Source organism: uncultured Ruegeria sp., from assembly GCF_947497005.1.
Classification (GTDB): domain Bacteria; phylum Pseudomonadota; class Alphaproteobacteria; order Rhodobacterales; family Rhodobacteraceae; genus Ruegeria.
Map to the genome: position 1 here is coordinate 54,267 of NZ_CANMFF010000015.1, position 55,991 is coordinate 110,257.

Below are 55,991 nucleotides of genomic sequence, written 5' to 3' on the forward strand. Positions count from 1 at the left end.
ATCGACTCCAACCGTCGCTTCAGCGGTGCTACTTCCTGCTCATTGGCGACATGCAACACCAGAACCAGCCGGTGCAGCATGCGCAACGCCTGACGATGGGCCGTCAGAACCGAGATGAATTCCTTGTCCTGAACCCAAGCTGCCAGCCAAACCGGGCGCCCAGCAAGGGTGTGGTTGGTCTCAATCAACTCGTCCTCTGGCCAGGGCCGGGGGTTGGGGCTTATCCGCAATGGCGGTGATTCCTCGACCTTAACGGATTGCACGCCGAGGCGGCGGATCTGACGCGCAGTATCCGCGGACGGCGTCAGAATCTTATGGAAACAATCAAAGGTCACCCTTGTAATGTCAGGCAACCAGCGCGCGCTTCGGGACAGTGCAACGCTGAACTGGGCGTCGAACAGAACAAGGGGGATGGCCTGTTCATCAGCGCGGGTGATGATATTGGGCATGAGGTCACCGCCAACCCACAGCCCCAGGTTCGGACGCCAGTTTTCAAGAAATTCACGCGCTGCCCCATTCTGTTCGTGTGGCAGGTTGACCATGGGGAAACTGCAGTCTGGCCAATTGGAAATATCGACATCTGGTGGCGCAGTCAGCAAGAAATTCAGTTCAGGCCTGACCTGAAGCAGTCGGCGGCAAAAGTCATTCACGGCTCGTAGGCGGTCCGGCGTTGCAACATGTATCCAGACCAACTCTCCTTCGGGGCGCGGCACGTCGGGATTCAGCCCAACTCCGTTACGCATCCCCCATGATAGCACCCTGTAGGCGGCCAGGCTAAGTGAGCGTGGTTTGCTCATGTTCCGATTCCGGTTCCGACCGGATCCAGTTTCGCTGAGAGCTGCGCGTGAATCAACGCGCTGGCAGCGATCACTCCGTTCAGCCTGGGGTGTGCATTGTTGAAGATCAGCTGTTGACCTGCACGGTCCGAACAGATGCCGCCTGCTTCTCGAATGATCAGATCACCTGCGGCAATGTCCCATTCCCAGCTGGGTCGAAGGGTCAGCATGGCATCGAACCGTCCCTGTGCAACCAGTGCCATGCGATACGCAAGCGAAGGGCGGTACGCGCGCTTGAATTCCGGTGCTTGCCCGTCGCGCCAATGCCGTGCGTCAAGATTTGGCTTGGCGGCCAGAACGTCCGATCGTAAAAGCTCTGCACTATCAGAGGTCGTAATCGCCTCACCATTGAGAGTTGCGCCCTGACATTGCGCCGCCGCATATAACAAATCTCGCATCGGCAGATAGATGACGGCTGCGGTCACTTCGCCATTATCAGCGACAGCTATGGAATGCGCCCAGGTGCGTGCGCCTTCTGCAAAGCTGCGGGTGCCGTCAATCGGATCGATGATGAAAGTGTTGGCGCGACTTAGCCGGTCGGTCGAATCCTCGGATTCTTCGCTGAGCCAGCCATAGCCCGGTCGCGCCGAACACAGATGTTCTTCCAGCATCGCGTTCACGGCCAGATCCGCCTCGGTCACCGGTCCGGCGCCATCGGGTTTATCCCAGCGCTGCGCCTGCGTTCCGGAGTATCGCGTGGCGATCCTGCCGGCCTCTAGTGCCGCGTCAATCAGAAGGGGCAGGTCAGTTGCCGGCAAGTGTCATTCCTTCGATCAACAGCGATGGTACCACGCGTGACAGGTAAGGGCGCGCATCATTGGCCGGAATGATCCGTCGCAGCATGTCACGCAGATTGCCTGCGATGGTGCATTCGTTCACCGGATGCGTGATCTCACCATTCTCGACCCAAAAACCTGATGCGCCACGGGAATAGTCGCCGGTGTTAGGGTTGATCGTCGATCCGATCAAGGACGTCACCAACAACCCGGTCCCCATCTCGCGCAGCAGTTCCGCGCGGCTTTGGTCGCCTTGCGTCAGGCTCAGGTTCCAGTTGCTGGGCGAAGGCGGGCCCGAGACTCCGCGTGCAGCGTTGCCCGTGGACGCCATGTCCAGCTTTCGCCCGCTGGACAGGTCCAGCGTCCACCCCGTCAGAATGCCGTCTTCCACAACCGCCCTGCGTTGTGTCGGCAGACCTTCGGCATCAAAGGGGCGCGAGCCCGATATGCGTGGGCGATGCGGATCTTCGATTAGAGACAGGTGTGCGGGCAGGACTTCCTGCCCCAAACTACCCTCGAGCCAGGACGCGCCTCGTGCAATCGCTGCTCCATTGCTGGCTGCCAGCAGATGTCCGATCAGCGAAGAAGAGATACGCTCATCAAACAAAACCGGGAAACTACCTGTCTCAGGTTTGCGCGCACCGACCTGCTGCACGGCGCGTTCGCCTGCAGTGCGCCCGATCTCGTCCGCGCTGCGCAAGTCGGACTGGAACGTCCGGCTGTCACCGTCATAATCCCGCTCCATCCCGGTTCCTTCGCCCGAGATTGCAACGCATGAAACAGAACGACTGCTACGCTCATACCCCCCTGAGAACCCGTTTGTGGCGGCCAGATGCACACGATGGGTTCCATAACTGGCGGCCGCATCCGATACCTGAGAGACGCCATTGACAGCCAGAGCAGCAGCTTCGGCGATCAGCGCATCCTGCATCAGGGTTTCGGCAGAGGGGGCAGGGGCAGAATCGAGTAGCTCGAGAGAATGCACATCCCAGCCCGTGACCAGTTGATCCTTGTCAGCCAGCCCAGAAAACGGATCTTCCGGGGCTTCTTTGGCCATAGCTACAGCACGTTCGGCCATCGCCCGAAGGGTATCCGGGCGGCTGTCGGAGCTGGATACAATGGCTGACCGTTTGCCCAGAAACACCCGCAATCCCAGATCGGCGCCTTCAGAGCGTTCCGCATGTTCCAGCGCGCCGCCGCGCACTTCAACCGAGACAGAGGACCCGTCGAGAACGATGGCATCCGCCGCTTCTGCGCCGGCCTGGCGGGCCACATCGAGCAACTGTTGGCTGATTTCTTCTGGTGTGCGGGTCATAAGGCCTCCGGGTTGATTGCCAAGGACCTAGCCTTGGACTGCCCGTCTCGCAAGACCTGTGACCAGATTGTGCGTTGAGGATCGCGGTGAACCCTTGCCATTTCAGAGGTTTGGCCGGGTTCAATTGGAAACAGAAAGGGCCACAAGTTTCGCGGCCCTTTCTGACGATTGTCATTTGATACGCTGACCATTCGCCAGGATCTGACCGTCTTCGGTGAATTCGATCGTTGAATTCAAAGTGTCGGGCTCTTCGCCCGGAACGGCCATCAGGCCCATCATCATCCGAGCCCCCAGTGCATCATTGTCAGAAATGATACCCATGCCGATCAGTGTGTCGATCAACTGGTTGGCGCCAACAAGCTGCAGGTTGGCCACGCCGCTTGGGCTGGGCAGGCCATCAAAGGCTTCGGTGTTCGAGTTGTCGAATGCGAAATCACCGTCCCCAGTCAGTTTGGCACCGACAAGTGAGACCAGTAGTTCGTTGATTTTCAGAGAATGCAGTTCTCCCGGCGCCTCGTCAGACTCGACGTCGATTTCAGGATCGAAGATGTTCATCAGAACTTTCGCGGTCCCCGTCGAGTCCAGCGCAATCGTTGCCGGATCACGCGGCAATGCGCCCGCAGGGTCGAAAATGCCCCACAATACATCCGACATAGTGAAATCGGTCAGGTTAAGGCCAAAGCCGAAGGGCTGAACCTCGTCCGATTGCTGAATCGGGAATTCGAAGTTCAGGCCCGCCTTGGCCATCGAAAGCTCGATCGGAAACGGCAAACCCGCCGTCGTAACCGCCAGATTGGTGCTGTTCTGATCGATATCATAGACGATGCGCTCGGCGTCGATGCTTGCTGCAAATCGCCCGCCTTCGGACGTGCTGTTCATCGAGAACGCCTGACCCTCGCTGGTCCCGCTCAGATCGGTGCTGCCAGAGGCATAGGTGAAGATGCCATCAAACGCGAAGCCAGCCTCATAAAAGGCTTCCGGATTCGAAAGGTCGAAATCCAGAGGAATCACGTTGTGTCCTTCAAATGCCAGCTGATCCAGTTGACCGTTGATCAGCCCGTTTTCACCGCTTTCGGGATCCTGGAAGCTCAGGTCATAGATCAAATCGGCTGCGTTGAATGTTTGGCTGACATCGCGATTTTCGCCGATCTGCATCCGCGAGCTGCCGGACAGATCATTTGCCTCAAAATTAATATCGAAGACTTCACTGGGCAGGGGCTCACCATCAACTTCAATCGAGTCGAGTTTCACGCCCAGCTTGTCGGCCGTATAGTCATAGGTCATGTCTTCGGACGTGCCCGAAACGACCATGTTCAGTTGGCTGTGGGAATACGTGACGGTGGCGGCGAATTCTTCATCTTCGGCCTGACCGGTGACGTCCATGGGAAAGCTTTCCGGCACTCCAATGGTAACGGTTCCGTCACCATTTTCAGTCAGCGTCATCTCTGGCATGACCATCTGAAATTGGCCGTCTTCTTCGGGAAACGCCAATGAAAGCGTCATGTTCGAAATCGTGGTGACGTCTCCCGCGGTGGTTTCGTCACCTATGATGGTGTAACCCATTGAGGTGAAATAGCTCTGCCAGTCGGACCAGACATCATTGGCCGAAAGCTCAGCAAACGCCCCTTGTGTGGCAACGGCATAGGCCAAGGCAGCGCCGCAGCTGCGGCGAAGGAAAACGGACATAAGGTAACCCTTCTTGATCAATTTGTGGCGCATGGTCGGGTTTGCAGCCGGTATCGTCAAGGGGGGAAGGGGTGGACCCTTTCCACGTTTCCGCGTTACGGCTGTAGCCGACAGAATTTGCAATGCGTGAGGAGGGGCAAATGCAGGGAAAAACGGTTCTCATAACCGGGGCCAGCCGTGGAATTGGGGCTGAGGCGGGGCGCGTTTTTGCCGCAGCCGGGGCCAATGTCGCGTTGGTGGCCCGCAGCCACGATCAGATTGATGCTCTGGCGGCTGCATTGGGTGATCAGGCCATCGCGCTGACCTGTGACGTCAGCGATTTCGCGCAGGTTGAACAAGCTGTGGCCACCTGTGTTGACCGGTTTGGTGGGTTGGATGTTCTAATCGGCAATGCAGGTGTGATCGATCCGATCTTTCATCTCTCGAATGCCGATACCGAAGCGTGGAGCAAGGCCATCGACATCAACCTCAAAGGCATCTTTTACGGAATGCGCGCGGCGTTGCCAGTGATGCGGGCCGCTGGTGGAGGGAGTATTCTCACCATCTCGTCCGGTGCTGCGTCAAACCCGGTCGAGGCTTGGAGCCACTATTGCGCCTCTAAAGCCGGGGCCAAAATGCTCACGGAGTGTCTGCATCTGGAAGAGGCCCATAACGGCATTCGCGCCTTGGGTCTGTCTCCGGGGACGGTGGCCACGGATATGCAGCGCTCGATCAAGGCCAGCGGTATCAATCCCGTCAGTCAACTGGATTGGGATGCCCACATCCCCGCAGACTGGCCTGCACGGGCCTTGCTGTGGATGTGTTCCGATGACGCGGATGAATTCCTGGGCACAGAAATTTCGCTGCGGCTGGAGGACATTCGCAAACGGGCTGGGCTGATATGATCGACCTGACCAAGGAGGACGGCCTCTGGACTGTCACGGTCAATAATCCTGACAAAGCAAACGCTTTGACGGGGGCCATGCTGACAGAACTGGCCGAGATTGCTGAGTCCGCAACCGAGGCGAAAGCGTTGATCCTGACAGGCGCGGGCAAAGTGTTCAGCGCCGGTGCTGATCTGGGTGAGGCGCGCGCCGGTCTCGCCAAGTCGGATGTCTGGGAAAGGCTGTCTGGCGCCATTGCTGCGCTGCCCTGCCTGACCGTTGCCGCGCTGAACGGCACCCTGGCTGGCGGTGCCAACGGTATGGCGCTGGCCTGCGATCTACGCATTGCTGTGCCATCGGCCAAGTTTTTCTATCCGGTAATGAAACTGGGTTTTCTACCGCAACCATCCGATCCCAAACGGCTGGCGGCATTGGTTGGTCCGGCCAGAACTAAGTTGATTCTGATGGCAGGTCAGAAAGTCACCGCACAAGAGGCGTATGAGTTCGGCTTGGTGGACCGGATTGTCGAGCCCGATTACCTGATGCAAACCGCACGCGGTCTTGTGACAGACAGCATCAATGCCGACCCGATGATCGCCGCAGGAATCGCAAGGTTGTGTTCATGAGGCTCTCTGCGTTGCGTTTGCGGATTGCTGATCCGGACCGACAGACCGTGTTCTATCGCGACATTTTAGGTATGTCGGTGCGGGAAGACGGCTCCAATTGGCGTTTGGGCTATGAAGGCGAAGACGCAGACCTTCTGCTGCTGCCGGGCGGTGGCGGATACACCCATGACCGAGGGCAGCGATACTGGAAGATCGGACTCACCGTGCCGGATGTCGATCTTGCAGCGGCCCATCTGCGCGCGCGCGGCGTTCCGGTGAGCACGCCGAACCAGTTCCTGGACATCGGTTACATGTGTCATCTGGCCGACCCCGAGGGCTTTGTCATCGAGCTGCTGCAACATCATTTCGAAGGTAACTGCCTGTCGCAGGAGGTTGATCCCAAAGCACCTTTCGCACAGGCCCGGATCGGTCAGATTACTCTTCGCACCGGCGATATCACCGCCGAAGACAGGTTCTGGCGCGCACGAGGCATGTCATTATTGTCGATGCAGGAGGTCGCCCCTTACGGCTTTGACCTGCATTTCTATGCCTTTACCAAGGAAACTCCTCCTAACCCTGATCTTTGGGCGGTTGAAAACCGCGAATGGCTTTGGAAGCGCCCCTATACGACGTTGGAATTCCAGCATGTTCTAGGCGCGCAACTCGCGCGCGTACCGGATTATCAGGGAATTGAGGTTGAAGGCCTATCCGAACCTCTGGCAGATGCTTTTGGCGACTCGATCCTGCCGGGCTGATCACCGCCCGCGCCGTTTGCCCGGAACTTTCGAGCGAAATCCAGGGGGGCGTTTGCGCACCCAGATCAGGAATTTCTCAAGCCTCGGATGCGCGCGCAGGGCCTCGACCGTGTTAAAACTGCGCGCCAGTTCGGCCTCGGTCAGGGTGGCGTGAATTTCTTTGTGGCAGATCTGATGCAGAAGAACCGTGGGTCCGCCCTTGCCTCCTTTGAGTTTTGGGATCAGATGATGCAGGCTGCCGCCCCCATCGGGGATCGGGCGGTCGCAAAGCGGGCAGATCGGATTGCTGTTCGTCATGATGATTGGAAATGTGCGCCAATGAGCGGCAAAGGCAAGAGGGTGTGAATGGCTCAGGCAGTGGTAATCGGAGCAGGCCCCGCCGGGCTGATGGCCGCCGAGCAACTGGCCAATGCCGGGCATTCCGTGCTGGTCGCCGAAGCCAAACCTTCGGTCGCGCGCAAGTTTCTGATGGCGGGAAAATCGGGCCTGAACCTAACTAAGGACGAACCGTTCAATACACTGATCCGCGCCTATGGTGAGGATGCGGACTGGCTGCGCCCGATGATTTCCGCCTTTGATGCCGAGGCGGTGCAGCACTGGGCGCGCGGGCTGGGTCAGACGCTCTTTACCGGCTCGACCGGGCGCGTATTTCCCGACGTCATGAAGGCCTCACCCTTGTTGCGGGCCTGGCTGGCGCGGTTGGACGAAGCCGGGGTCGAGGTCAAAACCCGCTGGCGTTGGGCAGGCTGGGAAGGGGACGCGCTGACGTTCGACGCCCCGGACGGGCAGTACAGCGTTTCGGCGAACGTCACCGTGCTGGCGCTGGGAGGGGCGAGTTGGGCCCGTCTTGGCTCGGACGGTCATTGGGCGCAGATACTGGCCGGAAAAGATGTGGCTATGGCCCCATTTGAGCCTGCGAACTCAGCCCTTTGTGTCGATTGGAGCGCTCATATGCAGCCTCATTTCGGGGCCGCTTTGAAATCGGTCCGGTGGATGGCGGGTGACTTGGAAAGCCGCGGAGAGGCTGCGATTTCAGCAACCGGTCTGGAGGGTGGCGGGCTCTATTCGCTCACACCGGCCTTGCGCTCCGGGCGGCCTTTGTTTGTTGATCTGATGCCCGATCTGGATCAACAGGCTTTGCTGGCACGGTTTGCGGCGAAACGATCGAAAACAACGCTGTCCCAATGGATGAGAAAGTCGCTGAACCTGTCCCCCCAGAAAATCGCGTTGTTTCATGAAATGGCAAAAGGCGGCGGCCTGCTTCAAACCGCCGAAGTGTACATGTTGAAGAGGCTGCCGATCCTTCACGCGGGTCTACGCCCGATGGATGAAGCCATTTCGACCGCAGGAGGTGTGAAACGAAAGGCGCTGGATGACGGGCTGATGCTGACTGTCCTACCGGGTGTGTTCTGTGCCGGAGAAATGCTGGATTGGGAGGCACCAACCGGGGGCTACTTGCTCACCGCTTGTCTTGCCACCGGACGATGGGCCGGTCAGGCCGCAGCGGATTGGCTGGAATAGGCCCGCAGGGCTTAGCGCGAGCGCGCCAACATCGCCAAACGGATCATCGCGCGTTCCACCAGCGCCATGGCAGGGGCCGTTTGCCCGGCGGACCGCAGTGACAGGTCGGTATCGGTCAGAACGGTAAGTGCGGTTTGCAGCCTGGGCGCGCCCCATCCTTGTGCCTGCCGCAGGATGCGGTCACGCCGTTTGCCGTAAACAGGCGGGCGCAGTTTACCAATTCCCTGCGCCGCGCCACCGGGATCTGAAGCGCAGGCGTAGAGCGTCCGAAAATGCCGGGTCGCGCCGATGCACAGTGTCACGCCATTGGTACCTTGTGCCTGCAACCTCCGGATCAGTGGCCCGATCTCACCTGCGCGGCCTTCTGCGACGACGTTGAGCACATCGTCCAGCGCCGCCTCGGACGAGCGCGGGGCGCAGGCTTCGATATCTTCGATGGTTAAATCGGAACTGTCGCCACGTTTGTAAAGCGACAGTTTCTCAATGGTTTGGGCGAAATCGCCGGGGCTGATACTGACGGCCAGTTCGCCGATCGCCGACATGACATCGTTGGGAATGCTTTTTATACCCGATTCGGTCAGAACCCGTTCCACTTCAGCACGGGATGGCGGGTCATCATAGATTCCCACCGCATAAGCGGCAGGGTGTCCTTCAAATGCTTTGCGAATCTTCGAGCTGGGTTTCAGCTGCCCTGCTGTCACAATGATCTGGGCGTCTCCGAGTGCCCAATCTTCCAGTGCAACCAGAATCGCAGGCGCAGCAGTTTCCGTGACCTCTTCTACAAATACCGCGCGAGGGCCGGGGAAAAATCCAACAGCCTTGATCGCATCCAGCAACAGCGCAGGGTCACCACGCAGATCGCCACCCGGCATGCGGGTCAGACGCATTTCCTCTTCGGCTCCGGGACCAAGCAAAGCTGCCAGAACCTGCTGGCGTTTCAGCGCAACCCGCATCGCATCAGCGCCATAAATCAGCAGCCCGGTCTTGTCCGCGTCCGGCTTGGCAAAATACCCATCAGCCTCGCGCGGGCTCAGCTTCATGTGGCCAGATCCGGTGTTGCGTAAAGGCGGTTCACGATGTGGTTCGACAGAATCATCATCAGCCGTTCTTTGGCATCGCGTTCGTCCGCCAATGTGGAAACGGTTGAACCTGCTGCGGAGTAAGACACAAAATCCGTTACGGTGCCCGAGGCAACGATTTGACCGGTTTCATTGGATCGCAACGCGTATTGAGCTCGCCCGTCAATCGTGTAGCGGTTGGTCTCGTTTGTCGTGGTGATCGCAGCCGCTCGTGTCGCGGTCGACACCTGTACATCCAGTTTGTAATCGTTGACCGATCCTGCGCTTCTGCCAAGCTGTTGTTCGAGGTTTTGAACCAACAGGAAGCTGTCCACAGTGTTGGGGTCTGACACCCCGACCCGACCGTACAAGGCCGAACCCGAACCGCCGGGTGCATAGACAGGCTCGAAGCCACAGGCGGCCAGCGCCAGCGGCATCAAGAGCAGTGTTCTGCGATTAAACAACGACATTCACGATCCGGCCTGGAACTACGATCACTTTCTTGGGTGCGCTGCCATCCAACGCCTTTTGCACAGCTTCAGTGCTTAGCGCGATTTTTTCAACCTCGGCTTTGCTCATATCTTTTGGAACGCTGATTTCCGCGCGGCGCTTGCCGTTGATCTGAATCGGCAGTGTGACAGTGTCGTCGACCAACATCGCATCATCGGCGACGGGCCATGGTGCAGTGGCAACCAGACCTTCACCGCCCTGATGGGCCCAGATATCTTCGGCCAGATGCGGTGTCATGGGTGACATAAGCTGGGCCAGCGTTTTGATTGCCTGCTTCTGGGCCGTGGCACCCGCCTTAGATTTGGCCAGTGTATTGGTGAACGCATAAAGCTTGGCGATGGCGGCGTTGAAGCCAAAGCTCTCTACCCCAAGAGTCACGTCTCGGATGGTCCTGTGCATCTCGCGCAGCAGGTCCTGATCACCTTCACCCTTGGCGTCGGTGTCCATGGCGCCGATCTTGTCACACAGATTCCACACCCGGTTCAGGTGTTTAAATGCAGCTTCCGCACCCGCGGCGGTCCATTCCACATCCCGTTCGGGCGGCGAATCGGACAGCACGAACCAGCGCGCGGTGTCGGCGCCGAAGGCTGAGATGATGCTGACCGGATCAACGACGTTTTTCTTGGATTTCGACATCTTGGCCGAGGGGATGATTTCAACCTCGGTGCCGTCGGCCAGTTTGCCGTCTGCGACATCCTCGGGCAGGTGATAGACCGGGCGACCGCTGGCGTCGCGCGTCTGATAGATTTCGTGCGTGACCATGCCTTGGGTGAACAGCGCATCAAACGGCTCGATAGCCTTTTTAGGCAGGTGGCCAGTGACCTGCATCGCCCGGGCAAAGAACCGCGAATAAAGCAGGTGCAGAATCGCATGCTCGACGCCGCCGATATACTGGTCGACATTCATCCAGTATTCGGCTTCGGCCAGATCGGTCGGTGTTTCGGCGCGCGGCGCGGTGAAACGGGCGAAATACCACGACGAATCGACAAACGTATCCATCGTGTCGGTTTCACGCTTGGCGGGCGCTCCGCAGGACGGGCATTCACAGTCGCGCCAGGTTGGGTGGCGATCCAGCGGATTGCCCGGTTTGTCGAAGGTGACATCGTCAGGCAGGCGAACCGGCAGGTTCTCTTTTTTCTCGGGCACCACACCGCAGTTTTCGCAGTGAACAACGGGAATCGGGCACCCCCAATAGCGTTGGCGGCTAAGACCCCAATCGCGCAGGCGGTATTTGGTGACACCCTCACCCCAGCCGGCTTTTTCGGCAAAATCGACGGTGGCGTTAATAGCTTCGTCGCCGGTGGCCTCGGTCAGGCCGGCGAAATGGTTCACCCAGCGGACTTTCTCGGTTTTGAGTGGAACAAAAGCGACCTTATCGACCGGTGTGTTGTCGTCCAGCGCAAAGAAGGTGTCGACCACAGGGAGGTCGTATTTGCGGCAGAAATCGAGGTCGCGCTGGTCATGTGCCGGGCAGGCAAAGATAGCTCCGGTACCGTAGTCCATCAGGATGAAGTTGGCGATCCAGACCGGCAGTTCCCAGTTCGGATCCAACGGGTGTTTGACCTTGATACCGGTGTCATAGCCCAGCTTCTCGGCGGTTTCGATGGCCTCTTCAGTGGTGCCGCCCTTGCGGCATTCAGCAACAAAATCAGCAACTTCAGGATTTTCGGCCTCAAGTTGTTTGGCAATCGGGTGATCCGGCGAAATGCCCACGAAGGATGCGCCCAGCAGCGTATCGGGGCGAGTCGTGTAGACAGTGATCGGCTCGCAGCCATCTGTGCGGTCAAAGCTGAATTGCAGGCCGCGGGACTTGCCGATCCAGTTCTCCTGCATCAGGCGCACTTTGGCGGGCCAGTTTTCCAGCGTGTCCAGCGCCTCAAGCAACTCCTCGGAATAGTCTGAGATTTTGAAGAACCATTGCGTCAGTTCGCGCCGTTCGACTAACGCACCCGAACGCCAGCCGCGCCCGTTTTCCACCTGTTCATTGGCCAGAACGGTCATATCGACCGGGTCCCAGTTTACGACGGCGTTCTTGCGGTAGACCAGCCCGCTCTTAAGCATATCCAGAAACAACGCCTGTTGTTGGCCGTAATATTCCGGATCACACGTGGCGAATTCGCGCGTCCAGTCGATCGACAGGCCCAAAGGCTTCATCTGCGCGCGCATGTCGGCGATATTGCCATAAGTCCATGTCTTTGGATGGCCGCCAATGGCCATGGCAGCGTTTTCCGCAGGCATCCCGAACGCATCCCAGCCCATAGGGTGCAGCACGTTGTGGCCGGTTGCAAGCTTATGCCGGGCGATCACGTCACCCATAGTATAGTTGCGCACATGTCCCATATGGATTCGGCCAGACGGGTAGGGGAACATCTCAAGCACATAGTATTTCGGCTTGTCCGCCGTGCGCTTGGCGGTGAAGATCCCGGCCTTGTCCCAGGCCTCCTGCCATTTTGCTTCGATTTCGTTGGCCGAGTAGCGCGACATTGTGCGGTCCTTCGTAATGAAAACGCCGGGTAGGAACCCGGCGTGGTAATATTGTGATTTTCGGCGGGTTGCTAGAATTTGTTGTCCGCGATGCGCAATTGGCGGGCCCGCGACAGAATCGCATCCTCGACAGCGCGTGTCGTTGCCGCGCTTACTGGCGCACCGCCATTGGATTGCAAGGCGACAGACAAAGACCGTGCTGCAAGCGCCGGGTCACTGATATGCACGGTGGCTCTGTATGACCGGCCTCCTCCGGGGGGAGTGCCATAGCCCGTTACGATGACGCCGGTAAACGGATCAACCTCTTGAACAGGCAGAAAGTTCAGTATGTCCAGCGAAGCTGCCCACAGATATCGATTCACATTAGTAGTCTGCTCGGCGGTGCTGCGGTCGAAAATATCCCATAGCGTTGAACGTTCGGGATCATTCAACTCACGCTCGTCAGAATTACCACTGGCAGGGTTGGCGGAATAAGTTGTCGAAGTGCTTCGATTCTGCCCACATGCCGCAATAGTGGTGGTCAGCATGATTAATCCCAAAATCGTCGGCAGGCGCATTGTCAGCAGGTCCTGTATCACTTGTTGTGCAGTATTCAGGGGATACTCCTAGCCAAGGACCCCCGCTGCAACAAGCCTATTCTTCTGAATTATAAGTATGTCACCTGCATCCGGGCGAAAAAGAACTGTGGCATCCTTGCACCAATCTGGCCTCAATGACGGGATCGGGTTTATGCCAAGCTTGCGTAAAGGGGGCAAAAAGAGCGAAACGGTGTCCGTGCTGAGACATATGCTGAGGCATGTGTCGAGTAGATAACATTTTTGAAACCGAGGGAAACAAGATGAAAAAAGTTCTCTTCGCATCGACGGCGCTGATTGCGACCGCAGGCGTTGCAGCAGCTGAAGTTAACTTCAGCGGTTATGGCCGTTTTGGTATTGGCTACGTTGAAGATCGTACCGGCAGCGTAGTTGCTTCGGCCACCACCACCATCACCACCACTACTGTCAACGGTCAGGTTCTGACCGCGACTTCGTCGACTTCGATCACCGCGAATGGTGCAGACGTAAGCGATGCGGTTCTGGTATCGCGCTTCCGCCTGAACATCGACGGCATCGTCGAGACCGACAGTGGCGTTCGTTTCGAAGGTCGTGTTCGTCTGCAAGCTGACGAAGACAGCAGCACCGGTGAAGCAAACTCCGCTGGTCTGAACGGCGCACGCTTCTCGGTCATCTACGGTGGTCTGCGTGTTGACGCCGGTAACGTTGCAGGTTCGTTTGACAACCTTGCAAACTACTACGGCAACGAAGTAGGTCTGGAACTGTTCGCAGGTCAGTACTCGGGCGTTAACTACAACTTCCTGGCGTACTCTTCGACCGGTTCGGGTTCGAACGGCGTATTCTTCCAGTACTCTGTTGGTGACTTCTCGTTTGGCGCGTCCTACGACCAAGGTCCGGACACTCTGAGCATTGCGCCTCTGACAGTTGTTAGCGGTAATGACCGCTGGGACATCAGCGCAACCTACACCTTCAACAACATCACTGCCGCTCTGGCTTATGGTCAGACCGACTCGGGCGTCGCTGGCGTCAGCGATCCGAGCCTGACCGTTCTGACCCTGGGTGGCGAATGGGGTGACTTCTCGGGTACTGTGTTTGTCGCAGACGATTCAACTAATGTTGCTGCGACTGACGGTACTGCATGGGGTCTGTCGGCAGCCTATAACCTGGGCGCTGCAACTACCCTGCTGTTCACCTACGGTGACGGTAACGCGAATGCCGACCTGCAGCAGATTGCGCTCGGTGCAATCTACGACCTGGGTGGCGGTGCATCGCTGCGCGGTGGTATCGGTCGTAACGACAGCGACGCTGGCACCGACTCCATCGTTGCTGACTTCGGTGCTCAGTTCAACTTCTAAGCTGATCTGAACCGTAAGGTTTAAGGGCGGGTCTTCGGACTCGCCCTTTTCTTTTGCGCCGACTTGGTGTTTTTCTGCGCCAAAGAAAGATTGAGGGCCCCATGTCGTTGCAAGACATCACCGCACGTATCTCCAAAGCCGAAACCAAATCGGAACGCCCTGCGGGCTCCGTGAAATTGATCGCCGTGTCCAAGGTGCAGCCGAACGACCGGGTTCAGACGGTGCTTGAGCAGGGCCACAGATGTTTCGGTGAGAACCGCGTGCAGGAAGCGGTAGGGAAATGGCCAGCTTTCAAAGAACAGTTTGAGGGAATCGATCTGCACCTTATTGGTCCGCTGCAAACCAACAAGGCCCGGCAGGCGATGGAACTGTGCGATGCGATCCATTCGGTGGATCGTCCCAAACTGGCGCAAACGTTGGCCCGATTGGCGCAAGAGATGGGAATCTGCCCGGATTTGTTCATTCAGGTCAACACAGGTGAAGAAGACCAAAAGGCAGGGATTCTTCCCGCCGACGCGGACGGCTTCATTGCCGAGTGCAAGGCGTTGGATTTGCCCGTACGCGGCTTGATGTGCATCCCGCCTGTCGAAGAAGAACCCACGCTGCATTTCGCGTTACTGGCAAAGATTGCAGCGCGCAATGGGCTGGAGGGATTGTCGATGGGTATGAGTGGCGATTTCGAACAAGCCATCGCTCTGGGTGCGACTCATGTTCGCGTCGGTTCGGCTATTTTTGGTGAACGGGTTAAACCTCAGGGATAATCAGGCGCGTACCAAGGGTTATGCGCCCCGCGATCCAGTGCAAATGATCCCGGCGAAAGGCAACACAGCCTTCGGTCGGGTACCCGGGCCTGCGCCATTGGTGCACGAAAATTGCTGATCCCTGACCGGGAACGGCGTTTGGCCAGTTCCAGTCGGTTAACAGGACCAGATCATAAAGCGGATCCGAACGGCGAAGTCTCTCGTGGCTGAACGCATAGGGGGCAGGCACCATATGATTGTAGTGGCTGTCCGATACGTCATCCGACCACAAGTCCTGCGGGCCAATTGGGAGGGCCCAGAAATTGGGCTGCACAATCCGATCGGGCCGGTAGAGCATTCCGACGATTCGATGGTAGCCAGTGGGGGTTGCACCATCACCTTCGCGTTTCGCGTTGCTCAAGCCGCCTTTGCCAATGGAACAAGGGAAGGTTTTGCCCAGAAACCGAATGCCGCGCGGGGTCAGCACCAGATCGCCTGGCGTCACAGCAGATGCCCTGATTTAGCGGCTTTAGTGGCCAGATACCCTCGGTTATGCGCGGTTTCGCCCACTTTCAAAGGTACGCGCTCGGTCACGGCAATCCCTGTCCGTTCCATCATCGCGATCTTGGCGGGGTTGTTGGTCAGCAGGCGCACCGAATTGAACCCCAGAGACTTCAGGATATCCGATCCAAGCCGGAAATCGCGCTCGTCATCTTCAAAGCCCAGCCTGTGGTTCGCCTCGACCGTGTCAAAGCCCTGATCCTGAAGGAAATAGGCCCGCATCTTGTTGGCCAGACCAATGCCGCGCCCTTCCTGGTTCAGGTACAAAAGAACGCCCGCTCCTTCGGTTCCCATCTGTGCGAGGGCACCGCGCAATTGCGGGCCGCAATCACATTTCAGGCTACCCATCAGATCGCCTGTAAAACAGGCCGAGTGCAAGCGAGCCAGAACCGGCTTGTCCCGATCCGGGCGGCCTATTTCGACCGCATAATGCTCTTCCCCACCATCTTCAGGGCGAAAAACATGCAACCGACCAGCCTCGGAGACTTCCATCGGCAGTCGTGCGGCGACCACCTCATGCAATGCGCTGCGGTCCGCCAGATGAGGTGCAGCGCGCGTGTGATCGATACATGTCAGGCCGTGCGCCACGGCAAATGCCTTCGCGTCTTCGATCGGTACAACGATCGCAGCAGGAAGAATGCGCGCGGATTTCGCAAGCGCAATAGCTATGCGATGCAGGTTGGCGTTGCCGTGCCGCTCGGTCATCAACGGGCCTTTCATCGGCGCGTTCAGATCGTCAGAGGGGTCGGCGACCGCTTGAACCCACTTGATATCAGCATCCGCCGGGATAGAAATCCGTGCGAGATCACCGTCATAGGCTCGTGCCTTTAGCGTTTCGGCCCGCCGCCCTGTAATAGCGACCACCGGAGCCCCAAGTTTTTTCAGATCAGCCAAGCGCTGCGGGTTGAGCGTTTCCGCCGAGATTGCCAGAACGCCAAAGCCGCTGTCATCCGTCAGCGCCACGGGAACACCCATGCGCAAATCGGCACGGGCACGGGCCAGAAGTTCGGTGATATCGGGAATGAGACTCATCTATGTTACCCTATAACGCTCAGCCCTTCTCCTAGCTCTTTCGAAAGGAAATGTGAAACATTTCTGTTAACTCTGACACGAAGGCGTGAAACCGTTGCAGCAAATCTTGTTGATTGCCTATTCGACGCGCAATTGATGGAAAAGCGTTTGGAGGACTGGGAAATGGCTCAACTCAAGAAAATCCTGTTGGTAGACGATGACGAGGATCTGCGCGAGGCGCTCAGCGAGCAACTTGTAATGACCGAAGACTTCGACGTTTTTGAAGCGTCAGATGGTCAGTCCGCAATGGAGCGCGCGCGCGAGGCGATTTATGATCTGGTCATTCTGGACGTGGGCCTGCCAGATACAGACGGGCGCGAGTTGTGCCGCCTGATGCGCAAACAAGGCGTCAAAAGCCCGATCCTGATGCTGACCGGTCATGACAGCGACGCTGACACAATTCTGGGCCTGGATGCCGGTGCGAATGATTACGTCTCCAAACCTTTTAAGTTTCCGGTGTTGCTGGCTCGTATCCGTGCACAGTTGCGCCAGCACGAACAGTCCGAAGATGCTGTTTTTGTTCTTGGTCCCTATACGTTCAAACCGGCGATGAAGATGCTGATCACGGAAGAAGATCGTAAAATCCGATTGACCGAGAAGGAAACCAACATTCTCAAGTTCCTGTATCGCTCGACCGACGGAGTTGTAGCACGAGATGTGCTGCTGCATGAGGTTTGGGGATATAATGCAGGTGTCACCACGCATACGCTGGAAACTCACATCTACCGCCTGCGTCAGAAGATTGAGCCTGATCCGTCAAATGCACGCCTTTTGGTCACAGAATCTGGTGGATATAGGCTGGTGTCTTAACTGGGTGTGGATTGACTTGGATCAAAGTGATACCCTGTACTCATAATTAGGTTACTCCCAACCCGCGCATGTCCGGGTTATGACATGCACCTCCCTGTTGGACTGCCGGGCCGAATGGCCCGGCCTTTTTTGTGGTGTTGAGTTGAGAACGTCCGGTTCGAGCCCAGAGTGACGGGCTCAAACCACTTCAATTCTATTTGCAAACAGAGCCGTCAGTCTTTCGCGCCCAAACGATTTCGGCGTTGTTTCTCGAATAAATCTGGATGGTCAAACTCAAACCCTACTCGGATTCGATGACCGATTGCACGCCATAAGCTTCCAATTGGCTGCCGGGAACAAGCACAAAAGTTTCAGTTTGAGGATCACCCCACATAAGCCGTAGGCCCCAAACAGTTTCGACAAAGGTACGCAGATTTCCGTCCAAGTACTTGTCGACGGTTGTAAGCTTCTGGTCGCAAAAATAAAATGTTACCCCTTGCTCATCAATTGACCACGCATTTGAACTGAACGAAGTTTGTTTCAATTCCCAATTTCGTGATTGAGCAATCGCCTCTACGTCACTGAAGGTTGCTCCAAATGAAATTCCGTCAGGCAAATCAAAGGCCGATGCGAATGTAGGAGAAATGCTACCGCAAGCAACTGAGGTGCAGAAAAGGACAACCCTAGAAAAAGACATCGTTTCACATCGTAAGAAGTGGCGTCAGGAGGAGTAGGGGAGTGCACGAGGGTCAATGTCTGCTTAGTCCGCAAAGCGGTCATTCATTGACCTAGCTTTTTTGACCTTTTCCCATGGCACCCCATCCCACACCACGCTAACCTCCGCCCAACCGCGACAGAGGAATCTTCCATGCCCTTCACCCTAGCCACCTGGAACATCAACTCGGTTCGCCTTCGGGAACCTATTGTGCTGAAATTGCTGCAGGAAGAAGCGCCGGATATTCTGTGTCTGCAGGAATGCAAATCGCCAGTGGAAAAGATTCCAACCGAGGGGTTTGCCGAACTGGGCTACACCCACATGGTTGCACGGGGGCAAAAGGGCTACAACGGCGTTGCCATCCTGTCGCGTCTGCCGATGGAAGAAGTCGGTGACAAGGATTTCGCGAATCTGGGCCATGCGCGTCACATTGCCGGGCGGTTGGAAAATGGTGTCACGATTCACAACTTCTATGTTCCGGCGGGCGGCGATGTGCCAGACCGCGAAGTGAATGAAAAATTTGGCCAGAAGTTGGATTACCTCACCGACATGCGCGATTGGTTCCATGCGGAAAAGCCGGAAAAATCCATTCTCGTTGGCGATCTCAACATCGCCCCGCGCGAGGTTGATGTCTGGTCGCACAAACAACTGCTCAAGGTCGTTTCGCACACTCCAATCGAAGTTGAGCATCTGGCCGAGACGCAGGATGCAGGCGGCTGGGTCGATATCACCCGGCAGGATATTCCTGAAGGGCAGCTTTATAGCTGGTGGTCGTACCGGGCGCGTGATTGGGATGCGGCAGACAAGGGGCGGCGGCTGGATCATGTCTGGGCCACACCCGACATCTCGAACGCGGGGCATTCCAGCCGTGTCCTGCGGGATGCGCGCGGGTGGGAAAAGCCCAGCGATCACGCCCCGGTCTTTGCGACCTTCGACGTCTGAACTGAAACTCTGCCCTTGGTTTCTGCTGCAAGCAATTGCATATAGGGCGCGAGTTCGAACGAAAGAGTGATTGCCATGGACCTTCTGAACGGCGCAGATGCCCCAGCCACCGATCTGATCAAGGACGGAACCGAGGCCACTTTCATGGCCGATGTGGTCGAGGCTTCGCAGGAAATGCCCGTGATCGTCGATTTCTGGGCGCCTTGGTGCGGTCCGTGCAAGACACTTGGTCCAATGCTGGAAGAGGCCGTCACCGCCGCCAAAGGCGCGGTGAAGATGGTCAAGATCAACGTGGATGAGGCGCAAATGATCGCCTCGCAAATGCGCATCCAGTCGATCCCGACCGTCTATGCCTTTTTCAAGGGCCAGCCTGTGGACGGTTTTCAGGGTGCCCAGCAAGGGTCCGAGATCAAGGCCTTTGTGGATCGTGTGATCGAGGCTGCGGGCGGTGAAAGCCCGGGCGGTCAGTTGGAAGATGCCGTGCAGGCGGCCGAGGAAATGTTGACAGAAGGCGCGGCCGCAGATGCGGCACAGACCTTTGCCGCGATATTGGGTGAAGACCCAAACCACGCGGCCGCCTATGGCGGGCTGGTGCGTGCGCATATCGTCACCGGCGATCTGGAACAGGCCGAGGCGATCCTGAACGGTGCTCCGGCCGAAATTTCGACTTCGGCTGAGCTGGAGGCTGCGCACGCGCAGTTGGAGCTGGCCAGGCAGGCAGCAGATGCCGGCCCCGTGGCCGAACTGACGGCGGCTGTCGAGGCTGATCCCGGCAACCATCAGGCCCGGTTCGATCTGGCACAGGCACTGCACGCAAACGGCGATGTGGAAGAAGCAGTGGAGCAGTTGCTGGAGCTGTTCCGCCGCGATCGTGAGTGGAATGAGGGCGCAGCCAAGACCCAGCTTTTCACCATCTTTGATGCGCTCAAGCCCAATGATTCGATCGTTCTGAACGGGCGTCGCAAACTCAGTTCAATGATATTTGCCTAATCTCTGATCAGAGCTAGAATTGGGTACATGATGCATCCCGCCGACCTGCCGGATACGGTATCCGTATTTCCATTGCCCGGAGCGCTATTGCTGCCCCGCTCGCGCTTGCCGCTGCACATCTTCGAGCCGCGCTATTTGCAGATGCTGGATGATGTGCTGAAGACCAAGGAACGGCTGATTGCGATGGTTCAGCCAAATCCGTCGCTCAGCGATGAGGACAAGCTGCACCGCATCGGTTGTGCAGGGCGGCTCACGCAGTTCTCCGAAACGGAGGATGGCCGGTATTTGATCACGCTGACCGGCGTGTCCCGGTTCAGGGTCCTGTCAGAGCTGGACGCTTTCACGCCATACCGGCGCTGCGCCGTCTCGTGGGACGGGTTCGACCGTGATCTGGGCAAGGCCGAGAAAGACAACGGGTTCAACCGCACGAACTTTCTGACCTTGCTGGAACGTTTCTTTTCGTCCCGTCAATTGTCCACGGATTGGGATTCGCTCAAAGACGCCGAGGATGAGCTTTTGGTGAATTCCCTGTCGATGCTTCTGGATTTCGATCCCGAGGAAAAACAGGCCCTGCTAGAGGCCCCCTGCCTGCGCACCCGGCGCGAGACGTTGGTGACGCTGATTGAATTCGCCATGCGCGGCGGATCAAGTGAGGAAAAACTGCAATGACCGACCCTGAGCACGCCTTTGATCGTCACATGCTTGAGGCACTGATCTGCCCGCAGTCGCATACGACCCTGCATTATGACGCGGAAAAGCAAGAGCTTGTATCCAAAGCCGCCGGTCTGGCCTTTCCCATCCGTAACGGCATCCCGGTTATGTTGATCGACGAGGCGCGGGAACTCGACTAAATCGGTCGCCCTTGTAGCAGTTTGGGCAAATCTCCGGTCAACCCGGCCGCTTCTCGCACAAAACCGCGCCGTAGACCGGGCATAGAGCCGACAAGTCCCATGCCAATGTCCCGCCCAAGACGCAGCAACGGGTTGTCGTTGGAAAACAGTTTGTTGAAGACATCCGTTGCCATTGCCAGCGAGGCGGTGTCAAAGCGCCGCCATTCCTGATAGCGCTCCAGCACCATAAGCGAGCCGCTATCCTCGCCACGCCGTCCAGCCAAAGTCAGAACCTCAGCCAGAGCGCCGACATCGCGCAGGCCAGCATTCAGGCCCTGACCAGCGATAGGGTGCATTCCGTGGGCGGCATCGCCGACCAGTGCCATGCGGTCGCTGATGAAGGAATTGGCAATGGTCAGGTTCAGCGGGTAAGTGAAACGGTCGCCAGCCAGACGGATGTCACCAAGGAAATCGCCGAATCGCGGACGCAGCACTTGCAGATAGCCTTCCTCGGGCAGGGCGTTGATTTTCTGCGCCGCCTCGGTGCGTTCGCTCCAAACGATAGAACTGCGATAAACGGTCAGAGGCAGAATCGCCAGCGGCCCGGGTGGCATGAAGAATTGGTGTGCAATGCCGTGATGCGGCAACTCGTGTTCGATGGCGCAGACCAGCGCGGTTTGACCATAATCCCAGCCGGTGCGTTTGATGCCTGATCGTGATGCCGTGCCGCTGCGGCGGCCGTCACACCCGACCAGAACGCTGCCATCCAAAGTCGCGTTGTCGTCCAACGTCACGGTCACTTTGTTGGTGTCGACCCGCTGCGATACGACGGTCTTACCGCTCAGTTGGGTGATGCTGGGCTCCTCGGCCATCGCATCCAGAAAAGCCCTTCGCAGATGGCGATCCTCGACCATATAGCCCATAGGGCCCTCTTCGATCTCGGCATGGTCGAAATGCATAAAAAACGGTGATGGCCCCGCGCCCGCATGGCCGTCGGTAACCTTGATTTCCAGCATTGGCTGGGCATGCTCTGCAACCCGGTCCCAGACGCCAATAGCATCCAGCAACCGTTGTGAGGCCAAAGCCAATGCATAGGCACGTCCGTCGAACGCCGCGTTCTTGCGTACCTTTTCGGCCAGCGCATCAATCACTGTGACCGAGTGACCGGTTTGTGCCAGTGCCAGCGCCAAAGCAGGGCCGTTCAGCCCACCACCTACGATCAGAATGTCAGATGCCTGTGTCATGCCCTGCAATATGCGCGCCCTTTCGGGATTGTCCATGTGCAGTCCTGTCGCTACCGTCCCCTTAAGCCGAAAAGCAGGAGGGGGCAGGATGCAGGATTGGTTGACCATGACCGCGTGTGATTTGGGCCGTGGCATTGGCATGGGTCAGATTGATCCGGTCGAATTGACGGAAACCTACCTGTCTGCCATTGACGCTCACCCACATCGCGACCGTATCTATGCCCGTGTCACCCATGACCGGGCACGGGCCGAGGCCGAAGGCGCGCAACGGCGCGCGAAGCTGGGATTGCGGCGATCGTTGCTGGACGGAGTGCCAATAAGTTGGAAAGACCTGTTCGACACCGCTGGAACCGTGACCGAGGCGGGTTCGGCACTGCTGAAGGATCGTGTGCCGGATGCGGATGCGCTGGTGCTACGCAACGCGACTCAGATGGGCACCGTCTGTCTGGGCAAGACACATATGAGCGAGCTTGCCTTTTCCGGCCTCGGGCTGAACCCGATCACTGAAACGCCGCCTTGCGTTCATGACGAGGCGGCCGTTCCTGGCGGATCGTCTTCGGGGGCCGGAGCTTCGGTTGCATGGGGGCTCGCCGCTTGCGGAATCGGATCTGACACGGGTGGATCGGTGCGTATCCCAGCAGCGTGGAACGATCTGGTGGGGCTGAAAACCACCTCTGGGCGGCTAAGCCTTGAAGGCGTGGTGCCGCTTTGCCTGAGGTTCGACACGGTCGGGCCTCTGGCACGCTCGGTCGAGGACGCCACGCATATGCTAGCATTGCTGGAAGGCGGAACGCCTGCGGATCTGCGAGGCGCTTCGCTGAAAGGTCGTCGCTTTGCCGATTTACAGAACATCGCCAAAGACGACCTGCGGGACGCTCCGCGCAAGGCGTATGACGAGGCCCTCAGTAAACTTGCGGATGCGGGGGCCGAGATTGTGCCGTTAGAGGTGCCCGAACTGAATGAGGCCATGACCCTGACCAGCGTCGTGTATACGACCGAGGCCTATGGGCTGTGGCGCGATGTGATCGAAGCCAATCCTGACGCGATGTATCCCGAGATTCTCGAGCGCTTCCGCATTGGCATGGGCTATTCTGGTCCCGACTATGTGGCGGCCTGGGCCAAGCTTAAAGCCTGTCGCAGCGCGTGGGACGCTGCAACTGCTGGGTTCGATGCGGTTCTGGCGCCTACAGCTCCGATTTTGCCACCGAATCTGGACCGCTTGATGAGTGATCACGACTATTACGTGACCGAGAATCTGCTGGCCCTGCGCAATACGCGGATTGGTAATCTGATGGGGCTTGCGGCGCTGAGTCTGCCCACCGGAACCCCCAGTTGCGGGTTGATGATGCTGGGTTATCCCGGCTCGGAAGAGGCGCTATTGCGGTTGGGTTCGGCAGTGGAATCGGTGCTGGCCTGAATGCCACAATCCCCTGATTCGGAACCTCTTTGTCTGGACGAAGAGGTGCTCGGGCTGTAATCTGCTAAAAAAACGGGGCGCCAATGACCCCGATATTGAGGCAGTATTATGGATTTCCCCGAGCGGTTTTCGAACCTACCGGCTTATGCATTCCCGCGTCTGCGCGCTCTGTTGGATCACCATCAGCCCGGCGGTGACGTCGTTCACATGACCATTGGTGCACCGACACATGAATTTCCGGCTTGGGTGACGGATGTCATCATGGAAAACGCCGCTGGGTTTCAGGGGTATCCGCCTAACGAAGGCTCAGACGAACTGCGCGGCGCGATCACGGATTGGATTCAGCGACGTTACGGGGTCGAAATGGACCCCGTTGCCAACGTGATGGCGCTGAACGGTACGCGTGAAGGCCTGTATAACGCTGCCATGGCACTGTGTCCGGAACAGAAGAATGGCCAGCAACCGATTATCCTGTGTCCGAATCCGTTTTATCAGGTCTACATGGTTGCCTCGCTTTCAGTGGGTGCGCAGCCCTATTTTGTACCCGCCATCGCCGCAACAAACCATCTGCCAGACTACGCAGGCTTGCCTGCGGAGGTGCTGAACCGCACCGCCGTTGCCTATATCTGTTCGCCTGCCAACCCGCAGGGGGCCGTGGCCTCACGCGATTACTGGGCCGAGCTGATCCGTCTGGCCGAGGTATATGATTTCCGAATTTTTGCAGATGAGTGTTATTCCGAGATTTACCGGGACGAGGCCCCCACGGGTATTTTGACCGTTGCTCAAGAACTGGGTGCTGATCCTGAGCGGATCACGCTGTTCAACTCGCTTTCCAAACGCTCGAACCTGGCCGGGTTGCGTTCTGGGCTCATTGCGGGTGGGCCTGAGACGATCAAACAAGTCAAGCAATTGCGCACCTATGCCGGGTCGCCTCTGCCGCTGCCCTTGCAAGCTGCCGCAGCAATGGTCTGGGCAGATGAGGAACATGTTCAGGAAAACCGTGCGCTGTATCAGGAAAAATACGCTATCGCGGATCAGGTATTCGCGGGCGTTCAGGGATACATGTCGCCAGAGGCGGGGTTCTTTTTGTGGCTGCCTGTCGAGAATGGCGAAAACACCGCATTGAAGGTCTGGAAGGACACCGGGGTTCGGGTCCTGCCGGGCGCATATCTTTCACAAGGTGATCCGGGGAATAACCCGGGCAAAAGCTTTATCCGGGTTGCGTTGGTGGCCCCAAAAACAGAGTTGCAGCGTGGTCTGATCACACTCCGCGACTGCATCTATTCGTGAGGTACGAGGGCAAAATGGCATCATATAACGCGCGCAAACGCGATCCATTGCTGGACAGCACAACGCAGGCCGCATTGGAACGACGCAGTAAGGAACTGATCGGCATCGCGCTGATCCTGCTGGGTTTGGCCGGGGCTGCTATGATCTGGTCCTACACGCCCGACGATCCGAACTGGATGGTGTCGACTGATGCCCCGGTACAGAACTGGATGGGACGGATTGGGGCCTGGATCGCGGCTCTTTCGTTCATTATCGTCGGATGGGGAAGTTGGGGAATTGCCATTACACTGGTCGTTTGGGGCATACGATTTGCTGGTCATTATGGCGAGGAACGTGCGATTGCGCGTCTGATCTTTGCGCCAATCTGGATTGCTGTGCTTGCTGTTTATGCTGCCACGCTTGTCCCGGACACTGATTGGCGTGGCACGCACAATTATGGGCTGGGAGGTCTAGGCGGTGACACCGTCTTGGGGTTCATTCTGATAATTCTCCCTGTTCCATCTGCTTTTGTAGTCAAACTGGTGTCGTTGGTCACGGCGGTCGGAACGATTGCGCTGGGTATTTTTGTGCTGGGCTTCACCAATTCGGACGTGAAACATGGGTTCCGCGCCTTCCTGTTGGGCCTTGTGATGTCCTATGACATGCTGATGACTCTGATGGGGCGCGGTGCGGCCTCGGCCGCGCAGGCCGCTCGGGATCGTCGGGCGCAGTGGGAAGAGCGAAAGCTTGCCCGCACTGAAGCCGCTGAGGCCATGTTCCAGGATGATCTGGCTTATGCTGATCCCATCTTTGAAGAACCAGAACTGGAATTCCCCGAACCTGCGGTCAAAACTGGCCTGTTGGCGCGTATGCCGTCGCTTATCCGACGCGCTGACCCGATGCCTGAGCCGGAGTTGGTCGATCCCGAACCGATCGCGGGTTTTGACGAAATGCCAGGCGAAGATCGCATCCGCTCGAAAATCTCGGAAGCCGTGCGCAATCGTAAAGTGGCTGTTGGTGAATTGGCGGCCGAACCAGATCCAAGCCTTCCCCTGACCAAGGGCCGTGGCCGCCGCCCGGGTCCGCTTATCCTGAACGCGAACCAGGCGGGTGATCTGCCGCCGGAACCGCCGGTAACAGCTGCGGGCTTGCCGCCTGAGCCTCCGATTGCAGCCGATGTCGCTACGGAGTGGCACGAGCCGGCACCGACGGAATATGCGTCGGAACAAATGCTGGACCGCTATGCGTCTGAGCCGGAAGTTGAAGACGACACGGTCTTCGAGGATATCGATGAACCTGCAGCGCTTCCGCGCCCGGCGATAAAAATCCCGGTGGCCGAACCGCGCAAGCCTGTGGTCGCGCAGCCAGTACGCCGTACGCCGCAACCTTCACGCAGAGCACAAGCCGAAGCGCAACCCGTATTGTCCTTTGAAGAACGTCATTCTGATTTCGAATTGCCGCCACTGGGCTTGTTGTCCAACCCATCCGCCATTCAGCGCCACCATCTGAGCGATGAAGCTTTGGAAGAAAACGCACGCATGCTGGAAAACGTTCTGGACGACTATGGCGTCAAGGGTGAGATCACCAGCGTCCGCCCCGGCCCGGTTGTTACTATGTACGAACTGGAACCGGCTCCGGGCTTGAAAGCCAGCCGTGTAATCGGTCTGGCCGATGACATTGCCCGCTCGATGTCGGCGCTTTCAGCCCGTGTTTCGACCCTTCCGGGGCGTTCGGTGATCGGTATCGAATTGCCGAACGAAAATCGTGAAATGGTGGTTCTGCGAGAAATTCTTGGCAGTCGCGATTTCGGAGACGGCAACCATGCGCTGCCGCTGGCGCTGGGTAAGGATATCGGCGGCGAATCTGTGGTAGCGAACCTGGCCAAGATGCCTCACCTGCTGATCGCCGGTACAACTGGGTCTGGTAAGTCGGTGGCGATCAACACCATGATCTTGTCGCTGCTTTACAAGCTGACACCGGATGAATGCCGCCTGATCATGATTGACCCGAAGATGCTGGAACTGTCTGTTTATGATGGCATCCCACATCTGCTCTCGCCCGTTGTTACCGATCCGAAAAAGGCGGTTGTCGCCCTGAAATGGGTCGTGGGCGAGATGGAGGACCGCTATCGCAAGATGTCCAAAATGGGTGTCCGTAACATCGCAGGCTATAACGGCCGTGTGAAGGACGCGCTGGACAAAGGCGAACTGTTCAGCCGCACGGTGCAAACCGGTTTTGACGATGAGACCGGCGAACCCACATTCGAGACCGAGGAATTTGCACCCGAAGCAATGCCCTATATCGTCGTCATCGTCGACGAGATGGCCGACCTGATGATGGTCGCCGGCAAGGAAATCGAAGCCTGTATCCAGCGTCTGGCGCAGATGGCGCGGGCCTCGGGTATTCATCTGATCATGGCCACGCAGCGCCCGTCCGTGGATGTAATTACAGGTACGATCAAGGCAAACTTCCCGACGCGAATCTCGTTCCAGGTGACTTCGAAAGTCGACAGCCGGACTATTCTGGGCGAAATGGGGGCTGAGCAACTGCTAGGTCAAGGCGACATGCTGTATATGGCCGGAGGCGCCAAAATCACCCGCTGCCACGGTCCGTTTGTGTCGGACGAAGAGGTCGAGGAAATCGTCAACCACCTGAAACAGTTCGGCCCGCCCGATTACGTCAGCACAGTGCTAGACGGCCCGGCCGAAGATAAGGCCGACAATATCGATGCTGTTCTGGGTCTGAACACGGGTGGCAACACGAACGGAGAGGATGCCCTGTATGATCAGGCGGTGGCGATTGTGATCAAGGATCGCAAATGTTCGACCTCTTACATTCAGCGAAAACTTGCCATTGGCTACAACAAAGCTGCGCGACTTGTTGAGCAAATGGAAGACGAAGGTGTTGTTTCGTCGGCAAATCATGTCGGGAAACGCGAAATCCTCGTCCCCGAACAATAGGATATTTAATAACAAGGGCAGAAGGCCTATCTGTACGGCATGAAACAGATTGCTTTTGCCCTTGCTTTGACACTGGCCGCACCTGCCGCTTGGGCGGCGGACAAGCTGCCGCTTTCACAGATTTCCAATTACCTGAACGGATTGAAAACGATTCAGACGACCTTCACGCAGGTAAATGATGACGGCTCGCTGAGCACCGGAAAATTGTGGATACAACGTCCGGGAAAAATGCGGTTCGAATATGATCCGCCCAGCAGCGCCGTTGTGCTGGCGCGGTCCGGTACCGTTCAGATTTTTGACCCCAAATCAAACCAACCGCCCGAGCAATACCCGTTGAAGCGCACGCCGCTTTCCCTTGTGCTGGCGCGCAATGTGAACCTGAGTCAGGCCAATATGGTTGTGGGTCATAGCTTTGACGGCACCGCCACCGTGGTTACGGCGCAGGACCCCAAGAACCCCGAGGCTGGCCGGATTGAACTGATGTTCACCGATAATCCGGTTGAGTTGCGCAAATGGGTGATCCACGACAATGCGGGCAGCCAAACAACTGTTCTGCTGGGCGCACTGAATGAAGGCGGACGCCTTGATCAGAAGCTGTTCTCGGACAAAAAGAGAAGCGGGTCAGGCAATCGCTGACCCGCCTGGGTGCATTAGTAGCGGCAGTTCGCCAGTTGCGCCTGATATAGTTGGGCGCGTGCGTCCACATCATTGGCAACGTTCAACAACCAGGATTTGCTGTTGTAGCTGCCGCGCGCGTATCCTGTATGGCCTTCGTGATAGGCCAGGTATTGATTGCGCGTATCTGCCGGGTGAATACCGTTGCGTTCATAGCTTTTGTTCATGTACCAACCGATAAAGTCCGAGGCGTCGCGGATGCGATCCCGTTTGGCCCGGCGCTTGCCGGTTTCCTGCTGATATTGATCCCAAGTGCCATCCAGCGCCTGACTGAATCCATAAGCGCTGCTCTGCCGACCCATGGGGATGACCCCTAGAACGTACCGATGCGGCGTGCGCGCATCATGGCGATAGCGGCTTTCCTGATAGATCGTGGCCATTTGGACGTGGACTGGTACGCCCCATTTTCGCTCAGTGCTTTTGAACGCTTTGATATAGTCGGGACGTTCGCGCGCAATACTGCACGCGTCATTCAGTTTGCTGGGCGGTTGTTTGGAACCACCCCCACAGGATGCCAAAAGCAGCACCCCGAAGAGTACGACAAAAATTCTGCTCATGTGCCTCATGCCTTTTTTTGTGTATTCTAGCGTAGATTGAGCGCTGAGGAAATCACAATCGCTACAAAACGATGGCTAGAATGACGGGTAACGCTGCAACGGAAAGCACGGTCGACACCATGACCATGCCAGCAACGGCATCGGAATCGGCCCCAAACCGTTCTGCCAACAAGTAAGAAGTCACAGCAACCGGCGTACAGATCTGCAGCACCAGAACGCCAAACGCGATCGTGTCCAGATCAAACAGAACACCGATCCCCCAACCCAGCGCAAAGCAAACGGTCAGCTTCAGCGCCGATAGCCAGAGCGCCTGCTCCAGGCTGTGCGACGTAAGGCGGGCTATGGCCACACCCACAGTCACCAGCATCAACGGGACTGCCATCTGCCCCAGAAGCTCCAATGTGTTGGTCAGAAATGTGGGTGTTTGCCACCCTTGCCACAGGAATACCGCACCCAGAATAGTCGCCCATGCCATCGGCTGGCGCAGGACCTGTCCCCACGCACCTTTTCCCGCGACCAGATATATCCCATATGTGAATGAAAACAACGCGGTGACAGACAGAAAGATGACCGCATACCCCAACCCGACCTGACCAAAGGCAAAGATACACAGCGGCAGACCAAGATTGCCGGTATTGCCGAAAATCAAAGGCGACAAATAGGTCCGCTGCTCCAGTTTCAAACCGCGAACGACCAGCCAGAAAACCAGCGCCAGCACAACATTGGCAACCAGCGCCGCCATCGTGAAGCGCGACAGATCTCCGCCCGGGATATCGGTTTGCATGAGGGCAACAAAGATCAGGCTGGGCATTGCCAGCGTTGTTGCAAAGCGCGTGACGAATTGCAGGCGGTACTCGAACCCCAGCTTAACCCAGGTAAACCCAATGGCCGCCAAAAGAAAAACCGGAGCCACAATTTCGAATACTGTCAGTATTAGGTTCACAGACTGTTTCCCTGAATTTCACATCAATGATTGGCATTTCGGCCCGGAAACGGGTAAAAAAAACTTTGGGGGCTGAAGCAATGCTAAAGACACGTGCAAAATACGGCTTAGGCCAGGTGGTCCGTCATAAAAAGCACCCTTTTCGAGGGGTGATTTTTGACGTGGATCCTGAGTTTTCGAATACCGAAGAATGGTATCAAGCCATTCCGGAAGACAGTCGCCCAAGGAAAGAGCAACCGTTCTACCACCTGTTGGCTGAGAACGACCAATCCTTCTATGTTGCTTATGTTTCAGAACAAAATCTGGTTGCCGACTATTCTGGTGAACCTGTCGAACACCCGGATATCCCCAATATGTTCGGACCGTTCGAAGACGGTGCATACCCTCTGCATTTTCATTTGAACTAACTGAACCGAACCGGCGGGCGCAGGTGTGCCGCTGATCAATATCCAAGGGCACAGCCATCTTTGCGCGGGTCGCTGGCACCCTCCAAAACACCGTCTTTTCGGATTCGGATCGCTTGCGCTCCGCCAAGTGGTGTTTCCGGAATCTCAATATTGTGACCGATCTCGGATAATTGTTTCGCAATCCCTTCAAAGTACCCACGCTCCAGTTTCAAAACTGACCCGTCGAAAAAGGCGCGTGGTGCATTGATGCTTTCCTGCAACCCCAGCTCGAAATCGGTGAGGTTTGAAACGAAACGCGCGTGGCCGGTTGGCTGATAGGCACCGCCCATGACGCCAAAAGGCATCGAAACACGCCCGTTCTCGGTCAACATTCCCGGAATGATAGTGTGCATCGGGCGTTTACCGCCGCCCAGTTCATTAGGATGGTCAGGTTGCAACGTGAATCCAGCCCCGCGGTTTTGCAGTAGAATGCCGTATTTTTCCGAAGCGATACCTGATCCAAAGCTGTGAAAGATCGAATAGATCAGTGACACCGCCATCTGGTTGCGGTCGACAACCGTAATGTACACCGTGTCCTTGTGGATGGCTTCAGTCAAAGGCGCGGCCGCAGGCATTGCTTTTTCAAGATCAATGAGAGCAGCCAGCTTAGCGGCAACGTCAGGGTCAAGGAAGCGTTCTGTTCTAGCCATATGGTCCGGATCTGCGATGAACCGGTTACGTGCGTCAAAGGCCAGTTTGGTCGCCTCAGCTTCGATGTGAATCCGATCTGCTCCGACTGGGTTCATATTGGCCAGATCGAAGTGTTTCAGGATGTTCAGCAGCAAAATTGCAGTTGCACCCTGGCCATTCGGCGGATGTTCCACCAGATCGACGCCTTTGTAATCCCCGCGCATCGGGTCGGTTTCCGTGCATTTCGTATTCTGAAAATCGTCTGCAGTGTGAATACCACCCCGCGCAGAAAGCGCAGCGATCATGTCCTCGGCAATTTCGCCAGAGTAGAAGGCGTCGCGCCCGTGGCTGGCGATCTGACGCAGAACTTCAGCTTGCCCGGGAGAGCGAAAAACCTGACCGATTGAAGGGATCCGACCATTGATCAAATAGTGATCGCGCGCGGCACCTTGCAGGGTCTCCCCACCGACTTTCCAGTCAAAAGCGACTCTTGGAGCCACCGGAACACCCTGTTCGGCATAGTGAATCGCAGGGTGCAATATAGCGTCCAGCCCCAATTGCCCTTCGGTTTCGGCCAGGTGGCAGAAGGCGTCTACGGCTCCGGGAATGGTCACGGCATCCGGCCCATTTAAAGGTATGGACGACAGGCCCTGGCCTCGTAATTTCTGTGATTGCGCGGCAAGTGGAGCGCGGCCCGATCCGTTGAGCGCGCGTATCTGATTTTCCCCTGCGCGATTGAACAGGACAAAACAATCGCCACCCAACCCGGTCATTTGAGGTTCGCAAATCCCAAGCAATACTGCTCCGGCAATTGCTGCATCCATCGCGTTGCCGCCCTGGCCAAGGATGTCGATCGCCACTTTGGCTGCCAGCGGATGCGACGTTGCGCACATGCCCTGTGTGGCAAAGACTTCTGATCGCTCGGGTTTGTGCAGATCACGCATGGCGCACGTCTTTCTCCTTGGAACAGGGGAAAGCTATTCTCTGATCAGAGATTGTCCAGTAAATTCAGGGGAGAAGTTCCTCGGCGCCATTCACTGGGTGGGGGCTGTGATATGAGGCGCCGAGGGAAGCTATCTGAGCTACGAGTCATTGTATGATGGTTGTTTGCGGCGCGACAATGTTTCGAAAAAGGCCTTATTGTGACCAATTGTGCCGGTTCATCTCGTCGATTCAAAGTTGAACCTCAAAGATAGCCGATTGCACCCATCGCGACGCTCATACCAGATGTCGTTGGTCAGTTGATGAATCAGGAACCAGCCGAATCCACCTTCGGGCAGATCTTGAATACGGGTTCCAAGCGATGCAGGTGTACCATCTGGTGGATGGCAACCGGGCAGCGGATGACCTGTATCCGAGATCAGAATGTCCAATCTGTCCTGATCTAGCCGACAGGTGACCCGAACTTTGGCCGGGGCAACACCGTTATAGGCGTGTTCCACCACGTTGTTGATAGCCTCTGCCAATGCAATCTTTACATCGTCAGCCTTATGGGGTGGCAATCCCCGTTTCGCCAATCCGGCGCTAAGCTGTGATATTCCCGCACTGGCTTCCGTCTCAGTCGCGGGAAAGCTCAACTCCAGACAGGTTTTGTTACAAACGGGCTCCACGCCAACTCACTCCTGTAGTTGTCACGCTTCCGGTGCCGTCAAGGCGTCGTCCAACGTCGCAAACAGTTTGAAAACCGTATCCATGCGTGTCAGGTGGAAAACTTTTTCGACCACGGGCTGCAGGCCTGCCAGATCCAGCCTCCGGTCCTTTCCCAATTGTTTCATTGACGCCACGATTGCGCCCAGACCGCTTGAATCAATGAACTGGACGTCGGACAAGTCCAAAACCACCCGGTTAGCGTTTGACTCGGTCTCAGCACGCATGTCTTCCTTGAACTGAATCGCCATCGCGGCATCAATCCGGTCAGAATGAACGGTGATAATCTGAGTTGCGCCGGTCGTCTTGCTGGTCAGCCCCATGGTCTGGCCGCCCTCCAAACTGAAAAATGAGTCGTAGAAATACGCTAGACGGCAATTCTTACCATTCGGTATTCAAGAGCCGAAAAGCAGGAGGAAAACCCGGATGAGAGAAATTGTTATTGCGGGGGCTGCCCGAACGCCCATGGGCGGTTTTCAGGGAATGTTTGATGGAGTTGCAGCAGCGGACCTCGGGGGGGAAGCAATCCGCGCGGCGCTGGCGCAGTCAGGGGCGCAGACAGTTGATGAAATTCTGATCGGGTGCGTGCTGCCCGCAGGGCAAGGCCAGGCACCTGCACGGCAGGCCGGGTTTGCCGCAGGCTTGGGGGAAGAGGTTCCTGCCACAACGCTGAACAAGATGTGCGGCTCAGGTATGAAAGCAGCGATGATGGCCTTTGATCAGATCGCATTGGGCCATGCGAATACAATGGTGGCCGGTGGCATGGAAAGCATGACCAACGCACCCTATTTGCTGCCAAAGATGCGCAGCGGTGCCCGCATCGGGCATGGTCAGGTCGTTGATCACTTGTTCCTCGACGGGCTTGAAGATGCATATGACAAAGGTCGCCTGATGGGTACCTTCGCCGAAGACTGTGCCGAGACGTATCAGTTCACGCGCGAAGCGCAGGATGAATATGCGCTGCAATCTCTGTCCAACGCGCTTTCCGCACAGGAAAGCGGTGCCTTCGATCAGGAAATCGCTCCGGTTACAGTCCGGACCCGAAAGGGCGAAATCTTGCTGGACTCGGACGAACAACCGAAATCCGCTCGCCCCGAGAAAATTCCGACGTTGAAACCAGCGTTCCGCAAGGACGGCACGGTAACGGCCGCAAACTCTTCCTCGATTTCAGACGGAGCTGCCGCACTTGTTCTGACATCGGCAGATACGGCCGAGGCACAGGGGCTGGCTGTTCGGGCTCGGATTCTGGGTCATGCGAGCCATGCTCAGGCACCTGGCCTATTCACGACGGCACCGGTTCCGGCGGCGCAGAAACTCTTGTCAAGCATCGGCTGGAGCAAGGATGATGTCGACTTGTGGGAAATTAACGAGGCTTTCGCCGTAGTGCCCATGGCATTCATGCACGAAATGGGATTGCCGCGCGCCAAGGTGAACGTGAATGGCGGTGCCTGTGCCCTGGGGCACCCCATTGGGGCCTCTGGTGCCCGCATCATGGTCACATTGCTGAATGCTTTGGAAAAACGAAACCTCAAAAGAGGAGTTGCAGCGATCTGCATTGGCGGGGGTGAAGGAACGGCAATCGCCATCGAACGCGTTTGACCCTTCATCTTTTTCCAAATACTCCGGTGGTTCGGGGGCAGCGCCCCCGCGCACTCCGAAGGGGTTAATACCGATGATTGCCGATTACGAAACCCTTGCCAAGACGGTCGCAGCTTTGACCGAAGGCGAAACAGATCAGGTTGCACTCATGGCCACCGTCGCCTGCGAGGTTCATCATTCGGACGATCGTTTTGATTGGACCGGGTTTTACCGCGTTACCGAACCGGGCCTTTTGAAAATCGGCCCGTATCAGGGTGGGCATGGTTGTTTGGTTATCCCGTTCGACCGGGGCGTCTGCGGTGCCGCTGCAAGAACAGGCGAGGCTCAGTTGGTGCCGGATGTAGACGCCTTTCCGGGTCACATTGCCTGCGCCAGTTCAACACGGTCCGAGCTTGTCCTGCCGGTACGGAACTCGTCGGGTGAAGTCATTGCTGTTTTTGACATAGACAGCAATCTGCCGGATGCGTTCACACCGCAGGATGCGCAAAATCTGGAAGACATTCTGACCACCGTGTTTGCGGGGCGCTAGCCTTCAGCGTCGTTGCGGTCTTGCATCAAAGCAGAGGATTCTCGGGCCATTGAGCAGCCCGGCTGACTTCGCCTTGCAGGCTTCGAGGCGATCTCCTATCAAATTCCATAGCGAAATTTCTTTTCAGGGTGTTTCTCAGGGATGCAAGAGTCTGAAATTAATCCGACGGTAACGGACGGGGCACCCCAAAAAGGGATCAGACGCGCGCATATGGCGACATTCCCGGATCGTATTGGCGTGTTGCCCCATTCGGTGGCAAGCATTGCGTCGCAGGTTGACAGGGTTTTCGTCTGCTTGAACGAATATCAGGATGTGCCCGATTTTCTGAGCGAGTTCGACAATGTCACTGCTGTGATACCCGAGCGAGACTATAAGGATGTTGGCAAGTTCATTTTCCAACCCGATCCTGAAGACACCGTTTTTCTTGTCGACGACGATATCGAATATGCTGACAATTATGTCCGTCAGACCATACGCCGGGCACGGGGTGTCGGGTTGGATAAGCGCGTCTTCGGATATCACGCTACGACGTTCACAAACCCGACACCCAAGTCGATACGGCAGCGCACGTTGTTGCGCATGAATCAACGATTGACCCACTCGTCCAGAGTACACCAGCTGGGGACCGGAACGGTCATGCTGCCCGGTTCGCTGTTTCCAGCTCTGGACTATATGGAGGGCAGCGAGAAATTCGTTGATGTGCGGTTTGCTCGCTACTGTTTCGAGAAGGACATCGAAATGTGGACGTTGCCCAGAAACCGGGGTCGCTTTCCCAGTTTGCTCGCCGGGCTAGAGCCGGAGAAACGCGAAACGATTGCTGACAGCTTCACCCGTCGTTGGCCGCAACACGTGCTGGATGAAGTGAAGGTGTTTGCAGGACTTCAATTCTAAAGCCAGATGGGCTTTCCGAGACTTTAGGTACTTCTGGAAATACCTTTGGCGTAAAGGATCGCTGATCCCGCCGAGGCGTGGCAGGGAAATGACGCGTGATGTCTTTTGAAATGAAAACATTGTCTGAAAAACACTGAGGTTTTACGTCTGAAACCCTGCAATCCATTGGTGTTTCAAGGTCTTGCGCGCCTGCAGGCCACTAATTCTCTTGTTGGCAAACTTTACTGGTTAATGTCCTAGCGAATACCGGGCGTGAAAAAAAGCTTGGAAATTTCACCAACTTGCCCCATCGTGAAAAACGAGGAAAAAATTTCACGAGATTCGGAGCGACCATTGAACAGCCAGGCCCCTCAAAGTGCGACGCTCGGCGCTGACCTGCGGGCCTTGCGTAAAGCCCGCGGGTTGACCCTAACCGAGATTGCGACACGGCTGGACCGATCTGTAGGGTGGTTGAGCCAGGTTGAGCGCGACATGTCAGACCCTTCAATCTCGGACCTGCGCCAAATTGCCGAATGTCTTGGCGTGCCCATGTCGATGCTGTTTGCGCATTCAACTGCCCCTGCAGACGAACAGGGGTATGTTGTGCGCGCAGGGTCGCGCCGTCCAATGGGTTCAGGTGAAGAAGGGTTGATCGAAGAGCTGCTCTCACCGGATCTGACCGATGATTTCGAAATGGTGCATTCCACCTTCGAGCCAAATTCGCGGATGCAGACGCCAGCCAATCGCCCGACGCAGGAAGTGGGATACATGATCTCGGGCCGATTGAACCTGAAGATTGGGGCGCGAGAATTTCTGGTTGGGTCCGGTGATAGCTTTCGGATCAAACATGAACCTTATCAATGGGCTAACCCCTATGATGAGCCTGCGGTGGCCATCTGGGTCATCGCCCCGCCGGTGTACTGATGTCGTTCGAGGCCTGGACCATATTCGCGCTGTTCTGGGTGGTTTTTGTCACCACGCCGGGGCCGAACGCGGTCAATTGCATCTCAAACGGGATGAGCCTGCCGTTTCCCAAGGCGATGCTTGGTGTACTGGCAATTCTGACACAAGCCAGCGTCTTTTTGATCCTGTCTGCACTGGGCATTACCGCTCTGATTGCTGCTTCTCCGACCGGTTTCTTCGTGGCCAAGCTGGTCGGCGCAGGCTTTCTGATCTGGCTGGGCATTCGTGGCTGGATGAACGCAACAAAACCCGCACCAGCCTCGGAACGTCCGGCCAGGCACGTCTACTTGCACGCGTTGACGGTGGCTACGATCAATCCCAAAAGTGTCGCCGGATACCTTGCGGCCTTTTCGCAATTCGTTCAGCCCGAAGTTCCGATCTGGCAGCAGATGGTCGTGATCATGCCAACCGCGCTGATCATAACGACGCTCAGCTATACCGGTTTTACGGTGCTGGGCGCACTGATGGGCAAGGCGGCACTGGGGGCGGTGTTCAATATCTGGGTGCGCCGGGTGATGGCGGCCTGTTTCATAATTTACGGCGTGTTGTTGGGAGCCAGCACCACGCCTTCAGCAAGAGGGTAGTTACATGCACAACGGGTCCTGCCTTTGCGGTTCAGTTGCTTTCACCATCGACGGAGACCTTTCACCGCCTTCGGCCTGCCACTGCGGTCAGTGTCGCAAACAGTCCGGTCATGTCTGGTCTTCAACGTGGACGCATCAGGACAACCTGAGTTTCTCGGCCAGCGACACGCTGAGCTGGTATCGCGCTTCTGACATCGCACGGCGCGGGTTCTGCAGCAATTGTGGTTCGTTTCTCTTTTGGCAACATAACAAAGAGGACACGATTTCAATTTCCATGGGCGCATTCGATGCCCCCACGGGCCTTAAGCTCTCGAAGCACATATTTGTGGCTGACAAGGGCGATTACTACGACATCACGGACGATCTGCCTCAAGAGGCACAGTAACAGGGATCAAGACACATGAGTGATTTTCCGACAAAAGCCCGCGTGGTTATTATCGGTGGCGGTGTAGTGGGGGCGTCGTCCCTGTACCATCTGGCCAAGAAAGGCTGGACCGATTGTGTCCTGCTGGAAAAGAACGAACTGACCGCAGGCTCGACCTGGCACGCGGCGGGTAACGTGCCGACCTTCTCGACCTCTTGGGCGATCATGAACATGCAGCGCTATTCGACCGAGCTGTATGCGCGGTTGGGGGATGAGGTCGACTACCCGATGAACTATCACCAGACCGGTTCCATTCGGCTGGCGCATTCGAAAGAGCGGATGCAGGAATTCGAGCGCGCAATGGCGATGGGTCACTATCAGGGCATCCCGATGGAGATGTGGACACCGGAAGAAGCCAAAGAGCGATATCCCTTTCTGGAAACCCATGATCTGGACGGTGTTCTTTATGATCCGACGGATGGTGATATCGACCCGGCCCAGTTGACCCAGGCCCTTGCAAAAGGCGCGCGGGACATGGGGCAGAAAATCCTGCGCTTCACCCCGGCAACGGGCGTGACGCAGCATGATGACGGTACATGGACCGTACAGACCGAAAAAGGCGACATTGCCTGTGACTATGTTGTGAACGCAGCCGGGTATTATGCGCAGCGCGTGGGCGAATGGTTCAAACCCTTCGGAGGTCGTACCGTTCCTGCGATGGTCATGAGCCACCAATACCTATTGACCGATGAAATCCCCGAGATCGAAGCATGGACCAAGGAAAGCGGTGCCAAGCTGCCTTTGCTTAGGGATGTGGACGTGTCTTATTACCTGCGGCAGGAGAAGCACGGTTTCAACCTTGGTCCTTATGAGCCCAACTGCAAGGGCCACTGGATGACGGAAGACGACCCGATGCCCGAGGACTTCAGCTTCCAGCTGTGGAACGACGATCTGGACCGGATCGAAGACATCATGACCGACGCGATGGAGCGGGTTCCGCTGATGGCAACCTCGGGCGTTGGGCGTGTCATCAACGGGCCGATCCCTTATGCGCCGGATGGATTGCCGCTGATCGGTCCTATGCCCGGTGTGAAAAACGCGTTCGAGGCACACACCTTTACTTTCGGCATCGCGCAAGGCGGCGGAGCTGGCAAGGTGTTGGCCGAATGGATCGTCGATGGCGCAACCGAATGGGATATGTGGGCCGTCGATCCGCGGCGCTATACCGATTATACCGATCAGGACTATTGCAACCAGAAAGGCATGGAGGTTTACGGCAACGAATACGCCATGCATTACCCGCACCACGAATGGCCTGCCGCGCGCGACAAGAAGCTGTCACCGGTGCATGACAAGGTCAAGGCGCTGGGCGGCGTGATGGGTGCCTACAACGGATGGGAGCGGGCCAACTGGTTCGCGAAGCCAGGCGATGACACATCGCTTGAAGCAACCCATACCTGGGGCCGTTCCGGCCCGTGGGAGCAGCGGATTCAAGAAGAATGCGAGGCCGTGAGAGACCATTGTGGCGTGTTAGATTTGCCTGGCTTCTCGCGTTTCATGGTCAAGGGAGACGGCGCCGCCGAGGCGTTGCGCGGCCTCGCAACCGGTGGGTTGCCAAAGGTCGGCCGGATGAACCTGATCTATGTCTCCGACGACCGTGGTCGCATTCTGACCGAGATGTCCTGCATCCGTCTGGGAGAAGACGAGTTTGTAATGATCACCGCAGCGACCGCGCAATGGCACGACCGCGATATTCTGATGAACGCGTTGCCTGCCACTGTGTCGATTACGGATGTCACAACCACGCGCGACACGCTGATCGTCACCGGTCCGAAATCGCGTGAGATTCTGTCGTGTATGACCGATGCTGATCTGACCTCCGGATGGCTAACCCACCAGTCCGCCACCGTCGCTGGTCGGTCTGCCTACCTGATCCGCGTGTCCTTCGCTGGTGAGCTGGGCTGGGAAGTGCATGCACTGAACGAGCATATGCCTGCGATCTATGACGCGATCGTAGATGCCGGTGCCAAGCCGTTTGGGATGTATGCGCTGAACTCGCTGCGAATCGAAAAGGGCTATCGCGCGTGGAAAGGCGATCTTTCGACCGATTACTCGCTGCTCGAAGGCGGTCTGGAGCGGTTCGTCAAGCTGGACAAACCACAGGACTTCCCCGGAAAGGCTGCGATCCTGAACGAAAAGCAGCAGGGTGTTAAGAAATCTTTCGTCACCCTGACTGTTGAGGCTGGTGATTGCGACGCGCCATATATGTCCTGCATCTGGCAAGGCGATGAGATCGTAGGCGAGACCACGTCGGGAGCATGGGGTTACCGTGTTGGCAAATCCATCGCGCTGGGCATGATCAAGGCCGAGCTCGCAAACCCCGGCACTGAACTCGAGGTCGAAATCTACGGCCAAAAGTGCCGCGCAGTGGTAGAGCAGGACCAGCCGCTCTGGGATCCCGAGAACGAGCGGTTGCGCGCTTAACCTCTTGCGGAGACCGCCATGAGCAAACGATACGCAATATTGGGACCCGGTGAGGGTCCCAACTATGACTGGGAGAATGACCACACCTTTGTGAAGGTGTCAGGTCAGGACACGGACGGTGCATATACGCTTATGGAAGACAATTTGAAGGCCAGCTTCGCGCTTGGCCTTCATTGCCATAAGGCACATGCCGAAACCTTCTATTTTCTGGAAGGCGAGGTTGATTTTTATGTTGATGGAGATTGGCATAGATGCGGGCGGGGCACCACGATGCATGTTCCGCCTGGTGTGCCACATGCCTGTCGCGTGGCGAGTGACGCGCCAGCCAAGATGCTCATGATTTTTCAACCCTCGGGGTTCGATGGGTTTCTTGCGGAACTCGCAACGATGAGTGAAGCGGACTTTTCGGACGAGATGAAAATGGCTGAGCTCAACGCACGGTACGACATTGTCCCCATGGGACCCATGCCACCACATCCAGATGATGAGGTTTAAGATGGCCGTTCCTAAAACCATGTCAGGTGTCTACTTGACCGGTCACGGTGGATCCGAGGTTTTGGAGTGGCGCGACGATATTCCGGTTCCTGAGCCCGGGCCGGGGCAGGTGCTTGTCCGGGTCGCGGCTGCGGGTGTGAACAACACGGATATCAACACTCGGGTTGGCTGGTACTCATCGGATGTCACCGGCGCCACGGACGCCGTGGATCAGGACGTCGAAGCCGGTGGTTGGGGCGGTGCACTGCACTTTCCCCGCATTCAGGGCGGGGATTTGTGCGGAATTGTCGAGGCCTTTGGTGACGGGGCAGATTTCGAACTGGGTCAACGTGTGACCTGTCCGATCAACCTGCCGCGCCCGCGACCCGGAAACCCTCAAGGCTTCATCGCGCTCGGGTCCGAGATCGACGGGGCCTTTGCTCAATACTGTCTGGTTGAGGCGGATGACCTGTATGACGTAAGCGCCTCACCCCTGTCTGACGTGGAAATCGCAGCCATCCCCTGCGCCTTTGGCACCGCCGAGAACCTGCTGACCCGTGCTGGCGTAACGGCAGGGCAAAAGGTCTTGATCACCGGTGCGTCCGGAGGCGTTGGTCTGGCGGCCGTACAACTGGCCACGTTACGAGGGGCGTCGGTCTGGGGGGTGACGGGGACTGCGAAAACTGAGATCGTCAAATCGCAAGGCGCGGAGGGCACGTTTGATCGGAACGAACCGCTGCCGCAGGACATGTTCGACGTAGTCATCGATGTTGTCGGTGGGCCTTCATGGGCATCGCTGATCCTTGCCCTGAAACCCGGTGGACACTACGCCGTTTCCGGGGCAATCGCAGGCCCGATTGTCGAGGCCGATCTGCGGGACATCTACTTGCGCGACATCACCATTCACGGGTGCACGCATCAGGCGCCTGAAGTGTTTAGCCGACTTGTAGAATTAGTAAACACTGGACGGATCAAACCGCTGATTTCGAGAACCTATCCGCTGCAGGACATTGCCATTGCACAGGTGGATTTTCAGGCAAAGACCCTTCCGGGCAAACTGGTGCTGGTGCCCTGAGGAGCAATAAAATGACTGACATCATTCTTTTGGACGGCTCAATCGGGCAGGAACTGGTCAAGCGCAGCGGTGATCGGGCGACACCGCTGTGGTCGACGCGTGTGATGATCGACCACCCTGATCTGGTCGGTGAGGTGCACGGCGACTATTTCCGTCGTGGTGCGACGGTTGCGACCACCAATACCTATGCGGTCCACCGGTCGCGCCTGATGCGGGTAGGGATGGAAGACCAGATGCCTGCCCTTATCGACACCGCCCTGACGCAGGCCGAACGTGCCCGTGCCGAAACCGGAGGGCGGATTGCCGGAGCACTGGGGCCGCTTCTGGCATCATATCGACCCGATCTGAACCCGGACCCGGCCGACGCTGCGGACAAGTTCGCTGAGCTTGTGGCTATGATGGATTCGCGCGTTGATCTGTTTCTGATCGAAACCGTGTCTTCGGTACAGGAAGCCGAAGGTGCGCTGCGTGGCACGACCGGATGCGGCAAACCGGTTTGGTTGGCCTTGTCGGTCCAGGACGACGATGGCAACCTTCTCAGATCTGGTGAGCCGCTAACGGACGTTGCACCGCTGGTCGAAGAGTTTTCGCCCGATGCGGTGCTGATCAACTGCTCGCGTCCCGAAGCGATCCCGGCAGCGCTGGAGATTCTGCCCGACATGAACCGGCCCTATGGGGCGTATGCCAACGGCTTCACCTATATTTCGGATGGGTTCCTTGAGGATGCACCGACCGTGGATGCGCTGGAACAACGCCATGACCTTGGCCCCAGCGCCTACGCAGATCAGGTGATGCGGTGGGTCGATCAGGGCGCGACGATTGTCGGTGGATGCTGCGAAATCGGGCCGGATCATATTGAAGAACTGGCGAACCGGTTGCGGGCCGTCGGATATAACATCGTCTGAGCAAGAAAATGACGGCAAAATCAACTTCGGCAGCACCAAACCTGACCATTCGGCATTTCGACATCCTCGTCGCGCCGGGGTTCGTGCTGTTGGAACTGGCGTCGCTTGTGGACGTTCTGCGCGTCGCCAATCGTGTTTGCCCTTCACCGCCTTTTACCTACACCTATAGATCGTTGCGCGGAGGCCCTGTGGCTAGCAGTAGTGACGCGGTTGTTTCGACCGACCCAGTCCCGTCGCATCCCAAGGCCGATTACCTATTCGTTATCGGCAATAGCGATCCGGACCAGCCTGATCTGTCGCTCGGTCGGATCGTCTCTGACTACACCTATCGAGACGCACAGGTCTTTCTGCTGGCTGAAGCGGCCAGTCGGTACATTGATGAACAGGGCACCGATGATCTGGCCACCCATTGGGAGAACGCGTCGTTTCTGCAGGAACGCGGCGCGCGGTTCGAGGCAAAGCTAATGATCGCCACCGAAAACGGACCTGTGGTGACATGTGCAGGGATGGGGGCCACGGCAGACATCGCGCTGGCCGTCATCGGGCGGCATATATCGGGGCCGGCGAAGATGACGGTCGCGGATATTCTGTTGCATGAACAAATCCGCGACTTTTCATCGATGCAGCCGTTTTCGGGGGCCAAGACCACCGCCACAGGTGATGGCAAGCTGGATCATTGCATAAAGCTGATGCAGGAGAATATCGAAGACCCGCTGCCAATCCGGCAGATTGTCGAGGATCTGAAGCTGTCGAATCGGTCACTCGAACGAAAATTCAAATCTGTCTTTGGCACCACTCCAAACGGTTTTTACCGAGAGATGCGGCTGGCAAAGGCCAATAATCTGTTGATGAACACAACCCTGAGCGTGCGTGAGATCGGCATGGCCTGCGGTTTTCCAAACGGATTCTCTTCTGTTTACAAAAGCTTTTTCGGGGTCACGCCCTTTGTCATGAGACGGAAAAAACGCCAGACCGCACAAAGATGATTTTCCCGGATACCGTGACGCTTTTGATGCATTTATTGTCGATCCTCCATGCCATTCTGCCCAAAACCAAACACGAGTGGAGTCGTCACAATGGTTGATCTTCCCAGCAAGGCCCGAGTGGTCATCATCGGCGGTGGCGTCATCGGATGCTCAGTCGCATATCACCTGACCAAGAAGGGTTGGAAGGATGTTGTGCTGCTGGAACGCAAACAGCTGACCAGCGGTACCACCTGGCATGCGGCAGGCCTGATCGCGCAGCTGCGCGCCACCGCAAACATGACCAAACTGGCGAAATACAGCCAGGAACTGTATGGCTCGCTGGAAGAGGAAACTGGCGTCGCCACGGGCTTCAAGCGCTGCGGGTCGATCACCGTAGCCCTGACAGAAGAACGCAAGGAAGAGATCTATCGCCAGGCTGCGATGGCCCGGGCTTTTGGCGTCGAGGTCGAAGAAATCTCGAACGAGCGCGTGCAGGAATTGTATCCGCATATCAACCTCGAGGGCGTCAAAGGTGCCGTCTACCTGCCATTGGACGGGCAAGGTGATCCGGCCAATATTGCGTTGGCTTTGGCCAAGGGCGCGCGCCAACGTGGAGGCGTGGTGAAAGAGCGGGTGAAAGTCGCCAACATCGTCAAGCAGGGACGGTCGGTTACCGGCGTGGACTGGGTTGCAGATGACGGCAGCGCCTCAGGCCATATCGAATGTGACATGGTGGTGAATTGTGCTGGCATGTGGGGCCACGAAGTTGGCCGGATGGCCGGTGTGAACGTACCGCTTCATGCGTGCGAGCACTTCTACATCGTCACCGAGAACATTGATGGCCTGACCCAGCTGCCTGTGCTGCGCGTGCCGGACGAGTGTGCTTACTATAAGGAAGACGCAGGTAAAATTCTGCTGGGCGCGTTTGAACCCAACGCAAAGCCTTGGGCAATGGATGGTATCCCTGACACGTTCGAATTCGACCAGCTGCCCGAGGATTTCGACCATTTTGAGCCCATCCTCGAAGCCGCTTGTGAACGGATGCCGATGCTGGCCGAGGCCGGTATCCACACCTTCTTCAACGGTCCAGAGAGTTTTACGCCCGATGATGCGTACCACCTGGGTCTGGCGCCTGAGATGGACAATGTCTGGATTGCCGCCGGGTTCAACTCGATCGGCATTCAGTCGGCCGGTGGTGCAGGCATGGCGCTGGCCGAGTGGATGGACACGGGCGAGAAACCCTTTGACCTCGGCGACGTGGACGTCAGCCGCATGCAGCCGTTCCAGGGTAATAGGCGCTATCTGTTCGAACGCTCGAAAGAGACACTGGGTCTGCTCTATGCGGACCATTATCCCTATCGCCAGAAAGCCACCGCTCGCGGCGTGCGCCGGACACCTTTCCATCATCACCTGTTGGAACAGGGCGCCGTAATGGGCGAACTGGCCGGTTGGGAACGCGCCAACTGGTTCGCAAATGACGGCCAGGAACGGGAATACCAATACAGCTGGAAACGTCAGAACTGGTTCGAGAACTCGGCCGCCGAACATAAGGCCGTGCGCGAAAATGTGGGCATGTATGACATGTCATCCTTCGGGAAAATCCGTGTCGAAGGCCCCGATGCCGAGGAATTCATGAACTATATCGGTGGCGGCGATTACTCGGTGCCCAACGGCAAGATCGTCTATACGCAGTTCCTGAACCGTACCGGCGGAATTGAGGCGGACGTCACTGTGACCCGGCTGACTGAAACCGCATATCTGGTGGTAACTCCGGCAGCGACCCGTCTGGCGGATCAGACCTGGATGATGCGTCATTCAGGCAATTTCAAGGTTGTCATTACTGACGTGACAGTCGGTGAAGGTGTCTTGGCTGTCATGGGTCCGAATGCACGCATGCTGCTGGAAAAAGTCTCGCCCAACGATTTCACGAACGCCACCAACCCGTTCGGCAGTGCGCAAGAGATTGAGATCGGCATGGGCCTCGCCCGTGCCCATCGCGTGACCTATGTGGGCGAGCTTGGATGGGAAATCTATGTGTCGTCCGACATGGCGGGCCACGTGTTCGAGACGCTTCATGAGGCCGGTCAGGACATGGGGTTGAAGCTTTGTGGTATGCACATGATGGACAGCTGCCGGATCGAAAAGGGCTTCCGCCATTTCGGACATGACATCACCTGCGAAGATCATGTCGTCGACGCTGGTCTGGGTTTTGCCGTCAAGGTAGACAAAGGCAGCGATTTCATTGGGCGTGAAGCCGTGATTGCACGGAAAGAAAGTGGGCCCAAGAACCGACTGGTACAGTTCCGCCTGACAGAGTCTGAGCCTCTGCTGTTCCACAATGAACCGATCGTGCGCGATGGGGAATATGTGGGCTACCTGAGCTCGGGCAACTATGGCCACACACTCGGCGGTGCTATCGGTTTGGGTTATGTGCCGAGCGAAGGCGAGAAGGCCGCAGACGTTTTGGCCTCGACATACGAGATCGACGTTTGTGGCGTGAAGATCAAAGCCGATGCGTCTCTCAAACCCATGTACGACCCGAAATCCGAGCGGGTGAAAGTCTGACACACAGGGAAGGGGGGCTCTGCCGCCGCCGCCCGTGCCGGGCGACTCCCCCGAGGTATTTGGAGCCAGATGAAGCAGGGGATCGGTTCTTCATCTGGCCAAAAATACCTCGGAACGCGAGGCATAGCCTCGCATTTCCGGCAGCAAAAAAAAATGCGGTCTGGTAACTCATCAAACATCGTTATGTGACACTTCACTGTTTTCAGAGTTTTCAACCTGTTCGGTTCTGCCGTAAACCGAACAGGTATCAACCGGAGACCCGATGTGGCAGACACGCTTTTACCTTCTCAGAACACGGACACACCAAAAGGGCTTGCGCTGGCAGTCACGGCTTACGTCCTGTGGGGGTTTCTGCCTCTGTACATGAAAGCGCTGGATCATATGGGTCCGGTCGAGGTTGTGGCGCATCGTGTTATCTGGTCAGTGCCTTTGGCCGGGCTTTTGCTGGTCGTATTGGGCCGAACCCGTGATCTGAAGGCTGCGCTTGGCAACCCGAAGATGTTGGGCATGGCCGCTTTGACAGCTGCGCTTATTTCCGTGAACTGGGCAATTTATGTCTGGGCGATCTCAACGGGTCATGCATTGGATGCGGCATTGGGGTATTATATCAACCCTCTGTTCAGCATCGCGCTGGGGGCGATCTTGTTGCGCGAGCCATTGACGCGCACTCAGCTTTTTGCGGTCGGCCTTGCTGCGCTAGGCGTCCTGGTCATCGTATTGGAGGCCGGGCGGCTGCCTTGGGTTGCGCTTGCATTGATGGTCAGCTGGGGGTTCTACGCGTTTTTCAAGCGTTCGCTGCCGATTGGGCCCAATCAGGGGTTCCTGCTTGAGGTTCTGATTCTATTGATCCCGGCTTTGGCCTACGTCACATGGCTGGGTATACAGGGCACTGGGCATTTTGGAATAACCACATCTGATACCGTTCTGTTGGCCTGTGCCGGGATTGTGACGGCCGTGCCATTGCTGGTCTACGCAAACGGCGCCAAGCTGGTGCGTCTATCCACCATGGGTATCCTGCAATACATAGCGCCGACCATGATTTTCATAACAGCGATCACATTGTTCGGCGAAAAAATCGACACAGGTCGAATGATCGCTTTCCCACTGATCTGGGCGGCTCTGATCGTTTATTCAGTCCCGATGATTCGGCAGGCGCGGGCTCAGGCTTGAAGCAACATGCGCGCGGCCTTGTCGGCCCATAGATCATAGGTTCGGGGGCTAGGGTGATACCCGTCCGATGCGGCCAATGCCGGGTCGTCTGGCAGCTCGAGTTTCAGGTGCCGGACATGCGGAAAAGTGGAGACGACCTCTTGCAGGCCGCGATCCAGCCGCGCAGCCTGACGCCCAAGAACCCAGGCCAAAGGTTGAGGCAGCGCAGGAAACCGGTTCATCTGGGGCACTGCGGTGATGACAATTCGACGAGCGCCGAGATTTTCCGAGAGTATGCGGATAAGCCGCGTTTGGCGATTTGCAAACTGCCGTCGAGTGACCGCACGTGTGACATCGTTCACACCCAAAGCTGTGACAACCGCGTCGAATTCACCAGTCATCCTTTGCAGGCAATCAATCGTGTCCTGGGTTGTGTGTCCGGTTGTTGCTTCCAGTTTCCATTCTACCGAATGATGTTTGCCCAGTCGTTTGATCAGGTGGCCGGACAGGGCCTGACCCTGTGTGCCAGCCCCCACCCCGGCTGCTGAACTGTCCCCTGTAATCAGCAGGCGCAAGCGAGGCCCGCGCCCGATACGACCCTCGCGCGGGCCCGTTGGTTCGGGCAGTAACCGAGCGTTGCGGCGCACCGACAAGCCCTGTGCAGCAAGTACAGGCAATAGCGGAACCCGCAGAATCTGGTCAGTTCCAAAAGAGCCGGGCATTGTCAGTTCAGTGCGTTTTTGAATTCCAGAAAACGAGGGTCTTTCATTACCCGCGTCATCATCGCCTGTCGCAGGGCACCCACAGTCTTGTAGGGCCGCATGGCCACCTCGAAGGTTTGGATTAATCCTTGGTCGTTCAATGTGATGAGATCTACGCCGATGCCGTCCAGATCCCCAACCTTGCATTGAAATTCCAAGGCCCAGTCCTTCTCATTGCCCATGATCCTGCGATAGCGGAAGTCGGAAAAGACCTGCCCAACATGGCCCAGAACGGCCGCTACAGGCGCACGCCCGGTCCATGTGCTGTAATATGTCGGTGGCATGAACTGCACATCCTCGGCCAGAAGTTCGTGGATCAAGGCCTCGTCGCCTTTTGCGACCACCTCTTGCATTCGTTCTATTGTCGGGTGCATTCCGTCTCCTCCTGGGCTGAAGGTCACCGAACATCGGGCAGTACGCAAGGACGACGTTGCGGGAGGTTGCCTGCTGCGATAGGCAGGCCCACATGAGCGAGACTTATGACCCCCCTCAAACCCCGCTGGATTTGCTGCACGAAGATGCACAGCTGATTGTTGTGAACAAACCGTCAGGTTTGCTTTCAGTTCCGGGTAGGGGCGAGCACCTGTCCGACTGTCTTCTGACCCGAATTCAGGCCACATTCCCACAGGCGCTGCTGGTTCACCGGCTGGATCGGGACACATCCGGCGTCATTGTCTTTGCCCAGACGCCGCATGCCCAACGGAATCTTAGCATGCAATTCGAACAGCGGCAGACACGCAAAACCTATGTTGCACGTGTCTGGGGAAGGCTGGAGCCAAAGACCGGCACTGTTGACCTGCCCTTGATCGTGGACTGGCCCAATCGACCCAGACAGATGGTCTGCCACGACACCGGAAAACCAGCGATCACCGACTGGAGGGTTCTTAAATTCGAAAGCGAAACAACGCGCGTTCGCTTGTTCCCTAAAACGGGCCGGTCTCATCAGTTGCGTGTTCATATGCAGGCGTTGGGTCATCCGATCCTGGGTGATCCGTTCTATGCAACCGGCGCGGCAGCCGGTTTCCCAAGGTTGATGTTGCATTCCGAAGAACTGCGCCTGAAACACCCGGAAGGCGGGCTTTCAATGAAATTTAGGGCTCGGCCTGAATTCTGATCTCAGGCTGTGCTCGTCCACAGTATCTTCAGGTTGCCCAGTGAAAACCATCTGGTTCGCTTTTTCGAAGCGGGCTGCATGCACTGGCGCTCTCGTGCCATCTCGTGTTCAATCTCGAAGGCGCGCAACGCGTGACCCTGAGACCAGCGCCCAAGTTTCAAAGTCATCATGACATGGTTGTCGAGGTATGGCATATTCTTGTTCCCTTTTTCGATACCAGTTCAATTTCCCTCATCACTCCTGACACCCTCTTGTCAGTGGGGTGTGCTAGGGTGTCAGCATGTTGACAGGAGAATTCCATGCGTCGTTCGACCCGTTTGTTTGAAATCATTCAGATCCTGCGTGCTGCGGGCGCTCCGGTCACGGCAGAGGCGCTGGCCGCAAGGTTGGAGGTGTCCGTGCGCACGGTCTATCGCGATATTGCCGAGTTGCAGGCTCAGCGGACGCCCATCGAGGGTGAGGCCGGTATCGGGTACATAATGCGGCGTGGATACGATTTGCCGCCGCTGAATTTCGATGCGGAAGAGGTCGAGGCTTTGTGGGTTGGCCTGTCCCTGCTGGCACGTACCGGCGACAGCCATCTGCAGCGGGCTGCCAGCCGGATATGTCAGAAGATCGATGCGCTGCATTGCCCCGCGGATTGGCTGCAGGTTGCACCCTGGGGAGCTCCGGCGGACGATCCTGAGAAGGGCTGTATATCGGTTGCGCATTTTCGCGAAGCGATTCGGGCCGAGCAGAAAATTCGCATCACTTACGAAGATGGTAACGGCGAGCGTACCGTCCGGGTGGTGCGCCCTCTGGCGCTGGTCTACCATATTGAATGCACGTTGCTGGCAGGGTGGTGCGAACTGCGCAATGGCTTTCGCCATTTCCGCACCGACCGTATTTGGTCCAGCGAATGCACAGAAGATAGCTTTTCTGGGCAGAGCAGGTCGTTGCGCGATCTCTGGCAAGAGCAGAATCGTGCGGAAACCGCTATTGAGCCGGTCTGAGAATGCGTTTGGCGGGTATTCGCCTATATCACTGCATTGTTGCTTGAGCCTACATGCGCGCGCAGTGATATACTGAGCGGAAAGAGGTAAACCCGAAAAACGGGGACCGGAGCAGAAGGTGACATCATGACGATTTCAAAGTTTTTCCTGGCAACCGGCTTGTGCTCAATCATGGCCATTTCGGCCTGTACCAATCCGGGCACGCTGACAGTACAAAACGATCCGAACCAGAACGCCAAACAGGGCGCACTCTTGGGTGGTCTTGTCGGCGCGGGTATCGGCGCGATTGCTAATGATTCAGATCCGTTGTTGGGGGCATTGGCCGGAGGTGCCATCGGGGCTGCCGGTGGTGGCGTGATAGGCAATCAGCTGGACCGTCAGGCCGCAGAATTGCGTCAGCAGCTGGCAAATGACGGAATTACGATTGTCAACGCAGGCGACCGCCTGATCGTGACGGTCCCGAATGACATCACCTTTGACACCGACAGTTCGACCGTGCGCCCGGCGCTGCGGTCCGATCTGGTGAAAGTCGGCCAGAATCTGGTGAACTATCCTAACTCAAATGTGCAGATCATCGGACACACTGACAGTGACGGTGACGCGACCTATAACCAAGGTCTGTCCGAGCGCCGGGCAAATGCGGTGGCTGATGTTCTTCAGGCCAATGGTGTCAACTACAGCCGTATCAGGACCATTGGTCAGGGTGAAAACAATCCGGTTGCGTCAAATCTGACACCGCAGGGCAAGTCGCAAAACCGCCGGGTCGAGATTGTCGTCGTACCCAGCGGCAACACGTAACTCCGGTTTCCTTTGATGAACGGGGTCGCCCAGGGGGCGGCCCCGTTTGCGCATTGACTGTGCGTCAAATGGGGTTTGGATCAGCGCGATCTCGGTCTAACTTGCAGGAAACACTGAAACGGAGTTTCCCCGATGTCTCAACCGAACCTTCTTGGCCTGTCCGGTTCGCTGCGCCAGAACGCGACCAACCGCAAGCTTCTGCGCGAGGCAGCACGGTTGTTCGATCCGGTGAGTTTTGTCGAAGCGGAATTGAATTTGCCGCTCTATGATGGCGATCTGGAAGAAGGCGAAGGGGTTCCGGCGGCGGTTCTGACCCTGGCCGATCAAATCGCCCAGGCCGATGCGGTGATTATCTCGACACCTGAGTACAACAAGGGCCCATCGGGTGTATTGAAGAACGCGCTGGACTGGGTCAGCCGGACCAAGGGCAACCCATGGGCTGACAAACCGGTTGCAGTGATGTCGGCGGCTGCGGGCCGTGCCGGAGGAGAGCGAGCACAAATGATCTTGCGGGCCTATATGGTTCCCTTTCAGCCGCGCATTCTGCAAGGTCCCGAAATCCATCTCGCAAACAGTTCGAATGAATTCGACGATCAGGGAAAGCTGGTCTCAGAGCGTTACGAACAGTCATTGCACGCGCTGATGCAGAAACTTCGGGCCGAGGTTCGTTTCTGAATCCGGACCAAAGACATGACGAAAGAGCATCAGACCGATATTCTGGACCCCACCCGTGCGACTGCCTTTCAGGTGGCGCTGGGCAATGCGCCGACGATTACCAGTGGCTCGGCCTTGCCGCCTTTCTTTCATCAGCTCTATTTCTGGACCCCGCAACCGCCTGCTGCTTTGGGTCGGGACGGGCATCCCAAGGTTGGTGGCCTGATCCCGGATATGGGTTTACCGCGCAGAATGTGGGCCGGGGGGCGATTGGAATTTCATACTCCTCTGGTCGCAGGGATCGTCGCTGAAAGGATATCGGTACTGGACGGTCAAAGCACCAAAGAGGGGCGATCCGGTCCGCTGGGCTTTGTCACTGTGCGGCATGAGATCAGGCAGAAAGGTCAGTTGTGTCTGACGGAATGGCAGGACCTCGTCTACCGTGAAGACCCTGCGCCGGATAAGAAAAAGCCAAACCCACCCAAAGCGCGTATGGATGAAACAGACCTGCGTGAAGTCGGGTTCGATTCAACCCTGTTGTTTCGCTACTCGGCGCTGACCTTCAACGGTCACCGCATTCACTATGATCTGGACTATGCGCGAGGTGTGGAAGGCTATGCCGGGCTGGTCGTGCACGGGCCGCTGCTGGCGCAACTTCTCATGTTATTTTCGGTCGATCTGAGTGGGCCGCTTACGTCGTTTTCTTTTCGTGCAACATCGCCGCTGATGCACTTCGAGACCGCCCGGTTGTGCCGGAGCGGAGAAGACATGTGGGTGCGTGGCCCAGACGGGCGGCAGTGCATGCAAGCAGTAGCACGTTCACAGTGATGCTTCGGGCCGGAAGTCATCGGGGATCGTATCCCGGTCTTCCAACATTAGATCGGCCATGATCTCGGCAATTTTTGGGGCCATGCCAAACCCGATTTTGAACCCCCCATTGGCGATGAAATGCCGTTGATGCAATGGATGCGCGCCCAACATCGGCGCGCGGCTTTTACTGCGTGGGCGCACACCGGCCCAGCGTTCGATCACTTCGGCCCCATGCAACAGCGGCAGGGCTCGCGCGGCGCGGTCGATTACATCGTCCAGAGCGCTGTCTGTGCTGGTCGCGTCGTCGTAGTCTCGTTCCGAGGTTGATCCGATCGCAAGTGTTCCGTCTGCATGAGGCACAATATGAACGGCGTCGGCAAACAATTGCGGTACCTCTCCTGCGTCGAAGCGCAACAGGGCGGCCTGCCCTTTGACTCCGTTTCCAATTGTCTTGCCATAGGCGTCGTTCAGTTCCCTTAGTCCTGCAAGGCCCGTGGCGTGGACAACCTGCCCCTTGTCATCGGCGTCACCGACGACGTGAACGCCCATAACTTCAAGGGCTGCGACCAACGCGGCGCAGGCCCGCCGGGGATGCATCCGCGCTGTCAGTGTGTCCTGGATAACAAATCCGGTGGGGCTGGGTGGGCACCACGAGCCCGCCTCGGATGCGCTGATCACACGCCATTCAGCTTGCCCTTGCCAATGCTCATCTGCCGTGCCCTCGCGCTGGCGGGCCAAGTCCAGACTGCGGGCGTCCGGGATGGGTTGAAGACGTCCCAACCGGCCATAGCCGGGGGAAACGCCACCGGTATCCTCGACCTGACGCCAAAACGGTTCAGCCATGATCAGGCTTTCAAACTGAAAGGCTTTCTTGACGTTCCAGTTTTCCGGTACATGCGGGGCCAATGCTCCTACCAAACCGCCACTTGATCCGGCACCTGGCCCGAACGGATCGACAACTTGCACCTTTGCGCCGCGGCGGGCGCAGATCCAGGCAATGGACAAGCCGAAGATTCCTGCGCCGCGAACCGTCACATCGACCATTGCCAATTTCCTTCTCGTTGTTCAGTGTCGCTCCGCTTAGCTACAGGATTCCCCGATGGCAGACCAGCGCGCCAAGTTGACGTGGACCGAGGATCAGATTCCGGTCTCGGATCGCTTTGATGACCCCTATTACTCCTTGCAAAACGGGCTGGAAGAGACCCGGCACGTGTTTCTGGCGGGAAACGACTTACCCGCGCGTTTCACGCCCGGATTTCACATTGCCGAGCTGGGTTTTGGTACCGGCCTGAACCTCCTGACGGTCTGGTCGGAGTGGGAAAAATCAAGTCAAACAGGGTCGTTGCGGTTTACCAGTTTCGAAGCTTTTCCCATGGCTCCGGAAGACATGCGGCACGCGCTGGAGGCTTTCCCTGAGTTGCAACCGTGGAGCAGCCGGTTTTTGGCGCATTGGAACGGTCGAGCGTGCAACCTTGAAACCCTTCAGTTCGAAGTAATCATCGGTGATGCACGCGAGACACTACCGCATTGGACAGGTTTGGCGGACGCTTGGTTCCTTGATGGCTTTTCGCCCGCCAAGAACCCCGAATTGTGGGGCGCGGGTCTGATGCAGGACGTGGCAAATCATACCGTCACAGGGGGTACGGCGGCCACGTATACAGCTGCGGGCTTTGTGCGCCGGGGGCTGGAGGACGCTGGTTTCAATGTCACCCGGACACCCGGCTATGGCCGCAAGCGGCACATGACGCGGGCATGCAAAGCGTGACGCAAAAGAACAATGTAGACGCGGGTATCGCCCTGATGGTGGGCGCGACGATTGTCTTTGCCCTGCAAGACGGTATCTCGCGTCATCTGGCCGGAACCTACAACACCTATATGGTTGTGATGATCCGCTATTGGTTCTTCGCGGCCTTTGTCATCGCGCTGGCCGCACGAGCCCCTGGTGGATTAAAAGTGGCCGCACGGACAAACCAGCTGGGTCTGCAGATCCTGCGGGGCGTGTTGCTGGCAGCCCAGATCTGCATCGCGGTGTTTGGTTTTACGGTTCTTGGTCTGATTGACAGTATGGCCGTGTTCATTTGTTATCCTTTGCTGATCGCCGCGTTGAGCGGGCCTGTATTGGGCGAAAAGGTTGGATGGCGGCGGTGGTCCGCGATCGGTTTTGGCTGCATTGGTGTTCTGATCATCCTGCAACCGGGTTTCGGGGTTTTTAACCCATGGGCTGTCATACCCCTGATTTCTGCGTCGCTGTTTGCGATCTATGGTCTTTTGACGCGATATGTCGCCCGTCAGGACAGCGCGGCCACCAGCTTTTTCTGGACCGGTGTCGCTGGTGCGGTCGCCATGACCTTGTTCGGGATGTGGTTCTGGGAGCCGATGGCGCGCGATGACTGGCTCTGGATGGCGCTGCTGTGCGTCAGCGGGGCATCGGGACACTGGCTGCTGATCAAATGCTATGAGATGGCCGAAGCCAGCGCAGTACAGCCCTTTGCCTATTTCCATCTGATCTGGAGTGCGATTCTGGGTATTTCGATATTTGGCGAAACGTTGCGCCCCGAAGTTGTGGCGGGCGCAACCATTGTCGTGGTCGCAGGACTTTTCACTCTATGGCGCGAACGTCGCCAAGGATGATCCGATCAGTTCTTGCGAAAACGGAACCGGAAGGGCGGTCTGCCCCAGACGGGCACGATAGACCGGCAGGCTTTCGGTTACACGCATCACATAGTTGCGCGTTTCGTTGAACGGTATGGTCTCGATCCAGTCGACGATATCAACCTCGCCGATGCGTGGATCACCATAACGGTCCATCCAGGAAATCGGACGCCTTGGCCCCGCGTTATATCCGGCAGCCATCATCACGACGTTGCCGTTGAAATCGGCGGCCAGACCCGAAAGATAATTGGCCCCAAGCTTTGCGTTATATTGCCAGTCCGTGGTCAATCGGCCTGTCTGGTGACCGCTGAGAATGCCCAGCTCACCTGCGACCAGCTTGGCTGTTGCGGGCATCACCTGCATCAGGCCGCGCGCACCTGCGCCACTGATGACAACAGGGTCAAACTCGCTTTCACGGCGCGCGATGGCCAGAGTCATTTCCTTGGCCATTGGCAGGCGTATGTCGGCCACCGGATGAACCGGGTAATAGGCCGCGGGCAGAACGGTTCCTGTGGTTGCCGCCCGCTTGGCGATCATCACGGCCAGATGCGGCTGTTTCAGTTCGATCACCAGATCGCCCAATTGGTTGGCCTGCACATGATCAAGGCTTTCAACAAGATGGGTCAGGAACCTTTCGGACAGGGTGCTCTCTCCGGCTTTCAGCAACAGCAGGCCTGCTTCCAGAACGCTGGAGTTGGCAAACTCCGCTTGTTGCCAATGCGGTGCTCGACGCGGATTGGCCAGTTCTGTATCAAACGGTCGTCCGATCCGTTCCGCAGCCAACAAGCCATAGAATGAGGTTTGATAATCAGCTCCCATGGCATAAGCGTCGTAAGCCTTGTCGGAATCACCCAACTCCGCATATGCGCGACCGAGCCAATACCCACCTCGCCCTTTCGAAATCGGAGATTTTACCGCATCCGAAAAATTCTGGAAATGC

The 55,991-nt window shown here is 57.2% G+C and carries 58 protein-coding genes (2 of these 58 cut by a window edge); 36 read left to right on the top strand and 22 right to left on the bottom strand.

Going from position 1 to position 55,991, the window contains the following annotated elements; genetic code table 11:
- The 4 genes from Q0816_RS19040 to Q0816_RS19055 all read right to left on the bottom strand — a co-directional run.
- A protein-coding gene (locus Q0816_RS19040) for a glycosyltransferase N-terminal domain-containing protein (protein WP_298853621.1) crosses the window boundary here: on the bottom strand, positions 1-797 show its 5' portion. The gene continues 442 nt to the left of window position 1, outside the view; the window shows 797 of its 1,239 coding nt (coding positions 1-797); it begins with the start codon at positions 795-797; its stop codon lies off the left edge, out of view.
- The gene (locus tag Q0816_RS19045; protein WP_298853622.1) at positions 794-1,594 is read right to left on the bottom strand and encodes a 3'(2'),5'-bisphosphate nucleotidase CysQ; all 801 of its coding nucleotides are present in this window, start codon (positions 1,592-1,594) and stop codon (positions 794-796) included. The genes Q0816_RS19040 and Q0816_RS19045 overlap by 4 nt, the downstream gene beginning before the upstream one ends.
- The gene (locus Q0816_RS19050; RefSeq protein WP_298853624.1) at positions 1,581-2,927 is read right to left on the bottom strand and encodes a TldD/PmbA family protein; all 1,347 of its coding nucleotides are present in this window, start codon (positions 2,925-2,927) and stop codon (positions 1,581-1,583) included. Before Q0816_RS19050 ends, Q0816_RS19045 begins: the two co-directional genes overlap by 14 nt.
- Positions 2,928-3,098: 171 nt before the next feature.
- Positions 3,099-4,613, bottom strand: a complete 1,515-nt coding sequence (locus tag Q0816_RS19055; protein WP_298853625.1) for a DUF2125 domain-containing protein — start codon at positions 4,611-4,613, stop codon at positions 3,099-3,101.
- 140 nt (positions 4,614-4,753) lie between these two features.
- Here Q0816_RS19055 and Q0816_RS19060 point away from each other — a divergent pair, with 140 nt between their 5' ends.
- Genes Q0816_RS19060 through Q0816_RS19070 form a run of 3 tightly spaced genes read left to right on the top strand, consistent with a single transcriptional unit; the run spans position 4,754 to position 6,836 of the window.
- Entirely contained in the window at positions 4,754-5,497 is a 744-nt protein-coding gene (locus tag Q0816_RS19060) for an SDR family oxidoreductase (RefSeq protein ID WP_298853626.1), read from the top strand.
- Entirely contained in the window at positions 5,494-6,102 is a 609-nt protein-coding gene (locus Q0816_RS19065) for an enoyl-CoA hydratase/isomerase family protein (RefSeq protein WP_298853627.1), read from the top strand. The genes Q0816_RS19060 and Q0816_RS19065 overlap by 4 nt, the downstream gene beginning before the upstream one ends.
- Positions 6,099-6,836 carry a VOC family protein gene (locus Q0816_RS19070; RefSeq protein WP_298853628.1) on the top strand — a complete coding sequence of 246 codons (738 nt, stop codon included), beginning with the start codon at positions 6,099-6,101 and terminating at the stop codon, positions 6,834-6,836. The genes Q0816_RS19065 and Q0816_RS19070 overlap by 4 nt, the downstream gene beginning before the upstream one ends.
- Here the strand turns inward: Q0816_RS19070 and Q0816_RS19075 are convergent, their stop codons facing one another.
- A complete protein-coding gene (locus Q0816_RS19075; protein ID WP_298853630.1) occupies positions 6,837-7,133 on the bottom strand; it encodes an HNH endonuclease in 297 nt (98 codons plus the stop codon).
- A gap of 48 nt (positions 7,134-7,181) precedes the next feature.
- Here Q0816_RS19075 and Q0816_RS19080 point away from each other — a divergent pair, with 48 nt between their 5' ends.
- Positions 7,182-8,357 (top strand): TIGR03862 family flavoprotein, encoded by a 1,176-nt coding sequence (locus Q0816_RS19080; RefSeq protein ID WP_298853632.1) that lies wholly within the window; start codon positions 7,182-7,184, stop codon positions 8,355-8,357.
- Between the two features lie 11 nt (positions 8,358-8,368).
- Here the strand turns inward: Q0816_RS19080 and holA are convergent, their stop codons facing one another.
- From holA to Q0816_RS19100, 4 genes are all read right to left on the bottom strand, one after another.
- A complete protein-coding gene (gene holA, locus Q0816_RS19085; protein ID WP_298853633.1) occupies positions 8,369-9,397 on the bottom strand; it encodes a DNA polymerase III subunit delta in 1,029 nt (342 codons plus the stop codon).
- Positions 9,394-9,885 carry an LPS assembly lipoprotein LptE gene (lptE, locus tag Q0816_RS19090; protein WP_298853634.1) on the bottom strand — a complete coding sequence of 164 codons (492 nt, stop codon included), beginning with the start codon at positions 9,883-9,885 and terminating at the stop codon, positions 9,394-9,396. Before lptE ends, holA begins: the two co-directional genes overlap by 4 nt.
- Positions 9,872-12,409: a leucine--tRNA ligase gene (gene leuS, locus Q0816_RS19095; protein ID WP_298853635.1), complete on the bottom strand. Its 2,538-nt coding sequence runs from the start codon at positions 12,407-12,409 to the stop codon at positions 9,872-9,874. Before leuS ends, lptE begins: the two co-directional genes overlap by 14 nt.
- Before the next feature lie 71 nt (positions 12,410-12,480).
- Positions 12,481-12,966 carry a DUF3576 domain-containing protein gene (locus Q0816_RS19100; protein WP_298853637.1) on the bottom strand — a complete coding sequence of 162 codons (486 nt, stop codon included), beginning with the start codon at positions 12,964-12,966 and terminating at the stop codon, positions 12,481-12,483.
- Positions 12,967-13,247: 281 nt separating this feature from the next.
- Between Q0816_RS19100 and Q0816_RS19105 the strand changes: the two genes are divergently transcribed.
- Positions 13,248-14,318, top strand: a complete 1,071-nt coding sequence (locus Q0816_RS19105; RefSeq protein WP_298853639.1) for a porin — start codon at positions 13,248-13,250, stop codon at positions 14,316-14,318.
- A gap of 101 nt (positions 14,319-14,419) precedes the next feature.
- Positions 14,420-15,079, top strand: a complete 660-nt coding sequence (locus Q0816_RS19110) for a YggS family pyridoxal phosphate-dependent enzyme (RefSeq protein WP_298853640.1) — start codon at positions 14,420-14,422, stop codon at positions 15,077-15,079.
- On the opposite strand, the gene Q0816_RS19115 is transcribed toward Q0816_RS19110, so the two are convergent.
- Both Q0816_RS19115 and ribA read right to left on the bottom strand, forming a co-directional pair.
- On the bottom strand, positions 15,063-15,563 hold the full coding sequence (locus Q0816_RS19115) for a L,D-transpeptidase family protein (RefSeq protein WP_298853641.1): 501 nt from the start codon (positions 15,561-15,563) through the stop codon (positions 15,063-15,065). The two genes, Q0816_RS19110 and Q0816_RS19115, sit on opposite strands and share 17 nt — an antisense overlap.
- Positions 15,560-16,651: a GTP cyclohydrolase II gene (ribA, locus tag Q0816_RS19120; RefSeq protein ID WP_298853643.1), complete on the bottom strand. Its 1,092-nt coding sequence runs from the start codon at positions 16,649-16,651 to the stop codon at positions 15,560-15,562. The genes Q0816_RS19115 and ribA overlap by 4 nt, the downstream gene beginning before the upstream one ends.
- Positions 16,652-16,813: 162 nt before the next feature.
- Between ribA and Q0816_RS19125 the strand changes: the two genes are divergently transcribed.
- A complete protein-coding gene (locus tag Q0816_RS19125; RefSeq protein WP_117872957.1) occupies positions 16,814-17,500 on the top strand; it encodes a response regulator transcription factor in 687 nt (228 codons plus the stop codon).
- A 280-nt stretch (positions 17,501-17,780) separates the two neighbouring features.
- Here the strand turns inward: Q0816_RS19125 and Q0816_RS19130 are convergent, their stop codons facing one another.
- A complete protein-coding gene (locus tag Q0816_RS19130; protein ID WP_298853644.1) occupies positions 17,781-18,176 on the bottom strand; it encodes a hypothetical protein in 396 nt (131 codons plus the stop codon).
- A 171-nt stretch (positions 18,177-18,347) separates the two neighbouring features.
- On the opposite strand from Q0816_RS19130, the gene Q0816_RS19135 reads away from it, so the two are divergent.
- The 4 genes from Q0816_RS19135 to Q0816_RS19150 all read left to right on the top strand — a co-directional run bounded on the left by Q0816_RS19135 (position 18,348) and on the right by Q0816_RS19150 (position 20,977).
- Positions 18,348-19,136: an exodeoxyribonuclease III gene (locus Q0816_RS19135; protein WP_298853645.1), complete on the top strand. Its 789-nt coding sequence runs from the start codon at positions 18,348-18,350 to the stop codon at positions 19,134-19,136.
- Positions 19,137-19,211: 75 nt separating this feature from the next.
- Complete coding sequence (gene trxA / locus Q0816_RS19140; RefSeq protein WP_298853647.1) at positions 19,212-20,126, top strand: thioredoxin; 915 nt, start codon at positions 19,212-19,214, stop codon at positions 20,124-20,126.
- Positions 20,127-20,153: 27 nt separating this feature from the next.
- Positions 20,154-20,795 (top strand): LON peptidase substrate-binding domain-containing protein, encoded by a 642-nt coding sequence (locus tag Q0816_RS19145; RefSeq protein WP_298853649.1) that lies wholly within the window; start codon positions 20,154-20,156, stop codon positions 20,793-20,795.
- Positions 20,792-20,977 (top strand): Trm112 family protein, encoded by a 186-nt coding sequence (locus tag Q0816_RS19150; RefSeq protein ID WP_298853650.1) that lies wholly within the window; start codon positions 20,792-20,794, stop codon positions 20,975-20,977. The genes Q0816_RS19145 and Q0816_RS19150 overlap by 4 nt, the downstream gene beginning before the upstream one ends.
- Here the strand turns inward: Q0816_RS19150 and Q0816_RS19155 are convergent.
- Positions 20,974-22,236, bottom strand: a complete 1,263-nt coding sequence (locus Q0816_RS19155) for an FAD-dependent monooxygenase (protein ID WP_298853652.1) — start codon at positions 22,234-22,236, stop codon at positions 20,974-20,976. The genes Q0816_RS19150 and Q0816_RS19155 overlap by 4 nt on opposite strands.
- Before the next feature lie 52 nt (positions 22,237-22,288).
- Between Q0816_RS19155 and Q0816_RS19160 the strand changes: the two genes are divergently transcribed.
- From Q0816_RS19160 to Q0816_RS19175, 4 genes are all read left to right on the top strand, one after another.
- The gene (locus tag Q0816_RS19160; protein ID WP_298853655.1) at positions 22,289-23,617 is read left to right on the top strand and encodes an amidase; all 1,329 of its coding nucleotides are present in this window, start codon (positions 22,289-22,291) and stop codon (positions 23,615-23,617) included.
- A 108-nt stretch (positions 23,618-23,725) separates the two neighbouring features.
- Positions 23,726-24,907, top strand: a complete 1,182-nt coding sequence (locus Q0816_RS19165; RefSeq protein WP_298853656.1) for an aminotransferase class I/II-fold pyridoxal phosphate-dependent enzyme — start codon at positions 23,726-23,728, stop codon at positions 24,905-24,907.
- A gap of 14 nt (positions 24,908-24,921) precedes the next feature.
- Complete coding sequence (locus tag Q0816_RS19170; RefSeq protein ID WP_298853658.1) at positions 24,922-27,846, top strand: DNA translocase FtsK; 2,925 nt, start codon at positions 24,922-24,924, stop codon at positions 27,844-27,846.
- A gap of 39 nt (positions 27,847-27,885) precedes the next feature.
- Positions 27,886-28,482: an outer membrane lipoprotein carrier protein LolA gene (locus tag Q0816_RS19175; protein WP_298853662.1), complete on the top strand. Its 597-nt coding sequence runs from the start codon at positions 27,886-27,888 to the stop codon at positions 28,480-28,482.
- 14 nt (positions 28,483-28,496) lie between these two features.
- Here Q0816_RS19175 and Q0816_RS19180 read toward each other — a convergent pair whose 3' ends face one another.
- The gene (locus Q0816_RS19180; RefSeq protein WP_298853665.1) at positions 28,497-29,078 is read right to left on the bottom strand and encodes a lytic transglycosylase; all 582 of its coding nucleotides are present in this window, start codon (positions 29,076-29,078) and stop codon (positions 28,497-28,499) included.
- 61 nt (positions 29,079-29,139) lie between these two features.
- Positions 29,140-30,021 carry an AEC family transporter gene (locus tag Q0816_RS19185; protein WP_298853668.1) on the bottom strand — a complete coding sequence of 294 codons (882 nt, stop codon included), beginning with the start codon at positions 30,019-30,021 and terminating at the stop codon, positions 29,140-29,142.
- Between the two features lie 80 nt (positions 30,022-30,101).
- Between Q0816_RS19185 and hspQ the strand changes: the two genes are divergently transcribed.
- The gene (hspQ, locus tag Q0816_RS19190) at positions 30,102-30,428 is read left to right on the top strand and encodes a heat shock protein HspQ (protein ID WP_050604943.1); all 327 of its coding nucleotides are present in this window, start codon (positions 30,102-30,104) and stop codon (positions 30,426-30,428) included.
- Between the two features lie 35 nt (positions 30,429-30,463).
- On the opposite strand, the gene ggt is transcribed toward hspQ, so the two are convergent.
- From ggt to Q0816_RS19205, 3 genes are all read right to left on the bottom strand, one after another.
- Positions 30,464-32,041 carry a gamma-glutamyltransferase gene (gene ggt / locus Q0816_RS19195; protein WP_298853670.1) on the bottom strand — a complete coding sequence of 526 codons (1,578 nt, stop codon included), beginning with the start codon at positions 32,039-32,041 and terminating at the stop codon, positions 30,464-30,466.
- A gap of 216 nt (positions 32,042-32,257) precedes the next feature.
- Positions 32,258-32,707 (bottom strand): ATP-binding protein, encoded by a 450-nt coding sequence (locus Q0816_RS19200; protein WP_298853672.1) that lies wholly within the window; start codon positions 32,705-32,707, stop codon positions 32,258-32,260.
- Between the two features lie 21 nt (positions 32,708-32,728).
- Positions 32,729-33,067 carry an STAS domain-containing protein gene (locus Q0816_RS19205; RefSeq protein WP_298853674.1) on the bottom strand — a complete coding sequence of 113 codons (339 nt, stop codon included), beginning with the start codon at positions 33,065-33,067 and terminating at the stop codon, positions 32,729-32,731.
- A gap of 103 nt (positions 33,068-33,170) precedes the next feature.
- Here Q0816_RS19205 and Q0816_RS19210 point away from each other — a divergent pair, with 103 nt between their 5' ends.
- The 13 genes from Q0816_RS19210 (at position 33,171) to rarD (ending at position 47,291) form a co-directional block, all read left to right on the top strand.
- Entirely contained in the window at positions 33,171-34,343 is a 1,173-nt protein-coding gene (locus Q0816_RS19210; RefSeq protein WP_298853676.1) for an acetyl-CoA C-acyltransferase, read from the top strand.
- 73 nt (positions 34,344-34,416) lie between these two features.
- A complete protein-coding gene (locus tag Q0816_RS19215) occupies positions 34,417-34,872 on the top strand; it encodes a GAF domain-containing protein (RefSeq protein ID WP_298853678.1) in 456 nt (151 codons plus the stop codon).
- A gap of 141 nt (positions 34,873-35,013) precedes the next feature.
- On the top strand, positions 35,014-35,763 hold the full coding sequence (locus Q0816_RS19220) for a hypothetical protein (RefSeq protein WP_298853680.1): 750 nt from the start codon (positions 35,014-35,016) through the stop codon (positions 35,761-35,763).
- A 333-nt stretch (positions 35,764-36,096) separates the two neighbouring features.
- A complete protein-coding gene (locus Q0816_RS19225; protein ID WP_298853681.1) occupies positions 36,097-36,666 on the top strand; it encodes an XRE family transcriptional regulator in 570 nt (189 codons plus the stop codon).
- Positions 36,666-37,289, top strand: coding sequence for a LysE family transporter (locus Q0816_RS19230; RefSeq protein ID WP_298853683.1), 624 nt, complete (start codon positions 36,666-36,668; stop codon positions 37,287-37,289). The genes Q0816_RS19225 and Q0816_RS19230 overlap by 1 nt, the downstream gene beginning before the upstream one ends.
- A 4-nt stretch (positions 37,290-37,293) precedes the next feature.
- Entirely contained in the window at positions 37,294-37,674 is a 381-nt protein-coding gene (locus Q0816_RS19235; protein ID WP_298853684.1) for a GFA family protein, read from the top strand.
- Between the two features lie 15 nt (positions 37,675-37,689).
- Entirely contained in the window at positions 37,690-40,137 is a 2,448-nt protein-coding gene (locus Q0816_RS19240; protein WP_298853686.1) for an FAD-dependent oxidoreductase, read from the top strand.
- 18 nt (positions 40,138-40,155) lie between these two features.
- Complete coding sequence (locus Q0816_RS19245) at positions 40,156-40,632, top strand: cupin domain-containing protein (protein WP_298853688.1); 477 nt, start codon at positions 40,156-40,158, stop codon at positions 40,630-40,632.
- Position 40,633: 1 nt separating this feature from the next.
- Positions 40,634-41,686 carry an alcohol dehydrogenase family protein gene (locus Q0816_RS19250; RefSeq protein WP_298853689.1) on the top strand — a complete coding sequence of 351 codons (1,053 nt, stop codon included), beginning with the start codon at positions 40,634-40,636 and terminating at the stop codon, positions 41,684-41,686.
- 11 nt (positions 41,687-41,697) lie between these two features.
- On the top strand, positions 41,698-42,591 hold the full coding sequence (locus tag Q0816_RS19255) for a homocysteine S-methyltransferase family protein (RefSeq protein WP_298853691.1): 894 nt from the start codon (positions 41,698-41,700) through the stop codon (positions 42,589-42,591).
- Between the two features lie 8 nt (positions 42,592-42,599).
- Positions 42,600-43,577, top strand: a complete 978-nt coding sequence (locus Q0816_RS19260; protein ID WP_298853693.1) for a GlxA family transcriptional regulator — start codon at positions 42,600-42,602, stop codon at positions 43,575-43,577.
- 90 nt (positions 43,578-43,667) lie between these two features.
- Positions 43,668-46,121 carry an FAD-dependent oxidoreductase gene (locus tag Q0816_RS19265; protein WP_298853695.1) on the top strand — a complete coding sequence of 818 codons (2,454 nt, stop codon included), beginning with the start codon at positions 43,668-43,670 and terminating at the stop codon, positions 46,119-46,121.
- A gap of 264 nt (positions 46,122-46,385) precedes the next feature.
- Positions 46,386-47,291: an EamA family transporter RarD gene (gene rarD, locus Q0816_RS19270; protein ID WP_298853698.1), complete on the top strand. Its 906-nt coding sequence runs from the start codon at positions 46,386-46,388 to the stop codon at positions 47,289-47,291.
- On the opposite strand, the gene Q0816_RS19275 is transcribed toward rarD, so the two are convergent.
- A complete protein-coding gene (locus Q0816_RS19275) occupies positions 47,282-47,992 on the bottom strand; it encodes an SGNH/GDSL hydrolase family protein (RefSeq protein ID WP_298853700.1) in 711 nt (236 codons plus the stop codon). The genes rarD and Q0816_RS19275 overlap by 10 nt on opposite strands.
- 2 nt (positions 47,993-47,994) lie before the next feature.
- Positions 47,995-48,405 carry a nuclear transport factor 2 family protein gene (locus Q0816_RS19280; protein ID WP_298853702.1) on the bottom strand — a complete coding sequence of 137 codons (411 nt, stop codon included), beginning with the start codon at positions 48,403-48,405 and terminating at the stop codon, positions 47,995-47,997.
- A gap of 92 nt (positions 48,406-48,497) precedes the next feature.
- Between Q0816_RS19280 and Q0816_RS19285 the strand changes: the two genes are divergently transcribed.
- The 5 genes from Q0816_RS19285 to Q0816_RS19305 all read left to right on the top strand — a co-directional run bounded on the left by Q0816_RS19285 (position 48,498) and on the right by Q0816_RS19305 (position 52,417).
- Positions 48,498-49,145, top strand: a complete 648-nt coding sequence (locus Q0816_RS19285; RefSeq protein WP_298853704.1) for an RluA family pseudouridine synthase — start codon at positions 48,498-48,500, stop codon at positions 49,143-49,145.
- 299 nt (positions 49,146-49,444) lie between these two features.
- Positions 49,445-50,137 carry a YafY family protein gene (locus Q0816_RS19290; RefSeq protein WP_298853706.1) on the top strand — a complete coding sequence of 231 codons (693 nt, stop codon included), beginning with the start codon at positions 49,445-49,447 and terminating at the stop codon, positions 50,135-50,137.
- Positions 50,138-50,263: 126 nt separating this feature from the next.
- The gene (locus Q0816_RS19295) at positions 50,264-50,935 is read left to right on the top strand and encodes an OmpA family protein (protein ID WP_298853709.1); all 672 of its coding nucleotides are present in this window, start codon (positions 50,264-50,266) and stop codon (positions 50,933-50,935) included.
- A gap of 132 nt (positions 50,936-51,067) precedes the next feature.
- Complete coding sequence (locus tag Q0816_RS19300; protein WP_298853711.1) at positions 51,068-51,610, top strand: NADPH-dependent FMN reductase; 543 nt, start codon at positions 51,068-51,070, stop codon at positions 51,608-51,610.
- 15 nt (positions 51,611-51,625) lie between these two features.
- A complete protein-coding gene (locus tag Q0816_RS19305) occupies positions 51,626-52,417 on the top strand; it encodes a MaoC family dehydratase N-terminal domain-containing protein (RefSeq protein WP_298853713.1) in 792 nt (263 codons plus the stop codon).
- On the opposite strand, the gene Q0816_RS19310 is transcribed toward Q0816_RS19305, so the two are convergent.
- Complete coding sequence (locus tag Q0816_RS19310) at positions 52,409-53,443, bottom strand: FAD-binding oxidoreductase (RefSeq protein ID WP_298853715.1); 1,035 nt, start codon at positions 53,441-53,443, stop codon at positions 52,409-52,411. The genes Q0816_RS19305 and Q0816_RS19310 overlap by 9 nt on opposite strands.
- Before the next feature lie 55 nt (positions 53,444-53,498).
- On the opposite strand from Q0816_RS19310, the gene mnmD reads away from it, so the two are divergent.
- Together mnmD and Q0816_RS19320 are read left to right on the top strand one after the other, a co-directional pair.
- A complete protein-coding gene (mnmD, locus tag Q0816_RS19315) occupies positions 53,499-54,164 on the top strand; it encodes a tRNA (5-methylaminomethyl-2-thiouridine)(34)-methyltransferase MnmD (RefSeq protein WP_298853717.1) in 666 nt (221 codons plus the stop codon).
- A complete protein-coding gene (locus tag Q0816_RS19320; RefSeq protein WP_298853718.1) occupies positions 54,152-55,030 on the top strand; it encodes a DMT family transporter in 879 nt (292 codons plus the stop codon). Before mnmD ends, Q0816_RS19320 begins: the two co-directional genes overlap by 13 nt.
- Here Q0816_RS19320 and Q0816_RS19325 read toward each other — a convergent pair.
- Positions 55,004-55,991, bottom strand: the 3' portion of a protein-coding gene (locus Q0816_RS19325) for a lytic transglycosylase domain-containing protein (RefSeq protein ID WP_298853719.1). 986 nt of this gene lie beyond the right edge of the window; the window shows 988 of its 1,974 coding nt (coding positions 987-1,974); its start codon lies beyond the right edge, outside the window; the stop codon is at positions 55,004-55,006. The two genes, Q0816_RS19320 and Q0816_RS19325, sit on opposite strands and share 27 nt — an antisense overlap.

What these genes read in the sequence shown, in the direction of transcription:
- Q0816_RS19050 (WP_298853624.1), bottom strand. Translation starts at nt 2,927, where the DNA reads ATGACCCGCACACCAGAAGAAATCAGCCAACAGTTGCTCGATGTGGCC.
- Q0816_RS19055 (WP_298853625.1), bottom strand. Translation starts at nt 4,613, where the DNA reads ATGTCCGTTTTCCTTCGCCGCAGCTGCGGCGCTGCCTTGGCCTATGCC.
- Q0816_RS19060 (WP_298853626.1), top strand. Translation starts at nt 4,754, where the DNA reads ATGCAGGGAAAAACGGTTCTCATAACCGGGGCCAGCCGTGGAATTGGG.
- Q0816_RS19065 (WP_298853627.1), top strand. Translation starts at nt 5,494, where the DNA reads ATGATCGACCTGACCAAGGAGGACGGCCTCTGGACTGTCACGGTCAAT.
- Q0816_RS19070 (WP_298853628.1), top strand. Translation starts at nt 6,099, where the DNA reads ATGAGGCTCTCTGCGTTGCGTTTGCGGATTGCTGATCCGGACCGACAG.
- Q0816_RS19075 (WP_298853630.1), bottom strand. Translation starts at nt 7,133, where the DNA reads ATGACGAACAGCAATCCGATCTGCCCGCTTTGCGACCGCCCGATCCCC.
- Q0816_RS19080 (WP_298853632.1), top strand. Translation starts at nt 7,182, where the DNA reads ATGGCTCAGGCAGTGGTAATCGGAGCAGGCCCCGCCGGGCTGATGGCC.
- holA (WP_298853633.1), bottom strand. Translation starts at nt 9,397, where the DNA reads ATGAAGCTGAGCCCGCGCGAGGCTGATGGGTATTTTGCCAAGCCGGAC.
- lptE (WP_298853634.1), bottom strand. Translation starts at nt 9,885, where the DNA reads ATGTCGTTGTTTAATCGCAGAACACTGCTCTTGATGCCGCTGGCGCTG.
- leuS (WP_298853635.1), bottom strand. Translation starts at nt 12,409, where the DNA reads ATGTCGCGCTACTCGGCCAACGAAATCGAAGCAAAATGGCAGGAGGCC.
- Q0816_RS19100 (WP_298853637.1), bottom strand. Translation starts at nt 12,966, where the DNA reads ATGCGCCTGCCGACGATTTTGGGATTAATCATGCTGACCACCACTATT.
- Q0816_RS19105 (WP_298853639.1), top strand. Translation starts at nt 13,248, where the DNA reads ATGAAAAAAGTTCTCTTCGCATCGACGGCGCTGATTGCGACCGCAGGC.
- Q0816_RS19110 (WP_298853640.1), top strand. Translation starts at nt 14,420, where the DNA reads ATGTCGTTGCAAGACATCACCGCACGTATCTCCAAAGCCGAAACCAAA.
- ribA (WP_298853643.1), bottom strand. Translation starts at nt 16,651, where the DNA reads ATGAGTCTCATTCCCGATATCACCGAACTTCTGGCCCGTGCCCGTGCC.
- Q0816_RS19125 (WP_117872957.1), top strand. Translation starts at nt 16,814, where the DNA reads ATGGCTCAACTCAAGAAAATCCTGTTGGTAGACGATGACGAGGATCTG.
- Q0816_RS19130 (WP_298853644.1), bottom strand. Translation starts at nt 18,176, where the DNA reads ATGTCTTTTTCTAGGGTTGTCCTTTTCTGCACCTCAGTTGCTTGCGGT.
- Q0816_RS19135 (WP_298853645.1), top strand. Translation starts at nt 18,348, where the DNA reads ATGCCCTTCACCCTAGCCACCTGGAACATCAACTCGGTTCGCCTTCGG.
- trxA (WP_298853647.1), top strand. Translation starts at nt 19,212, where the DNA reads ATGGACCTTCTGAACGGCGCAGATGCCCCAGCCACCGATCTGATCAAG.
- Q0816_RS19145 (WP_298853649.1), top strand. Translation starts at nt 20,154, where the DNA reads ATGATGCATCCCGCCGACCTGCCGGATACGGTATCCGTATTTCCATTG.
- Q0816_RS19150 (WP_298853650.1), top strand. Translation starts at nt 20,792, where the DNA reads ATGACCGACCCTGAGCACGCCTTTGATCGTCACATGCTTGAGGCACTG.
- Q0816_RS19155 (WP_298853652.1), bottom strand. Translation starts at nt 22,236, where the DNA reads ATGGACAATCCCGAAAGGGCGCGCATATTGCAGGGCATGACACAGGCA.
- Q0816_RS19160 (WP_298853655.1), top strand. Translation starts at nt 22,289, where the DNA reads ATGCAGGATTGGTTGACCATGACCGCGTGTGATTTGGGCCGTGGCATT.
- Q0816_RS19165 (WP_298853656.1), top strand. Translation starts at nt 23,726, where the DNA reads ATGGATTTCCCCGAGCGGTTTTCGAACCTACCGGCTTATGCATTCCCG.
- Q0816_RS19170 (WP_298853658.1), top strand. Translation starts at nt 24,922, where the DNA reads ATGGCATCATATAACGCGCGCAAACGCGATCCATTGCTGGACAGCACA.
- Q0816_RS19175 (WP_298853662.1), top strand. Translation starts at nt 27,886, where the DNA reads ATGAAACAGATTGCTTTTGCCCTTGCTTTGACACTGGCCGCACCTGCC.
- Q0816_RS19180 (WP_298853665.1), bottom strand. Translation starts at nt 29,078, where the DNA reads ATGAGCAGAATTTTTGTCGTACTCTTCGGGGTGCTGCTTTTGGCATCC.
- hspQ (WP_050604943.1), top strand. Translation starts at nt 30,102, where the DNA reads ATGCTAAAGACACGTGCAAAATACGGCTTAGGCCAGGTGGTCCGTCAT.
- ggt (WP_298853670.1), bottom strand. Translation starts at nt 32,041, where the DNA reads ATGCGTGATCTGCACAAACCCGAGCGATCAGAAGTCTTTGCCACACAG.
- Q0816_RS19205 (WP_298853674.1), bottom strand. Translation starts at nt 33,067, where the DNA reads ATGGGGCTGACCAGCAAGACGACCGGCGCAACTCAGATTATCACCGTT.
- Q0816_RS19210 (WP_298853676.1), top strand. Translation starts at nt 33,171, where the DNA reads ATGAGAGAAATTGTTATTGCGGGGGCTGCCCGAACGCCCATGGGCGGT.
- Q0816_RS19215 (WP_298853678.1), top strand. Translation starts at nt 34,417, where the DNA reads ATGATTGCCGATTACGAAACCCTTGCCAAGACGGTCGCAGCTTTGACC.
- Q0816_RS19220 (WP_298853680.1), top strand. Translation starts at nt 35,014, where the DNA reads ATGCAAGAGTCTGAAATTAATCCGACGGTAACGGACGGGGCACCCCAA.
- Q0816_RS19230 (WP_298853683.1), top strand. Translation starts at nt 36,666, where the DNA reads ATGTCGTTCGAGGCCTGGACCATATTCGCGCTGTTCTGGGTGGTTTTT.
- Q0816_RS19235 (WP_298853684.1), top strand. Translation starts at nt 37,294, where the DNA reads ATGCACAACGGGTCCTGCCTTTGCGGTTCAGTTGCTTTCACCATCGAC.
- Q0816_RS19240 (WP_298853686.1), top strand. Translation starts at nt 37,690, where the DNA reads ATGAGTGATTTTCCGACAAAAGCCCGCGTGGTTATTATCGGTGGCGGT.
- Q0816_RS19245 (WP_298853688.1), top strand. Translation starts at nt 40,156, where the DNA reads ATGAGCAAACGATACGCAATATTGGGACCCGGTGAGGGTCCCAACTAT.
- Q0816_RS19250 (WP_298853689.1), top strand. Translation starts at nt 40,634, where the DNA reads ATGGCCGTTCCTAAAACCATGTCAGGTGTCTACTTGACCGGTCACGGT.
- Q0816_RS19255 (WP_298853691.1), top strand. Translation starts at nt 41,698, where the DNA reads ATGACTGACATCATTCTTTTGGACGGCTCAATCGGGCAGGAACTGGTC.
- Q0816_RS19260 (WP_298853693.1), top strand. Translation starts at nt 42,600, where the DNA reads ATGACGGCAAAATCAACTTCGGCAGCACCAAACCTGACCATTCGGCAT.
- Q0816_RS19265 (WP_298853695.1), top strand. Translation starts at nt 43,668, where the DNA reads ATGGTTGATCTTCCCAGCAAGGCCCGAGTGGTCATCATCGGCGGTGGC.
- Q0816_RS19275 (WP_298853700.1), bottom strand. Translation starts at nt 47,992, where the DNA reads ATGCCCGGCTCTTTTGGAACTGACCAGATTCTGCGGGTTCCGCTATTG.
- Q0816_RS19280 (WP_298853702.1), bottom strand. Translation starts at nt 48,405, where the DNA reads ATGCACCCGACAATAGAACGAATGCAAGAGGTGGTCGCAAAAGGCGAC.
- Q0816_RS19285 (WP_298853704.1), top strand. Translation starts at nt 48,498, where the DNA reads ATGAGCGAGACTTATGACCCCCCTCAAACCCCGCTGGATTTGCTGCAC.
- Q0816_RS19290 (WP_298853706.1), top strand. Translation starts at nt 49,445, where the DNA reads ATGCGTCGTTCGACCCGTTTGTTTGAAATCATTCAGATCCTGCGTGCT.
- Q0816_RS19295 (WP_298853709.1), top strand. Translation starts at nt 50,264, where the DNA reads ATGACGATTTCAAAGTTTTTCCTGGCAACCGGCTTGTGCTCAATCATG.
- Q0816_RS19300 (WP_298853711.1), top strand. Translation starts at nt 51,068, where the DNA reads ATGTCTCAACCGAACCTTCTTGGCCTGTCCGGTTCGCTGCGCCAGAAC.
- Q0816_RS19305 (WP_298853713.1), top strand. Translation starts at nt 51,626, where the DNA reads ATGACGAAAGAGCATCAGACCGATATTCTGGACCCCACCCGTGCGACT.
- Q0816_RS19310 (WP_298853715.1), bottom strand. Translation starts at nt 53,443, where the DNA reads ATGGTCGATGTGACGGTTCGCGGCGCAGGAATCTTCGGCTTGTCCATT.
- mnmD (WP_298853717.1), top strand. Translation starts at nt 53,499, where the DNA reads ATGGCAGACCAGCGCGCCAAGTTGACGTGGACCGAGGATCAGATTCCG.
- Q0816_RS19320 (WP_298853718.1), top strand. Translation starts at nt 54,152, where the DNA reads ATGCAAAGCGTGACGCAAAAGAACAATGTAGACGCGGGTATCGCCCTG.